Raw genomic sequence first — 55763 nt, 5'->3', positions numbered from 1 at the left:
GCCGCATCCGTCCCAGTTCCTCGTCCAGTTTTTCTTGAATCGCCGGGGAAAAATGCTTGTCCTTGATTTTTTGTGCAAGCTTTTCCACTTCATCGATTTCGCCGTCCGTGATTTCCCTTTGCAGCATCCGGATCTGTTCGCTGATAAACCAGTCTTTCTGATTCTGCTGCATCTTGAGCTGAACATCGTCACGAACGTGTTCGACAACGCTTTCCACTTCGAGGGCCGCTTGCAGATACGCCGAGATGGTCCGTCCCAAATCATCCAACGTCTTCTGTTCCAAAGCCTTCTGTTCCTGCTCCGATGAAATCCGAATAAAGGGCAGCATCGACATGTACATTTCGTATGGCTCTTTCTTCGACTTCACATCCGCGACAATATCCGGCGATATATTTTGTACGCGGGCATACTGTTCAAAAAGGCGGATGGTTTCGGTAACAATCATCTGCAACAGGACGTCATTGATCGTCGCATAATGGCGAAGGGAAATTTTTGAAGAAAAATATTTTCCCTTGGACATTTCCGGATTCACCAGATCCACGACGACAACGCCTTCCAAAAGGACTCTCCAGCAACCATTGGGAAGCGGCATCACCGACTGAACATGGGCAAGAACGCCTACGGAAGGCAAATCCTTTACGGAAATTTCTTCTTTTTCCGGATCCGGCTGCAAAGCCAGCAGAATCAGATCGTGAAATTCACGGGATGCCTGCAAAGCGTTCTGGGAAATTTCCCTGCCGACGAGAACCCGCGTCGAAGCTCCCGGCGTCACCAACGCGTCGCGAAGCGGCAACAGCGGAAATCTCCGGGAAAGATCCAGTGCAATTGTTTCCAGCAAATTTTCTGTATCGATTGTCGTTTTTTTCAAAACCAATTCCTTAGGCGACGTTCGATTTGCCGCCCTGAGAAAGAGCATCTTTTACAAGAGCCGCATCCACAACCAGCGATTTCGTCTTGGAACCGGGCAATTCATACATGGACTTTTGAAGCACACGTTCTACAACAGAACGCAATCCGCGAGCGCCCGTTTTCCGTTCCATCGTACACGAAACGATTTCCGCAATACCGTCGTCCGTAAAAGACAATTCGATTCCGTCCATCTTGAAGAGCTTCGTGTACTGCTTGATAATCGCATTTTTCGGTTCGGTCAAAATCCGTTTTAACGCATCGGCATCCAGTTCTTCCAAAGAAACCACAATGGGCAAGCGTCCGACCAGTTCGGGAATCAGTCCGAAGCGGATCAAATCATCCGGTTCCAGCAATTTGAACAATCGGGAAAGCGAGTTGTCTTTTTCCGAACGGATGTCCGCGCCAAAACCCATACCGCCTTGATTTACACGGTGAGCGATAATCTTGTCGAGGGTTTCAAACGCGCCGCCGCAAATGAAAAGGATGTTCCGGGTGTTGATTTGCACCAGACTCTGTTCTGGATGTTTGCGCCCGCCTTTCGGAGGAACCTGCGCCGTCGTACCTTCCAAAATTTTGAGAAGCCCCTGCTGCACGCCTTCGCCGGAGACATCCCGGGTGATGGAAGGATTCGCCGTCTTCCGGGCGATTTTATCGATTTCGTCGATAAAGATGATTCCGCGTTCGGCGCGGGCGACGTCATAATCCGCAGCCTGCAAAAGACGCACCAAAATGTTTTCCACATCTTCGCCGACATAGCCCGCTTCCGTTAAAACCGTAGCGTCCGCAATGGAAAACGGCACATTCAAAAAACGGGCAAGGGTTTGCGCAAGAAGCGTCTTGCCGCTTCCGGTCGGACCGACCAGCAGCAAATTCGACTTTTCCACTTCCACGCCGTCCGATTTTTTTTCACCCGCATTGGCGTCCTGAAAACGCAAACGCTTGTAGTGATTGTAAACGGCAACAGAAAGAGCCATCTTGGCGTCGTCCTGCCCGATGACAAAATCGTCCAGATGGGCTTTCAGCTCCTTGGGAGTCGGCAAAGCGGTCTGCTCTTCCGCGGGTTTGGCCTTGGCCGCTTCCTTGGCGACGTCGTTTAACAAAAGATTGTAACAGGCCGCAACGCAGTCATTGCAAATGTGGACGTTTGCGCCCGAAATCATCTTGGCGGCACGTTCTGCGGGCTTGCCGCAAAAACTGCAAGATATCTGGGTATGATTCCTTCCGTTTTTATACATCTGGGCAACCTTAAACTTTGGCGTTCGGAAGATTCTTGTGCGGCTTGAAAATTTCGTCGATAACGCCAAATTCCAACGCCTCTTCCGCCGTCAAGAAGAAGTCGCGCTCGGTTTTTTCGCGCACGTCTTCAATGGAACGCCCGGTATGTTCCGCAATGATTTTCGAAAGCATTTCCCGCGTCCGCACCAATTCCTTGGCATGCACCTGGATATCCGTCGATTGGCCGGTAACGGCGCCCGAAGGCTGGTGCAGCATAATTCTGGAATGCGGAAGGGCATAGCGTTTGCCCTTGGTTCCCGCCGCCAAAAGAATCGCCGCCATCGAAATGCTGTCGCCCACGCAAATCGTCGCCACGTTCGGACGAATGTGCTGCATAGTGTCGTAAATCGCAAGACCCGCCGAGACGTAGCCGCCGGGACTGTTGATGTACAAAGTAATGTCCTTCTCGGGATTTTCATATTCCAAGAAGATCATCTGCGCCATGACATTGTTTGCCACTTCATCGTTTATCGGCGTTCCCAAGAAAATGATTCTTTCCTTGAGAAGGCGCGAATAGATGTCGTAGGCGCGTTCACCGTGGCCAGTGTTTTCAATGATGGTAGGAATGACCATGACTTCCCCTAAAAAAGGTTACTTGGCTTCTTCTGCCGCAGCCGGTTTAATGCCGACGATAAGGTCGGAAGCCATTTCAATGCGAAGTTCTTCGCGCAGAGAATTGATTCTGCCGGACTGGCGGAGGTGGTCTTTCAAAGCCTTGGCTTCTACACCGTAGGAAGCTGCCATTTCCGCGATATGGGCATCGACAACCGCCTGCGTCGGTTTGAGTTTTTCCTTGTTGGCGATGAATTCCAAAATGAAGTGCTTCTTGATTTCGCGGACGGCTTCGGGTTCCAAAGACTTCAGCTGTTCTTCCGTCGGTTCCACATTTTCGTCCGCACCGGAACTGCGGCGGAGCGTGTACTTAATCAGATCGACGACTCGGGAATGGGCGACATCGAACGGATTCGCTTCGATCAACTTGTCGATGGCTTCGTTCACCGCTTTCGCCTTCGCCGACGCCTTCTTGCCGTTGAGAATGCTCTTCTGGAGATTGTCCTTCAATTCGGCTTCGTCTTTCACGCCGATCTGCTTAAAGAATTCTTCGTCCATTTTCGGAGCGTGGATTTCACGGACATCGGTCACTTCGACTTTAAAATCCGCCTTCTTGCCGCGATACTGTTCGTCCTTGTGATCCGCCGGATAGACAAAGTGGATTTCCTTGACATCGCCCTTCTTGGATGCGGTCAGGCCTTCGTCAAATCCGGGAGAGGCCGATTCGCCGAGCAGCGAGCGGAATTCGCGATTTTCGGGAATCTCCTTGCTTTCTCCGTCAATCACGACTTCCAGATAGTTGCCGACGACCACGTCGCCCTTCTTAGCTTCACGGTCCACCGATTCGGCGGTGGAATACATCTGGAGCACCCGCTTCATTTCATCGTTCACTTCGTCTTCGGAAATGGCGACGTCCGGAACGGTAATTCCCAAATTGTCGTAGTCCTTCACTTCGATAACCGGATCGACTTCCACGACGGCGGTAAAGGAAATGTCCGCGGTCTTGTCGTCCTTGAAATTTTCCACTTTCACGCGAGAAACCGGAATGATATTCGCTTTCTTGAGTTCTTCGCTCAACGTGGCATTCATCACTTCTTCAACGACTTCGCTGCGAATCGCGTCGCCAAAACGAGCAACGATGATTTGACGGGGAACCGCTCCCGCGCGGAATCCTTTCAACTGGACTTCCTTGCGGTATTCCGTGACTTTTTTGTCGAACGGCTTTGTCAAAGCGTCCTGAGGAATCGTGATGTCAATGTTTCGCACCGTAGAGCTGATTTCTTTAATCGAAGCGGCCATGTTATCTCCATGAAAAAAACGTGAAAAAAGATGCGAGGGGTGGGACTTGAACCCACACACAAGAAGTACCAGATCCTAAGTCTGGCGCGTCTACCAATTCCGCCACTCTCGCGTATTCGGATGCCAAAGATAGAAAAAAGATGGGGAAAGCGTCTCAATGGGCGGCGCACAAAGCGCAGGAAAAGGGCATTCTGGAAAAACCGGAAATTTCGGGGCCCCAAAACCGACGGAACGATGACAACTTGCGACGGATTTTCCCGCCGTCTTTCACACGGAAAAATCCCGTTCGTCCACTAAAAAATCATTACCGCAAAAGATACGCCTTCCCTTGGACTCGCAAGACCGCCGGGACGCGTTCCACGGTGAAAGCTTCGCCATTCCACGTTTCCCTCTGGAGCAAATTCCCGTTCAAGTCGAAGACTTTGTATACCGAGCCGACCGCCAACCCGTCGAGGGAAAAAGTCCGCGGCGCAATTTGGCGAAGCCCTACCGAGAAAAAAACGCGCGGTTGCGGAACAGCCGTAAACGAACCGTCACAAGTTCCCAAGGAACCGATTTTCGTCAACTTGAAGTTTCCTGTCGCCCCGGAATTCCCTAAGAAGAGAAGTTGCACAGCACCGACATCCAGCAGGCATTCTTCTATCGTTTCAAACGGATTGAACATCGAGTCATACCACGAAAATTTTCTCCATGGGATATTCACGACGGAAAGCGAATCGGATGCAGCCACTGATACGAACAAGTCCAATGTCAATGGATTATCCCTGCGCAACCGAATTCCAACGTCCGATGTCGCGGAATATTCCAGACACAATCCGTTCCATGCGGAAACATCCACCCCTTGTTGATTCTCATCCCAAGTGTTGAACCCGATGCCGACGCTGCAGCTGTACTTTTGGCCATCGCTTACACATTGCTCTCCCAAGGCAAATTCGCCAAAGATGCTTCCGTAAGCCCGCGTGAGCGGCCCGAAGATATCTCCGTTAACATCTTCTTCAATGTCGGATGGCCAAATCCAAGTGGAAGTCCCCCCGTCAACGCCGTCGTCAAACGCATACCAATAACCGGAAGTTTCATCCGTCGAACCGGTGATGACGCGCCCCGAATCCACGATAGCATCCCAAAGAAAAGCGGAACTGACTTCGCGAGCAAACAAAACCGACGGGACAAGCAAAAAAATCGGCGCAACAAGTTTCATTTTTCCTCCATGTTGAAGTAAGCGACGGTCGTTTCCGTCTCCGGTGCAAAGGGGACTGCGTAAAGGGACGCGTATTGGTGAACTGTGATACCGTTCGGCCAATTTGAAAATCCATCATTACTGCAAAAGATAGGCCTTGCTGCGGACTTGCAAAACCGCCGGGACGCGTTCCACGGCGAAAGCTTCGCCATTCCACGTTTCCCTCTGGAGCAAATTCCCGTTCAAGTCGAAGACTTTGTATACCGAGCCGACCGCCAACCCGTCGAGGGAAAAGCGGTTCGGAGAGAGCTTGGAAATTCGGAACGAAGGCGACAATTTGGTCGGGCGGAATCCGGTCGTCTGCATCAGACTTGAAACGGATTTTGGCAAGGAATAATACTGCCAGTCATAAGGACTTATTAAACGGCATTTTTTTTCTGTATTTGGAATAACCTCGTCTTTAGATATTCCACCCGTTTGCAAAGATCCCATTCCAGATTCGTTATAACAATCTCCGTCCTCCCAATCCGCCGTGGTGTCGCCGGATAGCATGAATTCAAACACGATGTGCCGGATAATCGAATCCGCCTCCGCCCACGGCATATTCAAGAATCCACACTCGTGGTACATCTTGAATTCATCGATGATGACTCTCGTCATCGAAAATTTTTTTTCACTCCCAATTTTTCGCCAAAATTGCCAGCTGGGATAAAGGCTATCCCCTCCCATCTCTTGAGCAAAGGTATGGGTAATTGCCACGGAAGAATCTATACGGGAAAAATAGGCTCCCCCACCATCGAAAGTAAAACGATCCATACAAATCAAATTCCAATCCGGCTCGTAGGTCAAAACGCATTCCGAGTCGCACCATTCCGGAGGAGATTCGTAATCCTCCATTTCAAAACGGGGGTAATGCTCCGAAAAGGTGATTGCATTAAATGTAAAACCATCTTTCTCGGCGAAACCTATAGAGAAGATTCCCAAGGCAAGCATTGCTGCGGTTCTTTTCATTTTTCCTCCATGTTGAAATAAGCTATGGTCGTTTCCGTAGCTGGGGCAAAGGGGACGGCGTAAAGGGACGCAAACTGGTGAACCGTGATGCCGTTCCCGACAAAACGCCCGTAAATCTCTTTCTTCGCCTGACCGAGAACAAGCTTTGCCTTGGGCGCGAAAATCGTTCCCGCCCATTCGCCTTCAATAAATAAGGGATTGTTCCCCTGCTCATCAAACGTCTCTATCCGAACGGGATTTTGGGCGAGCAAAAAGCTCGTCAAAACACAAAGGAAAAAACAAAAGCGTTTCGTCATCCATAACTCCAACAAAAAATTACAATTCTATAACAAAATATAATTTTCACCATCAATCTAGGCAAGTCTTTTTTGCCGATTTATGCATAAAAAATAAATTTTACTTACCAAATCGGTTATGTCTCCACGAATATCTTCTTCGATGTCGGATGGCCAAATCCAAGTGGAAGTCCCCCGTAAATACCATCGTCAAACACATACCAGTAATCGGAAGTTTCGTCCGTCGAACCGGTGATGACACGCCCCGTCGTATCGACTGCGGCATCCCAAAGAAAAGCGGAACTGACTTCGCGGGCAAACAAAGCTGACGGAATAAGCAAAAAAAATCAGCGCAACTAGTTTCATTTTTTCTCCATGTTGAAGTAAGCGATTTATCAGTTCCCAGCTCTCAGTTCCAACTTCCTACTTTCAACTAATCACTAAAATCACTAACCCCAAATAACATCCCTTTGCAAATTTCAAACGAAAATTTCCACTATGGAGAAATTCCCCTAGCGGCAAAGAGTCTTTTTCACAAAACTTTTCTTTGGAATCAGAATGATTATCTTTGTTCCGTGTCAGGCGCATTTCGTACCATCCGAATCGGAGTTTTCATTTCCGCAGTAAACCTTCTCATCCAGGGGGTCGCTTTTCTTGTCGGCAATTTCACCGCAAGGAATTTGGGAAACGTCTCCTTCGCCTACTTCGGCATTCTCCAGAACGACTACACGATTTTCTGCTCCCTCGCCGATTTTGGGACGACGACCCTTTTGCTAGCCTTTTTTGGCAAGCGGATTACCCAGGGGAAAATGCTCCGGCAAGCGTTCCAGCTCCGTTACGCCCTTAGCGTCTTTTCCATGCTTTCGATGGCGCTCTTCGCCGTTCTTGTCCGCCGCAACCACCCCGCATTCCGGGGAGAGTTCGTCCTCGCATTCGGACTCCTTTTCCAGCACGCCTTTTTCGACTGGTATTTTATCTGCGGGAAATTTTGGAAGAAGCTACTCGCCGCCAAAATTCTCCACACCATTTCCTATTCCGCGGTTATGGCGTTTGCGCTATTCTACTTAAAAGTGCAAAGCATCGAAGGGATCGCGCTTTCCATGGTTCTGGCCGCTCTCCCCGCCTGGGCATTTGGCGCGACAGCCGCTCTGCGCCCTGCGATTTTCCGGATTACGCACAGGAGTCTCCTATTCATCCGCCTGATGCTTTCCAAAGCTTTTCCGTTTGCGCTTTCGAGCCTCGCGAGTTTTCTCTACCTTCCTCTCGGGCTTTACGCCATGGACGTTTTCGCCCCGCGCGAATCTTTCGCCGCCTACAATTACGCGAACAAACTCGTCGTGCTCGCTTCGGGAATGATGGTGAATTTCATTTCGTCGTCGCTCGTCGCCAAGCATGAAACGAACGACTCAACGTTGCACATCAAAGACATCGCCGTGTTCACGTTTTTCATCGCGCTTTGCACGTCGCCCGCTTGGATTTGCCCCGAATTTTGCCTGAACTGGCTCTTTTTTGCGTCCCCGATGCACGGAGATTCTGCCGTTCTCCAATTTTCAGCGTATTGTTTTTCTGTGCTGGTCTTTTCGCTCGTCCTGCAAGCATTCCGGACATCTTTTGTCGCCACTATGCTCAAGGAAAAACGGCTGTGGAGCTATGTCGCTTTTATCTTCATCGGCGGCATCCTCAACGCCTTTGCGGTTTTCGCTTTGCCAGCAATGGGAACATCTCCCCACCTGATTCCCATTCTGACTTTAACCGGCGATTTGGCCCTGAGCGTTCTTCTCCTCGGGTATTTCCAGAAACGGCGGCGCATTCGGTTGTAAGCAAATTTTTGAAATCATCCAAACCAGAACGGCCCAAGCCCAAAAGACGCCTTGCTTGTAACCCGCCAAAAAGAACCAGAAGCCGACAAAATAAATGAAGAACACGTAAAACATGACAAGGCCCGGCGTTTTTTTGCGCCTGACTTGAGCGAAAAGTTTTGACATGGCCATCCCGACTAAAAAAGGCAAAATAAAACATCCCGGAAGCCCAAAGTCCTTGTAAACTTCCCAAAGATAGCCCGTCGTATTATAGCCCGGAATTTTTTGAACGCTTTCATTAAAAGGCCCATCCCAACCTAAACTGGCTTTGAGCGAACCCGGCGCGCGAAAATATTCAAACATCCCCGAAAAAAAATCGAGACCATAAGTAAAAGGGTGAATCTCTCGATCCGGAGGCGAATTCAACGCGTAATCCAAATTCCAATAGTTGTTCGCCACATACTTGTAAGGCATCGTCATCGCCGCGTCCAACGTCATCGATTGGAACGCACTTCCCCCATACTGCGCCCGCGCCGAAGCGACAAAAACAAAGCCGACTATTCCCAAAGCCAGCAGAGCCGCAATCAGCAGCACGGAAATTCGCTTGCACAAAAAATTGAAAAGAATGACAAAAAAACCGACGCACATGAAAAAAGAAGTGCGGCTCGGGTAAGCGCAGACGCTAAATACCGAAACAATCAGCGCCATCGGCAGCGACACCCAACGAATCCAGCGCACCGGATTGACGGATTTGAAAGACGCCACCCCGAACAGCAAAACCACCAGCGGCGCACTGGAAAAGAAATTTGAAAAAAAACCGTAATCCACTTTGCGCGAAGCCCAATATCCCGCATTCCCCGTAAAGAGAATCAAATTGCCCGCCTTATGGATGATTTCCGCAACCCCGACCAGATAAAGAAGCAGCACCGCGCAGGAAAGGACAAAATGCCACTTCCAATTATACGAAAAGTGCGATTCCTCAAAGCCCTTCCCCGAATCCGCATTCAACGGCAGTCGCCATTGGTAAAGCAGACAGCCAGCGACAAACGAAAGCATTGCCCCGCCCCAGACAAACCATGTCTTCGCATGGAACGGCGTCATCGCATGATCCAGACGCAAATAGGCAATCGCCAGGGTCAGGCATTGAAAAAAAATGTAAATCGTCGCCGGCGAAAAAAAATCCAGCTTTTTCTTCCACACATAAAACAACAGCCCCACCACAACAAGGAAAAGGGCCGTCGTTTCGGGATATTCGCAAACCAGTGCGAACATCAGGCTTTAGATTTCCTTTTGAAAAACGCCAAAAACGTCGCCCACTCCTTGTCCAAGACCGAGCCGCTGCCTTTCTGTTCCCGCAGCAATTCCAAAAAATTGCAGAATATGGTCGCCAGCAAAAAAGTGACCATTACCGTAAACATCAAAGAAATTCCCCGGAGCGGCGAAACCTTCTTGTCGTTCGGCCACGGCGATTCCAAGACATGCAAATTGGTCAGCTTTTTCGCTTCTTCAAGCTGCATCTGTTCGCTCTGCTGACGGAGCAATTTATACATCGCTACCTGAACTTTAATTTCCTCTTGTTTGCGCATGTATTCCGCGCCCAGCTTCGGCGACTTCTGCAAGGCAATGAGGCCCGTGGCGTGCTGTTTCCCGTCCAGAGTCTGGTTCAACGCACTATTCACGGAATTGTAGCGTTTCGTCAATTCGTCATAGCGCTTGGAATTTTCGCTGCGCAATTGCCGTTCATAATTCATTTCCATCGCGACCGCCTGCCGTTCCGTCTGCAAGGCGCTCAAGTATTTGATGGTCGCTTCCATCTGGATTTCCGGTTCGTAAAAATCGTTCTTTGCCTGGAAGTCCGCAAAATCCGCCATCAAAGAATCCAGAGTCTGCAAGCAAAGCTGAATGCGCTTGTCAAAATATTCGCGGGCCTGCCGAGCCTGCTGCGTTTTAAAAGCGTTGAACATCGAATCCGCTTTTTGCAGCATAAAGGTCGCCATGTCCGAAGCCATCTGGTAATCCTCGTCTTCAATGGAGATTTCCAGCATGTTTTCGTCCGTCAAAGACAGCTTGAAATTTTTCCGAAACTGCTTCAGTAAGTCCGCGCGGAACTTGCCGTCAAATTCGTAGTGGGCCGCCAGATCAAACCGATCGATGACCATGTCGTGCAATTCTTTGGAATTGAAAATCGTCCAAATCGCGTCCGCATCCACGGAACTAAAGGAAAGCCCCAGCATCGAAGCGTAGTTGGAAAATTCTCCACCGAGCATCCCGCTTAAAGCGTTCATTCCCGAAGACTCCGGAGGAGGCGTCACCACGGCCTTTGCGGCATAGGTCGGCTTGATCACCCACATCACCAGAACAAAAACGGCAAGCGTCGGCAAAATCACCAAGATGCAGCACAATTTGAAATGCTTCAAATCATTGTTGAAAATGCGCAATAAAGTTTCAATCAGTCCAGGAGTTTCTGAATGCTTCATATTATTTGTAATTGACGTAAATGATGAACGCCGAAGAAACGACGGTCAAAAGAGAAGCCACGAACAATGTAAAATCTTTAAACCGCTCGTAAGTGCTCTTTGGAATTTCAATGTAGTCGCCCGGCAAAATCGGATCCCGCGTCGCATTGACATAAATCGTTTCCCTGTCGCCGCGAATGACCTTCACCTGGTCAAAAGAACCCGTCGTCGTCAAAACTCCCGCCGCGGAAATATAATCCAGAGCGTGCCAGGAAGGATCGTATTGCTGCCGACCGACTCCGGCAACCGCGCCGCCGACATAAACCAAAAGCGGCTTCGTCGTATATTCGATTTCCACGCCGACGGAGGGAACGTATTTGTCGGCCTCGTTGATGGGAATCGACTCCGAAGAATTGTCCTTTTTGCGAATCGTCACCGACTGGTAGCCCAAATTGTGAATGCGGTTTCCGCCTGCGCTCAAAAAATAATCCGCCACGGTTTTTCCTTCTACATAAGGCAACGCCGAACGGTAATTCGGCAAAATCAGCGTGACACTGTTTTTCATGTCTGCAAAAGGCACAAAAATCTGGTCGCCCGGTTCCAAGACGATATCGCTGGAAAAATCGCCTTCGTTAAAAATTTTGAAACTGTTCACGTGGGTGGTGTCGCCGCCCCGAATCACCCAGACATCGTCGTCTCGCCCCTGCGGCAGAATATCGCCGACCAGTTTCAGAAGCCGAGTCAAGCGGGTCTGCGGTTCCACAAAGACCTGCCCCACCTGCGGCACGGCACCCATGACATTCACAATCATCTTTTTCATTTGCGCCAACTGCACAAAGCAATATTTCGGATTGTAGCGGTCGGCGACCATTTTTAGGATATCTTCTCGGGCTTGGGCAAGGGTTTTCCCGGCGACATTCACACTCCCGCATTCTTCAATCACAATGCTGCCATCCGGATAGACCTTCGCCGAAAGGTAGGTGTTTTCCAACATAATGTCGAGGTAATCTCCTGGTCCCAAAATGTAATTGGAATCGACGACGCCTTCACTGTAGCTGGGCTGCATGGTCACCGAATTGCGTTGCAAGGACGACGACTGCTGCGGCATAGAAGAAAAAGACGGATATGCGCTTCCCCCGCTTTCAGCAGCAAACAAAATCGCCGGGAAACAAACAAACCACAGCCAAAAGGCCAACAATTTCTTCAAATACATACGTCTGTTCAAACGGAAATTCCTCACAGTGCAAAGGTTGCTATAAAATAGAAAAACGCCGTTTGATAAAATCGAAAAGTGCCGAAATCCGAGCGATTTCAAGAAGTTTAGAAATGTTTACACTTTTGCCCTGATGAAGAACTTTTCGTTACAGCAGAAATGTGATTTTAGACGGGCCCATGGAGTCTTCTTGCAAAACAAAAACCTTATCGCCACTTCAGAAACTCTGAACTATATTGCCTTTTGTAGCTCAAAATCCAAGCCGCCTAAAGGAAGCGGAGCGTCCAAGGCCCATGGGGCAGGCGAGCATCTCGCAGTCTGCGAGAAAATTTCACCTGGTGAAAAGAAATCCGCCCGGTGAAAAATTTAATTTCTGGGTATTTGGTGGAGAATTGTCCATACCCCCTAAAAACAGGAAACTGCTTCCTCATATCAACCCTGTCTGTTTACAAGCAAAACAAAAAGCCATCGTCAACATGTCCGTACAATTTTTTGAAGATTTTTTTTGGGGGGGAGCCTCCCCCTCACTCGCACGATGTTGCTCGCTACCCCTTCGCCTAGGGGCTCCACCCCTAAAACCCCTAATTCCGGGGCCATTCTCACAAAAGTAGCAGTCATGCCCTTTGGACAAGAATCCCGTCCTTTTTTACTATTATTCTTTTTGACATAGCCCCGTACCGATTGGTGCGGAGCGCCCGTTTTATTGAGTATTTGCTCTAATCTCCACTTCGAAATCGCCAAATTTCAAAACAACGAGAATAGGGTGAACTGCTCACGTCCCGATTGGGGCGTGGGTCGTTTGCGTTTATTGGTTGTAAAGGCTTTGGCGAGCCTCGAAGTGCAGTAAACGCTTCAGCGGCTCCACGCCTTTTTTAGTGGACTGTATGCAGCGCAGGGCGGAACTCGCAACGATAAGGAACCGCCCGATGGTACGCGACATTATGCAGAAGAATGAGAAGGTCAACCCGAACAACGATCTTCTCAAAAAGTTGAAAGCGCTGATTCCGAACGCCTTCGGAAAAGACGGAACGGTAGATGCCGATGCCATCCGTTATTGGGCGGAACATGCCGTGGGCGACAAACACCTGGTGGTCGAAGAACGCGAGACTTTCAACTTTCTAGGCAAGGATTACGCCCGGCTGCTTTACGCACTCGACACCGAGACGGTGATTGTCCCCGACGAAGAAAACAACCAGAAGAACGAAAACAAGGACAGCGAAAACCTTTACCTTTCGGGCGACAATCTGGAGGTCCTCAAGCACTTGCGCCGCTCCTACGAAGGACGGATAAAGTGCATTTACATCGACCCGCCCTACAACACCGGTTCCGATGACTTTGTCTATAACGACAGCTTCGATTTTAGCGAAAAGGATTTGCAAGAAAAGTTGGGAATTGACGAGCCCGAGCGTGCACAAAAAATTTTGAAGATGAAAAAACGCGGTTCGCGGTCCCATGCGGCGTGGCTCACGTTCATGTATCCGCGTCTGAAACTCGCTCGCGATTTGCTCAAGGATGATGGCGTGATTTTCATCAGCATCGACGACAACGAACAAGCGAATTTGAAAATTTTGTGTGACGAAATTTTTGGGGAGGAGAATTTAATTTGCTCTTTTATATGGAAAAAAAGACAAATGGTTGATAGTCGAACGAAAAACGGGGCTTCGAAAGACCATGATTATCTACTATGCTTTAGTAGAAGCGATGATGTTGGAATACGAGGCTCTTATACAGATAAGACAAAATATAAAAATCCTGATAATGACCCCCGTGGAGACTGGATGAGTGCGGATATGACTGGTTTGGCTACCGCCGCACAACGTCCCAATTTACACTATGATTTAATAGATCCGGAAACAGGTAAAGTTTATCCATGTCCTCCAACAGGTTGGAGATATGAAAGAAAAAGAATGAATGAATTTATTCAAGGTGGAGAAATTCTATTTCCCGATGATGTTGCTAAACGGCCTAGACGAAAAAAATTTTTGAAGGATGTTGAAAGTGAATTTACAGGAATAAGCTCGGTTCTCGATACGGTGTATAGTACACAGGGGACAAGAGAACTACGGGAACTTTTCGATGGAAGGGAATTATTTGATTTTCCAAAACCAGTTGATTATATAAAAATGGTGTTAGAACAAGGTGCTTTTTCTCCAAGAGATTCTATCATTCTTGATTTTTTCTCAGGTTCAGGCACAACTGCCCACGCGATAATGCAACTCAACGCCGAAGATGGAGGAAACCGCAAATACATTATGGTGCAAATTCCGGCGGAATGTCCTGAACAAAGCGATGCTTTCAAAGCAGGATACAAAACCATCGACCAAATCGGTATGGAACGCATCCGTCGTGCCGCAGCAAAAATCCAGAGCGAACATCCCGATGCGAAATGCGATTTCGGCTTCAAGCATTACTCCATCGAAAGGCCCAAGGGAAAAACTTTGGACGCGCTGGAAAAATTTATCCCCAATCCCAGTTTCGGAGCAGATAACATCCTCAAGGCGTTCGGTGCAAAAACAGTTCTCGCCACATGGATGGTCGATGACGGACATACATTCAATGCATCTGTCGAAACAATCGATCTTGATGGCTATACCGCTTACAAGGTAAAAGATTACCTCTATCTGATTGACAAGGATATCGGCACGAAGCACATGAAGGCCCTGTTCCAAAAATATGACGAAGACAAGGAATTCAAGCCCAAGCATATCGTGGTGTTCGGCTACAGTTTCGGAATTACCGCCCTAGAAACTCTGAAAGGCAACATCAAGAGTGTCGAAGGTATCGACATCAACCTTGAAATCCGTTACTAATGGGGGCCGCCATGGAATTGCAATTCGAAAAAGATTTGCCCCACCAACGGGCAGCCATTGACAGCATCTTGAACGTGACGGAGACGCTGCAAACGAAAAAGTCCTTAAATTACGCCGCCAATAGAAATCTTTATCCGAACGACGAAAAAATCAAGCAGGCATTGTCCGCATTGCAAACGAATTTCTCTGCAGACATGAAAAGTTTTGTTTCGGCAACGGAACCCTTCGGGATTGCCGAAAAGCCTTGTCTTTACATCGATGTCAAAATGGAAACCGGAACGGGCAAGACCTACGTCTATACGGAGACTATTCACGAATTGCACAGGCAACTGGGCGTGTCGAAATTTATCCTTGTTGTCCCGGGCAAATCCATCAAGGCGGGCGCATCCAGTTTTTTAAACGATCCCGATGTCAAGAAACATTTTGAAAATACCTGCGATTACAAGTCGGAAATCCGTTTGTTTGAAGGAACGGAACAAAAATCCAAGAACAAGAAAAAGAATTTCCCTTCGGCGGTTTCGAATTTCTACCAAAACCCGGGCGATTCCGATAAATATATTTCCGTCCTCTTGCTGAATAGCCAATTGCTTACCAATTCGAACTATGCGAAGGACGATTTTGATTACGGCATTGACAACTTCTATTGTCCACTCGACGCGCTGAAGGCGACTCGCCCTGTGGTCATTATTGACGAACCGCACCGCTTTGCCTCCGAAAACAAGGCGATGGCTGCAATCATGAACAAACTTTGCCCGCAAATGCTTATCCGCTTCGGCGCGACTTATCCCGAAAAGAGCGAAGGCCGCGGCAAGAACAAGAAAACCGTCCGCGATTACAAAAACCTTGTCTATAATTTGGATGCTTACGAGTCGTTTCACCAAAATCTGATTAAGGGAATCGCCAAGGAACATATCGATCCGCTGAAAGATGCCGAAAATGTTAAAATCAAAGCAACAGAAATTGATTCGAAAAATGAAGAAGTGAAATTTAGTTGGACAGATGCACTTGGCAAAAAGCATCAAAAGTCTTTGGCGTCAAACATTCCTCTTTCCAACATCCACGAGAATTTCGGGAATCTTGCCGTCGAAGATTTTGAGAAGGGGATAGTGCGTTTAAGCAACGGAGTTGTTCTGAAAGAAGGCGATTCCCTTACGCCCGATATGTATGCGACCGCTTACCAAGAGGCGATGATCTCCATGGCAATTCGCCGACATTTGGAAACGGAGCAAGAAAATTTCAAACGTGAAGACAAGATAAAGACGCTTGCCCTGTTCTTTATAGATGATATTTCGGCTTACCGTCACGATTGGGATGAAAAATCCGAATACCTGCGAATCTCTTTTGAGAAAATACTGAAACGAGAAATCAAGCAGAAAATAGAGTCGTTGCAAGATGGCGATGATTACAGGGCGTATCTCGAAAAATCGTTGAAAGAGATTTCCAAAACCCACGGCGGATATTTTGCAAAGGATAACGAAAGCTCAGATGAGGCCGTTGCCCAGGAAGTGACGGAAATTCTGCACGACAAGAAGTCGTTGCTTTCGATAGACAATCCCCGCCGATTCATTTTCTCCAAGTGGACTCTCAAGGAAGGCTGGGACAATCCCAATGTTTTTACCATCGCAAAACTCCGCAGCAGTGGTAGCGAAATCAGCAAGTTGCAGGAAGTCGGTCGCGGTCTTAGACTTCCCGTGAACGAATACGGAAAGCGCGTGACCGGCGAAAACTTTGTACTCAATTACATCGTCGATTACTCCGAAAAGGAATTTGCTCAAAAACTTGTGGATGAAATCAATGGCGAACGAGCAGAACAGTTGTATCTGACCGATGAGCAGCTTGAAGCGTTTGCCAAGAAGTGCGGCCAAGAGGCTGAAGATTTGCTTGCCGAATTGTTTGGAAAGAAGTTTATCAAGATTCGCAAAATCGATATGCCCGGCTATCCGATTGTCTCGGAGAATGCGGAAGCCTTCGAAGCGGAATATCCTGAACTTTATCGCAGAGGCGATGCGGAACGCCGCATTATCGACCGCAACAAGAAAACCAAAGGCGAACGCATCGGCATTCGCAGCGAAAAATACGCGGCGTTGAAAAAACTCTGGCTCAAGATGAACGAACACTATCTCTTGACTTTTGATGAAAGCCTGAATGCGGAACTGGAACAGGCTTTGCCGGGTTTGATGGACCAGTCGCTTTTCCAGAAGACAATCTCTAAAAGCGTGCGCAATGTCGTTTCATTTGAAAATGGCGTAGCGAGTGTGCAGGACGCCTGTGGCGACAATTACGAAGTGGAACGCCCGATTGCTTACGGAAAATTCCTGCAACGCGTCCAGTCCAAGGAATCCGTGCCCGTAACGCTGATGCACAAGGCCCTGTGCGATTTTGCAAACAAGGGCGGGAAGGTGATGTTCAACGAACGTACGCTTCTTAACGTATGCCAGAAAATTCACAACTGGAAAATCGAACATTTGAAGGGACGGTTCTGCTACCAGAAAGTGAGCCGCACCCGAATTAAAAAGACTTGGCTCAACGACGAAAAAGGAAATGCGGAAAAGTTCATATCGCAGGGACTCGTGGGCAAATTCGGGGACAGCGGCAAGGTGCCTGACAAGTACCTTTACGACAGCATCGCCTACGATTCGCCGCTGGAAAAATCCGACATCCTGAACGGTATCGAAGGCGTGGAAGTTTATGGAAAGATTCCCAAGAGCACCATCCGCATTCCGACCATTCTCGGCGAAACCTACAGCCCGGACTTTATATACATCATTCGCCGAAAGGGCAAGAATGAACTGAACCTGATTGTGGAATGCAAGGATGTCGAAGACGCCGACAAGGATTTGCGAGGCGGCGAAAAACTGAAAATAGAATCCGCCAAGGTGTTCTTCAAGAACATGGAGTCCGAAGGCGTCAAGGTCCACTTTGAAAAACAACTCTCGGGCAAGAATCTCGAAGAAATCATCAGGGCGCTTTGAATGTAGAGCTACGGAAGATTTGGTTGAAAAACTTTTGGGCAAGGGGAAAAATTTTACAATACAAATCTACTACAATTATGCATACTTGTAGCAGGTTAATACAATGTATAAGAAAACGTTCATAACGGCAAAAACGGTTTGCAAACAGGGACGCGCGCAGTATTACGCCACTCTCCAAAAGGCAAAAAAGGGAGAATTGGTTCGCATAAAGCGGGGTGTCTATGCTAAAGAAATCGACCTGAACGATACAATGATAGATGTCGAGGCAATCGCTCCCGACGAAATTCTTTGTTTATTTTCTGCATAGGAACATTCCGAACTTACGACGCAAATTCCGCAGCAATTCGACATTGCCATAAAAAGGGGGCGCAAAGTCGTTCTTCTCGAATATCCTAAAATCAGGCTTCACAACCTATCCGAAAATTCGCTGAATCTTGGTGTTTCTACGGCAACTATTTCCGGATTCAAAGTCAAAATTTTTGACATTGAAAAATGCGTATGCGATGCAGTAAAGTTCCGCAACAAAATCGGCATGGATGTTTGCATCGAAATCATCAGGAACTATCTTAAATATGGCGACAGGAACATCTCCAAGCTGATGAAATATGCCCGGGTTCTGCGTGTTGCCAAGATTCTTGAAATGTACATGGCAATGGGCTTGTCAGTATGAGGAACAATGCCTTTTCCATCCGAGAAAGGTTGCTCAACAAAGCAAAGAATTAGGTGTTGATTACCAAGTCATTCTCACTCGCTATTTTCACGAAAGATTTTGCGGTTTCGTCGTTGATTATGGGAGGAAATGAGTATAGATTTAAAGAAGGCATTTGAAAAAAAAGGAGATTAAATTATGATAAAAAAAGAAGTTGAGCCGATTTTGCAGATTTTTTTTATCGTTTTTTTGGCAATGAACCACTAAAAATCGAAAAGGGAAACAATGATGGTTTTTATATAAAAATGGCAACATCTAGTGAGGATGATATTTTTGTTGAATTGTGGTATGAAGATTGGACCAAGAAGAAGAAAGGAAAGGTATTTTCGATTTGTCTTGAATACAGCAACGAGAAGCTTTTTAAAGAGCACTTTCCTGAATGGGAACATTACAAAGAATGTCATAAAGATTTTTTTGAAATAGAAAGCCGTCCTGATTTCAATGACCTGTTTTTTCAGAAAAATGCAGATAACCATTATTTTGCAGGAGTCTATATTGATCCTGATGACGAATTAGGTTCTCTACAAAGATTCTTTGAAAATGAAAAAATAAATAAAATTATCAAAAATAAAAAAATCACCTTCAGCGACCCAGGTGAAGAATTAGCGACACAGCGGATACAGCAGGTGTTGGCTCGTGTAGGTCAAGGTAAATATCGTGATGATATGCTGAATTTATGGGATAAAGCCTGTTCAGTTACGGGATGCACTATAAAAGAATCTCTTGTAGCTAGCCATGCAAAACCATGGCGCGATTGCAAGCCTGCAGAAAAGATAAATGCCCGTAATGGTTTATTGCTTGCCGCACATTTAGACGCTCTTTTCGACAAATTTCTCATTACTTTTGACGAAGATTGGAAAATAAAAATTGCTCCACATTTGGAATCAGAATGTAAAAGAATTGGTATCACCCCAGAAATGATGGTTAAATACGAAAAGCTAAAAAAACAAGACCAAGCGGAAGTTCAGAATTTTTTGAAAGAACATCGAAGAAGATTTAATGAAAAACAAAAATCTTAACCATAAACAGACGTAAAAATCACATTTCCCCAAACACCACCGCATCCATCGCATGCAACATTTTGGTGATAATTGTAAGTCTCCTCGTAAAACGAGTAGCTCCCCCCCCACCCGCCGAAATCAAAGTAATTGAGGACGGTTAAACGAAATCTTTCCTTACCCCTTCAATACCATCGACAGCTTCGTTCCATCGAAAGCCTTGCCCCAGCCGTCTTCCTCAGAAAAATTGGAAAACGCGACCAGCTGAGGATCGGGTGGTTGAATTTTGTTGTTTTTAAGAATCGCTAGAATTTCATCAATATATTCGAGACTTGCCGTTCCGTATCCAGGAATACTGGAATAGGCGTATTCTTCTTCTATGTTTCGAATGGCAAGTAAAATCTTGTTCAAAGAATCATCAACATTCTTGTACAATTTTTTAAGATTTGTGTAGGTTTCTTTATCTATGTATTCAAAATTAGACGCTTCGAAAGATTCAAACTCAAACAAGTATTTTGGGATGTATTCCATAATTTCCCAGGACCACCTGTCAAGCGCTTCGCAATTCCCAAATTTCCAAAATATTTTAAAAACTAGCGACCAGTCCCTTTGAGGGTATTTTTCTGTGGCAAGTTTTTCTGCACAAAGGATTCCGTAAGCGATTCGCCCAAGAAGAGAAATGTTTTTCAATGCGTCCGATTTCATCTCGTATTCTCCTTATTCTGTCCAACCAGTGTGATTCTTTTGGATTCGTCCTTTGAACGCGTGTGTGCAATTTTGACAAGCTGGCTTTGGTTGGCCAAAGCTTTTAGGTGTTGTGTGTATGGTAAATATAAAAAGATTCTCCATTTTTGCTCCAGAATTTAAAGCCTTGTTTATAGCATGAACTTCGGCACAATTGCCCAAGTCATATTTGTTGAGAGATTTTGGCGGTAATACACCATTTTCTCCAAAGATTTGGGGATTTCGAAGGTCGTTCTCTTGAAAAACCCCTCCATTTCTTCCATAGAAATACCTGCCAGATTCGTTGTCATAAACTATGGTCGCTGTATTAAATTGATCCTTTTGACGTTCTGATTTTTTTCCTAAACGTTCTTTTTCGCCTATAGCCCATTCTTTTACTCGCGATTGCATGACCTTTGCATCACGATGATAAGGGCTGTTCGCCGATCCTCTAGTTCCACTGAACAAACCACTTGCATCTTGCCCCATTTGAAGTCCTCGATTAAACTTTTGTGGAATTTAACAATGGGTTCAAAAATCTGCATTTCTTGATGAGAAGCTAAAAAATAACGATTCTAGACAAATTTCAACATTCTATGTTTGATTCCCTTTATTTTTTTTTGACAAAAAAAAGCAATTGTAATTTCTCAACGAGAAATATTTTGTCGTTTTTTGTTTGGTTTATCCCTTGTATGTCCAGCTAATTCCTTCAAGTGGTTTTCCTTTAGCAGCATGTTTGCGGTCGGAATGTCGACGGAATCGTGTTTTTCCAGCAATACTTTATATACAATATGTTCCTTTGAGTTGCCAAGGCTTAATCCAGCTTTCTGAAGTATAGACATAGACGTAGAAAAGTCAACATTCAGCTCAATTAAGAGTGCTATTAAGGTTCTATGCTCAAATTTATAGTCTTTGTTGTACTTAATCTTTGAAAAAGTAGATTCTGGTATTCCTGTTGATAAACTCAACGCCTTGACCTTTTCCCCATAGCCTCTAGCAACAATGAATTTCTGGATGCTTTCAGAAGCGGAATCGGTGGAGCAGAGGATAATATTTTGCGTATCAGACAATATCTGGGACACTGAATTCCTGAGTGAATTCAATATAATCTCATCATTTGTCTGCATTTTTATCACTCGACGTTACTTTGCAAAAAGAGGCAAGTCTGTTACATCCTTTTTAATGGAGATTCGTGTGGAAATTTTATAGCCACGCTTTTCAACATTGTACTCAACGACATCAACTCCTTTCATTTGGCAATATGCTTTCATGTCATTGGGCATTATACCAAAGAACAGTGTTGTTTTGGGTCGAATTTGGTCTATCATTTTCTTTAATCCTTTGTAAAATACTTCTCGGGAATCTTGTTCACCTTGGCAACCGTAGGGACTGACGAATACACAGTCTGGATTTTCAATTCCGCAAAACAAAAAGTTGTAACTATATTCATCCTTATCAAAACGCACCAGTGGAATAACGATCAACCCATTTTGCTGACAAAAGAATGTTAACGCTCTTGCAAAATAAACCTGCGACAATTTCAATGCCCGCGGCATATCGTAATAGATGCTTAAATCAGGCGCAACCAAACCGGCAAATCGCTTGAGTCGCTTCAGATACCGTTTGGGGTTTCGTGCAAATGCGATAAACTTGTAATCGTTTTCAAAGAAGTGAACAAAATATCTTTCAGGATGCTTTGACGTAAATTTTTTTGAGATGGCGATAGAAAACGGCACCATCAAATCGGGTATAACCTCGGTATTTCCGACTAAAGGAATTTCATATTCTCCGCGAAATTCCGCACCTTTGACAAGATACGCTTGAAATACATCTAGGCGCTTGTCTTTTTTCAATTTTACTGACATGGAGTCCCTCCAAAATGACGATAAACAAAGACATCCCCGTAGGTCGTCATTCCTACGGAGAAAGCCTTATTCTTTTGGAAAAGAAAAAGGCGTGGGGTCTGTGTGAACTTACTCCTTTCGAGGCTCTGGTAAACCTGCAACTAGCATAAGCACAAACGACCCACGCCCAAATAGTGTGCGTAAGCATTCGTCTTATTCTCGCTAGTTGTGAAATTTACCAGATTTCGAAAAGAGAGAACAAGAGTTAAATTCAAAATAATCGCCGACCAGATGTCAAAGAAAAATGACGATTTGGTCTATGTCATTAGGAAATATAGTTTTTTAGAATGTCAAGACAAGCAAAGGCACGTTATTGGTGCAAGCAAAATGATGTATTATAGAGTTTTAAGGAATCGTCCCAAAACGAAGGGGGGTATCCCCATCACCCCATCATTCATCACAAACGAAATTTCATTCCCCAAGCACCACCGCATCCATCGTCTGCGCCATCTTGGTGATGTCGGCTTCGTGCATCAGGCGGTAATCGGAGAGGATTCGTTCCAAAGGATACTTGTCTAAAATTTCAGCAAACTTTTTTGCGGAGTGCCACTGGTAATAGGCAAGGACATGACCGCACCAGTATTCCGCTTGCGGGTAGAACGGTTCGTAAACAGATTCCAACAATTTCTTCTCGTATTGCGGGAATGCGAGAATTGCCAATTCGTAACCGGATTTGCCGCACAGAAAATTCGGGTTGGCGTATTCAATTTGCGTCGGAATTCAGAAGCGAGAAAAACTTTTTGCACTTCATCTACAGACAAATTCAAATTGTAGAGCACCGCCTGAAAAAAGAATCCGAGATTCTTCTGGGCATCGCTCAGGTACATTTCACTATAGGCGGATTTCATCGAGCAACCTCGGATTTCGAACGATATCGATTAAGTAAACGCCTTCGCTCGGACGGACTTTCCGCAGGCCTTCCAAGTAATTTCTTCGGGCGGCGCCATCTCGCTCGCGAAGGAGAAATACGAATCATTGGCGCGATAGCCCACTATAACGTCATAATCCAGATAAGGCACTTGAAATTTTTCCGTCAGGAACTCCAGATTTGTTCAGCCAAGGGGCGACTTGGGCGCAAAAACCCTGTTCTGCATCAAGATGGTGAGCCAGTGGAGAATGCTAAAGCATTCCGCCGACAAATCGAGCACCTTCAATTTTCGCAAATCCAATTCATAGGCGTTGGCAAAACCGTCTGTATTTTTTTGACAGGCCCATTCCATTGCCAGCTCCCGCTTCTGTGCAATAGAAACCCCATCCAAAGTCGTTGTGCCGGTTTTCAAATTTCAAAACGGGATGTTCGATTCACTTTTCTGAACCGTGATAAACAAGCATGCCCTAAAGCTAAATTATTTGAAAATTTGTGTCAAATTTTTCACTACCAAACGAATATTCCATCCGATTGTTTTTTACATACAGAAAAACCCGGCTCGACCGAGCCGGGTTTTCCTTTAGAATCCAAGCGAATTAGTTTTCCGCTTCCTTGGAAGCACCCTTGACCATGTCAACGGGCTTCGTTTCAGCTGCGGGAGCGTCCGTTTTTGGAGCTTCTTTCGCCTTGATTTCGTCTTCGACAAGCGAAACCAAAGCCATTTCAGCAGCATCACCGGGGCGGTTCGGACCGAGCTTCAGCACGCGAGTATAACCACCGTTGCGGTTCTTATAACGCGGGCCAATCACATTGAAAAGTCCTTGCAGGACCTTCGGGTCACGAACAATACGGGCGGCTTCGCGACGAGCGGAAAGATCGCCCTTCTTCGCATAAGTGACCAAGCGATCCACAACACTGCGGACAAGGCGAGCCTTGAGGAGAGTCGTGCGCACAGAGCGATTGATCTGTTCCTCTTCCAGGCCTTTGGCAAGGATGGATGTCGCGAGGCTACGGAGGATGGCGCGCTTATGCTGCGCATTCACACCGAGTTTCTTGTTTTTTACACCGTGTCTCATTTTTCTTAATCCTTCAAGTATTCATCGACGTTCATGCCAAAAGTAAGACCCATCGACGTCAATACCTCGTTAAGTTCAACCAAGGACTTCCGACCGAAGTTCTTGTATTTCAGCATATCCCCTTCCTTATTGCGGACAAGTTCTGCAATCGTATGGATGTTCGCCATACGGAGGCAGTTGCTGGAACGAACGGAAAGTTCAAGTTCGTCCACTCGCAAACGGAGGCGGCTGGCAATACGCTGACGTTCTTCATCCTGCACCGTTTCTTCCGGAGATTCGAGCTCTCCTTCAAAATTGATGAAGGCTTCCAAATGATCCACCAAAAGCTTTGCCGCATAAGCAAGAGCGTCTTCGGGGTCAATGGATCCGTCGGTCGTCACTTCCAGTTCCAGACGGTTGTAATCCGTTTTCTGTCCCACGCGGGTGTCGCTCACGTGCATCGCCACTTTCAAAACCGGGTTGAAGTTGGCGTCCATGGCGATTTCACCGATAGGGGCGTCCGGATCCTTCAATTCGTCGGCAACCACATATCCGCGACCGGAAGAGACCTTGAGCTCCATGCTCAAAGAAGCGTTTCCAGACAGCGTTGCGATATGAACGTCCGGGGTAAGGATCACCACGTTGGGATTCTCCTCGATGTTCGCAGCGGTGATTTCACCATCGCCCGACATATCCAAGCGAAGCGTTTCGTCATGATCGGAGAGCAGCTTTACACGAATGCTCTTCAAGTTCAGGATAATGTCCGTAACATCTTCCTTCACTCCCGGAATGGACGAAAATTCCTTTTCGACTCCGGCAATTTTTACGGAGACGATCGCAGCGCCTTGCAGCGAGGAAAGCAGCGTGCGGCGTAGAGCGTTACCGACAGTAATACCCCATCCGCGTTCCAGGGCTTCTACGACGAACTTCGCATAGCGCCCATTTTCACCGGTTTCCACTTTCTGGAAACTGCGCGGCATTTGGAGAGATTTCCACATCATTGGCGTTTTCCCCTGTTGATATTAAACTTTTCTCTTCTTCTTGGGACGGCATCCGTTGTGCGGGACACCGGTCACATCACGAATCGTCAACACTTCGATACCGACGTTCTTGATAGCACGGACAGCGGATTCACGTCCACCACCGGCACCTTTCACGCGGACATCGACCTTGCGAATGCCGAGGTCGTAGGCCTTGTGGGCGGCGGCTTCAGCAGCAAGCTGGGCGGCGAACGGAGTGCTCTTGCGGGAACCCTTGAATCCGGAATTTCCCGGAGAGCCCCAAGCGACAACGTTACCGTGCGCATCGGTGATCGACACAATCGTATTGTTGAAAGAAGCATTTACGCAGGCAATTCCCTGCACGTCAACACGCTTCTTACCTTTTTTAACCTTTTCCTCGGCGGGAGCAGCAGCTTCTGCAGCGGCCGGGGCGGTTTCTTTAACTTCTTCGTCTGCCACGGATCGTCTCCTTACTTCTTCTTGTTAGCAACGGTCTTCTTCGGGCCCTTGCGAGTGCGAGCGTTCGTACGGGTGCGCTGACCACGGACCGGCAACTTCTTCATGTGGCGGCTTCCGCGATAGCATCCGATATCTTGAAGGCGTTTGATGTTCAACGTCGTTTCTGCGCGAAGCTGACCTTCCACAGAATATTCGTCTTCAAGAACGTGACGAATCTTACCTTGTTCTTCTTCAGTCAGATCGTCGCACTTCTTCGTCTGATCGATGCCCAATTGAGCGCAGATCTTACGAGAGGTGAAAAGCCCGACTCCGTAGATAGCCGTCAGACCGTACTCGACAGTCTTGTTTTTCGGCAAATCGACACCAGCAATACGTGCCATAAAATCTCCTAACCCTGTCTCTGCTTGTGACGGGGGTTCTTAGAACAGATGACGCGAAGAATGCCCTTGCGACGGACAATCTTGCAGTTTTCACATCTTGGTTTGATGGAGGCTTTGATTTTCATAGGTTAGACCTTTTTCCCTATTACTTGTAACGGTAGGTGATTCTTCCGCGCGATAAATCGTACGGAGAGATTTCGACCAACACTTTGTCATCCGGCAAAATGCGGATAAAATGCCGGCGCATTTTCCCAGAAACATGAGCGAGAATTTCGTGACCATTTCCGAGGCCAACACGGAAGAATGCGTTGGGAAGAGCTTCCAGCACAACGCCTTCTACTTGAATGCCTTCTTCTTTAGCCACTAGGATGCCATCCTGCCGCGAATGCGGCCATGTTTGAGGAAACCAGCGTAGTTATTGGTATGGAGATGGGCTTCGAGTTGACGAAGCGTGTCCAGCGCCACACCGACCACGATCAAGACCGAGGTGCCGCCAATATAGAAAGACATATTCAAAGCGTCTTTCAAATGCAGCGGACCGACACTGATTACAGCCAGGAAAATGGATCCCGGAAGTGAAATGCGGGTCAAAATATGGTCAATATACTCAGCGGTCTTTTTTCCCGGACGAATGCCCGGAATGAAACCGCCCGACTTCTTGAGATTATCGGCAATGTCCGTTGGGTTGTATTGGATAGCCGTATAGAAGTAAGTAAAAAAGATAATCAGCGCGGCGAAGATTACGCTATAGGTGATATGTCCAGGAACGAATGCACCCGCAAAGGACTGCATCCAGCTCACGTTGGGCATCCACGAAGCGATAATCGCGGGCACGAACATAATGGAGGAAGCGAAAATGACTGGTATCACGCCGGCTGTATTCACCTTGAAAGGCAAATAACTGGCCTGACCGCCAACCACCTGATTTCGTCCGACCACCCTGCGCGGGCTTTCCAGCGGAATACGACGAGTGGCCTGCTCCACGAATACGATGAAACCGACGATAGCAACCACAATCGCCAAGATGAAAATCTCGATGGCGAGCGGCTGAATGCCTTCGGTAAACATTTCGATTTCGCGAAGGAATGCCCTCGGAAGTCCGCCGACAATACCGGCAAAGATTATCAGGGAGATTCCGTTACCAACACCCTTTGCCGTAATTCTCTCGCCGAGATACATGACAAAGATGGTTCCTGTGGTGAAGGTAAGCGTAGCAAGTAACCGGAATCCGACATTGCCAAGCCCGGACTGGAATCCGTCCGTAAGCACAGAAATGCCCGTACCGGTTGCGGTGGAAACTGTTAAGCTCGAAAGCCAGACGGCAACACCCCAGCCCTGAAGAGCGCCGAGGAGAACCGTAAAGTAGCGCGTGTACTGATTCAGCCTTGCACGCCCTTCCTGGCCTTCTTTTTGAAGCATCTTGATCGCCGGAATCACAGAACCCATCAGCTGGATGAGAATGCTTGCGCTGATATACGGCATAATGCCCAAGGCAAAAACCGTAGCCTTAGCGAAAGCACCGCCGGTAAAGGAGTCGTACAAACCGAACATATTGTTGCTGTTTCGGAAATACTCCGCCAAAACCGTAGCGTCCACACCAGGAATGGTGATGTGCGAACCGATGCGATAAACAATGAGAATACCCAAGGTAAAGAGAATTCTTTTCCTCAGGTCTTCCATTTTGAAGGCGTTGACGAACCCGTCAATAGCTTTCTTAAGAACTTCCATTATTAGACGAGCTCTACTTTGCCGCCGGCAGCTTCAACAGCCGCTTTGGCCTTTTCGCTGATAGCGTTGACTTTGAGAGTGACAGCCTTCGAAATCGTGCCGTAGCCCAAAACCTTGATCGGCTTCTTCACGCTGCGGACAAGACCCTGGTCGAAAAGAACCTTGGCGTCAAATTCGACAACACCGGAATTTTCAATGGCCTTGAGATTCACAATCTGCGTATCCTTCGGGAACTGCGACTTGAATCCGCGCTTCGGGATACGACGGTGAATCGGCATCTGGCCGCCTTCAAAAGCAGCCCGACCGGCCTTGGCGCTCTTACGAGCACCGGCACCTTTCTGACCACGACCGCCAGTCGTGCCCCAACCGGAACCCGGACCGCGACCAATGCGCTTGCGCCCCTTAGTCAGAGCACTCTTAGCAGGATTGATACTATTGAGTTGCATGATTAAATTTCCTCGACCTTGATCATGTGACGGACAGCATTGATGATGCCCTGAATAGCCGGAGTCAAAGTCATTTCATTAGAGGTTCCAATTCCATGAAGTCCCAAGGACGCAATATTGGCCCGGTGCTTCGGAAGAGAATGGATAAGCCCCTTGACTTGGGTAATTCTTACTTTTTTCATTTTAGACCTCAGGCGTTCTGACCGCGCAAAGCCGCGTAGTCATTTTTGTTCTTCTGCGTCGTGAGACCTTCGATGCAGGCTTGCACCACAGTGCTCGGATTGGAAGAACCATAGATCTTGGTAAGAATGTTGTGGACACCGGCGAGTTCCAAAACAGCACGGGCTGCAGCACCGGCAATAACGCCAGTACCGGGAGCGGCGGGGATCAAGCGGATGCGGGTTGCGCCGTACTTGATTTCCACATCGTGCGGAATGGTTCCGTCTTGAACATTCACTTCGATAAGATTGCGTTGAGCAGCCTCGGTTCCCTTGCGGATAGCTTCGGAGACTTCCTTAGCCTTGCCGAGACCCACACCAATTTTGCCTTTCTTGTTGCCAACGACAACGAGAGCGCTGAAGGACATCCGACGGCCACCCTTCACAGTCTTGGCACAGCGATTGATGTGCACAACTCTGTCTTCAAATTCAGAAACTTGTGTTTCGCGTTCCAAAGTGTACCTCTTAGAATTGGAGTCCGCCTTCACGAGCTCCCTCAGCGAGAGCCTGAACGCGACCATGATAAATGAAACCACCGCGGTCGAAGACAACGGCAGAAATGCCCTTGGCCTTCGCAGCGTCGGCAATGAGATTTCCGAGTTTCTTGCTCTGTTCGGTCTTGGAAAGCTCACCGAACTTCGCCTGGAAGTCCTTGGACGAAGTCGTTACCTGAACCAAAGAGGTGTGAGAAACATCGTCGATGATCTGAGCGATCATATTAGACAGCGTACGACGAACAGCGAGACGCGGACGTTCGGGGGTACCGCTGACGGTCTTGCGAACACGCGCATGACGCGCAATTCTGGACTCGAGTCTTTTCTTTGCAATAGCAGTCATAACGTTACCTTATTTACCTGTCTTCTTGCCCTGCTTACGGCGGATGATTTCACCAGCATACTTGACGCCCTTGCCCTTATACGGTTCAGGACGACGATACTTGCGAATTTCTGCGGCAGCTTGACCAACTTTCTGCTTGTCAATACCCTTGATGGAAATCTTCAGAGGATCGACAGCCTTCAATTCAATGCCTTCCGGAGCCTTGTAGATGACCGGGTGGGAGAATCCGAGGACGAGGTTCAAGTCCTTGCCCTTCTGTTCCACACGATAACCGACACCGACAATTTCCAGGTTCTTTTCAAAACCTTTGGAAACGCCTTCGACCATGTTCGCCACCAAGGCACGGGTCGTGCCGTGAATCGAACGGGTGAACTTCAAATCGTCCGGACGTTCAAACGAAAGCTGGTTGCCATCCAATTTAATCTTGATGAGGTCGTGAACCTTGGTAAAAAGCTTGCCGAGCTTGCCTTCCACCTGAATGTTCTGACCATCCACTGCGACTTTCACGTCGGCAGGGATATGAATAATTGCTTTTCCGATACGAGACATCTTTACCTCACCAGACCTTTGCGATGACTTCGCCGCCCACGTTTTCTTTGCGAGCTTCGTGGTCGGTCATCACACCTTTGGATGTGGAGATAATAGCATAGCCAAGTCCGTTACGAACGCGCGGGAGCTTCGCGACATCGCTGTAGATGCGGAGACCCGAACGGCTGACGCGCTGGATGCCTTGGATAGCCGGAACGCCGTTTGTGTAGCGAAGGAGAATTTTGAGGATTCCCTGCTTGCCATCTTCAACGACGACGAACTTTTTAATAAAACCTTTTTCCTGCAGAACGCGGGCGATTTCGCGCTTCTCGTTGCTGGCAGGGATGTCCACCACAGGCGCCTTTGCCGAAACGGCATTGCGGATGCGGGTGAGCATATCGGCGATTGTATCTGTTGCCATTGTTTAATGCTCCTTACCAGGAAGATTTGGTGATGCCCGGGATTTCACCGGCGAGTGCCATTTCGCGGAAGCAAATACGGCACAGTCCAAAGCGACGCATGTAAGCGTGCGGCCGACCGCACCGCTTGCAGCGATGATAACCGCGAACGGTGTATTTCGGGGTGCGTTTGCACTTTTCGATCATTCTTCTGCTTGCCATGGTATACCTTACTTCCTGAAGGGGAGACCGAGACCTTCGAGCAGAGCACGTCCTTCTTCATCCGTTGCAGCGGAAGTGACGAAAGAAATGTCCATGCCGAGAGTCTGCGTAATTTTGTCGATGTCGATTTCCACAAAAATCGATTGTTCCTTGATGCCGAGCGTATAGTTGCCGCAGCCGTCAAAACCGCGACGCGGGAGACCACGGAAGTCACGCACACGCGGCAAGGAAATGTTGATAAAACGATAGAGGAAATCCCACATATTTTCGCCGTGCAAAGTCACCTTGGCACCAATTCCAAGACCTTCGCGGAGCTTGAAGTTGGAAATCGCCTTGCGAGCTTTCGTGACAACCGGTTTCTGACCGGTAATCGCGGCGAGAGTGCTGAGGGCTTCGTCCAGAACCTTACGGTTAGAAGCGGCTTCGCCAACACCCATGTTGATAACGATTTTCTGCAGACGCGGAATCTGCATCACGTTCTTGTAACCGAATTTCTGCTTGAGAGCCGGAACTACGGTCTTTTCGTAAACATCTTTCTTCATAGTGCTCATAGTTACGACCTCACAGAGCCTTTCCGGACTTGACGCTTACGCGAACGCTCTTCTTACCGGCTTCACGAACGCGACGAGTACGAACAGGAGTGGAACCTTCGAGGAGCATCGCGTTGGAGATATCGATCGGAAGTTCCTTTTCGACGATACCGCCCGCCTGATTGGTACGGCTCGGCTTTTCATGACGCTTGTGAACGTTCACGCCGGCGACGATGATGCGGCCTTTTTTCGGATCAACGCTTAACACAACACCGGTCTTGCCCTTGTGAGCACCGGAGATAACCTTGACGTTATCATTCTTTTTAATGTTAGACATTAGAGCACCTCGGGTGCGAGAGAGATGATCTTTGTGAAATTGTGCTCACGAAGTTCACGGGCAACAGGTCCAAAGATACGGGTTCCACGGGGTTCGCCATCTTTCGTTACGAGAACGACAGCGTTGTCGGAAAAACGAATAAATGTTCCGTCCTTACGACCGATTTCTTTACGGGTGCGGACCACGACAGCATCTGCGACAGAGCCTTTCTTCACCTTGCTCTGGGGGATAGCGTCTTTGACAGCTACCTTGATGATATCCCCGATGCTTGCATAGCGCCGGTTAGATCCACCCAAAACTCGGATGCAGGCGACTTCTTTCGCGCCGCTGTTGTCGGCCACGACCAGTCTTGTTTCTTCTTGAATCATAGTTTTCGCCTTACTCCAGAAGGATTACTTCTTCTTTGCCACAATCCGAACCAAGCGCCAACGCTTTGTCGCGGAAAGGGGACGGGTTTCCATAATTTCCACGGTATCGCCAACTTCGGCTTCATTCTTTTCATCATGAGCCTTGAATTTAGCCGTGGATTTCATGATCTTGTTGTAAATCGGGTGACGCTTGCGGTCTTCGACCACAACCGTAATCGTCTTGTCCATCGCATTGGACGAAACGATACCCTGTCTCACTTTGCGAGAGTTTCTTTCCATTTTCTGCTCCTGCCGGCTTAAGCCTTGGCCCTTTCGGTAAGAATCGTCTTGACCCGAGCGATGTCCTTGCGGATCGAACGAGCCGTCGCAGGCTTTTCTGCGCTGTTTCCGGTTTTCGCAGAGAACCGGTTGTTGAACAAATCCAGATTAAACTGGGCGAGTTTTTCTTTGAGCTGTTCTGTGCTCAATTCTCTGAGTTCGCGTGCTTTCATCAGATCTCCGAAGCCTCCACGATTTTAACTTTAATCGGCAGCTTCTGCGATGCTTCGCGAAGCGCTTTAATGGCAAGGTCACGGTCCACACCGTCCATTTCGAACATGATGCGACCCGGGAGAACCACTGCAGCCCAGAATTCAACGGCTCCTTTACCTTTACCCATACGGGCTTCGGCAGGGTGACGGGTTACCGGCTTGTTCGGGAAAATGCGGATCCAGATGTGACCGCCACGCTTGATAGTACGAGACATCGCAATACGGGCAGCTTCAATCTGGCGTGCTGTAATCCAGCACTTTTCGAGAGCCTGCAGACCATATTCGCCAAAAGCGATAGTGTCGCCGCTGGTCGCACGTCCCTTCATGCGGCCTTTCTGTTCTTTGCGGAACTTTGTTCTTTTAGGACTCAGCATAATTACTTCTCTCTCTTAGGTTCAGACGACAAGACGTCCTTGCCAATCTTTTCGCCGTGCATGATCCAGACCTTGACTCCGACAGAACCGTAAACGGTCTTTGCGGTAGCTGTGGCATAGTCAATATCGGCACGAAGGGTGTGCAGAGGAACGCGACCTTCCGCATACTTTTCAACGCGGGCGATTTCGGCACCGCCGAGACGGCCACCGCATTGAATCTTGATGCCTTCGATGCCCATGCGCATAGCGCTCTGCATCGCACGCTTCATCGCGCGGCGGAAAGAAACACGCTTTTCAAGCTGGCGAGCAATGTTTTCTGCAACCAACTTCGCATCTGCTTCCGGACGCTTGATTTCGTGGACGCTAATATAGATTTCTTTTCCGGTGAGATATTGGAGTTCGCTCTTCAAGCGATCCAATTCTTCGCCCTTTTTGCCAATCACGACACCCGGACGGGCGGTGAAAAGATTTACGTTCACTTTCTTGACGGTGCGTTCGATGCCGACCTTAGCCAGGGAGGCGTGTTCAAAACGCTTCATCAGGTAGCGACGAAGAACAATATCCTCATAGAGGAAATCGGCGAACTTATCATCTTTGGCATACCACTTAGACTGCCAATCATCGATGACGCCGAGACGAAGACCATACGGATGAGTTTTCTGACCCATAGTTTACTCCTTATCAGCGTTGTCAGCAACAACGACGGTCAAGTGAGACAACGGTTTTGCGATGCGGTCGGCACTTCCGTGAGAACGCGGACGCATACGCTTCATGATGGTCGCTCCATCGGCGGCAATCATATCGATTCTGAGTTCTTCCGTAACGACGGCACCCGAAGCCTTCTGCTTGAAATTCGCGACGGCGGACTTCAGAGCGTTTTCAACAATGGGAGCACCCTTCTTCTTATTGTGAAGAATGGAGAGCATGGCGAAAGCCTGATCAACAGACTTGCCGCGCACCAGATCCGCAACCAGACGGAGCTTGCGAACACCATAACGGATATTCTTTACTTTTGCTGTAGCTTTCATTACTTGCTTCCTCCTGCGGCTTCAGCCTTGCGGTGACCGCGGAAGATACGAGTGGGAGAAAATTCACCGAGTTTATGGCCAACCATGTTTTCCGTTACATAAACCGGAATGAACTGCTTGCCATTGTACACGGCAAAAGTCAAACCGACCATATCGGGGATGATGGTAGAACGACGGGACCAGGTCTTGATGGGCTGCTTCTTGTCGGAGCTTGCCATAGCCTTGGTCTTGACCAAAACGTGGGAATCCACGAAAGCACCTTTCTTAAGGGATCTCGACATAGCTTATGCCCTCTTCTTCTGGCGACGACGCACAATATAATGGTCGGTACGCTTGTTGTTACGAGTTTTCTTACCCTTGGAGTTCTTACCCCACGGAGAGCAGGGGTGACGGCCACCGGAGGTTCGACCTTCACCACCACCGAGCGGGTGATCCACCGGGTTCATCACGACACCACGGACAGACGGACGAATGCCGAGCCAGCGAGAACGGCCAGCAGAACCGGAATTCTCGTTCATGTGGTCCACGTTGGAAACCTGACCGACTGTAGCCAAAGCATTTTCCGGAATCAGACGGATTTCGCCACTCGGAAGCTTGACTTGGCAAAGCTTGCCATCCTTGGCGACCAGTTCCGCACTGGCACCGGCAGAACGAGCGATCTGAGCGCCCTTGCCCGGAATCATTTCAATGTTGTGAATCGTCGCGTTCAGCGGAATGTCCTTCAACGGAAGGGCGTTGCCAAGACGGTATTCGGCACCTTCACCAGAATTGAGGACGTCTCCGACTTTGATTCCCGCAGGCGCAATGATGTATTGACGCTTGCCATCGATATACTTGACGAGGGCAATGTATGCGGAACGGTTCGGATCGTATTCAATCGTTTCAACGGTGCAGGAAATGCCCGCGCGTTTACGTTTGAAGTCAATAATACGGTAGGATCTCTTGTGTCCACCGCCACGACGACGAGAGGTGATTTCACCTACGTTGCTGCGGCCAGAGCTACGCTTTTTTCCGACGGTAAGAGGCTTATACGGCTTGTCAGCGGTAATTTCCTTCTTATCGTTCAACTGCTTGTAACGCAGAGTCGGGGTAAGCGGTCTATAACTTTTCAGACCCATGGTTACACTCCTTCTAACTCGGCAATTTTATTGCCGGCCTGCAAAGTGATGTAGGCTTTCTTCCAGTTGGACTTTTTGCCTACAGCAGTGCGTACTCGTTTCATCTTGCCGCGGTTGATCAAGGTATTGACCGAATCGACCTTTACATTGAAACGGGATTCGATTGCGTTCTTGATTTCCTGCTTGGTAGCGGAAAGACCGACCTTGAATACATACTTGCGGACACCCGTGCGCGGGTTTACCATATTCTTCGAAGAACTTTCGGTAATGTGCGGTTCTTTCAGAATTTCATGGAGTTCTTTCATCTGGAGCCTCCAGTGAGTTCACCCAGGGCATCCTGGGAAATCGCGATATTGTTAGCGCGGACAAGATCGTAAGTATTCACGTCCTGAACGCGAGCCGTACGAACCCAAGGAACGTTAGCCGACGAGAGACGGAGATTCTTATCGTTCGAGCCGACCAAGAAGAGGGCGTTGCGCTGTTCGAGTCCAGCTTTCTTGACCACCGAGAGGAAATCCTTCGTCTTCGGAGCGTCAAAGGACAGGCTTTCGAACACGAGAACCTTGCCTTCTTGAGCCTTATCGGAAAGGGCGGAATGGAAAGCGAGACGCTTGACCTTCTTGTTCACCTTTTCGAAGTAGTCATGGGATTTCGGACCATGAGCCTTGTTACCACGAACCCACACGGCAGAAGTATTCTGACCAGCGCGAGCGCGACCGGTTCCCTTTTGCTTCCAGGGCTTTGTCGTACCGCCGCTGACTTGAGAACGGGTCTTGGTCTGGGCAGTTCCCTGACGGAGGTTGTTGAGAATCGCCTTGATGTGCAGATAAATGCAGACCTTATTCACTTCTGTGTCAAACACAGCAGGAAGATCTATTTCGTTTTTGAATTCGCCGCTAGCGGCGTAGAGCTTAGCCTTTGCCATTAGCCTTTCCTCACCACGATGACTCCGTTCTTCGGGCCAGGAACAGCGCCGCGAACAAAAATCAAATTGCGGTCACTGTCCACCTTAACCACCTGGAGATGCTTGACGGTGACCTTCTTGTTACCATATTGACCAGCCATGCGCTTGCCCGGGAAAACACGACCCGGATAAGAGTGAGCGGAAAGACCACCCGGTTCACGCATATTGTGAGTGCCGTGACCACGGGGACCGCTGTGGAAATTGTAGCGCTTGATCGTGCCGGAAAAACCGTGACCCTTGGAAATACCAGAGACGTCAACCATTTTCACTTCGGCAAAATCCGCAGCTCCGAATTCCTTGCCAATCGGCCAATCTTCAAGATTTTCCACGTCAAATTCAGCGAGGTAACCACGAACGTCGAGGTTAGCCTTTTTGAAATGTCCAATGGTCGCCTTGTCGGCACGCGATTCCTTGACTAAGCCAAAACCGACCTGAATGGCGGTATAGCCGTCTTTTTCTTCTGTCTTGTGGCAAACGACCACGCACGGACCAGCTTCGAGAACCGTTACAGGAACGCATTCTCCGTTATCCGTGAATACTTGGGTCATTCCCAGCTTTTTTGCAAGAATACCGTTCATTGTATTACACCTTAATTTCGACATCAACACCTGCGGGCAATTCCAATTTCATCAGGGAATCGACCGTCTGCGGAGTAGCGTCCAGAATGTCAATCAAGCGTTTGTGGGTACGGGATTCAAACTGTTCCCGAGAAGTCTTATTGACGTGTGGAGAACGGAGAATCGTGTACTTTTGAATCTTAGTTGGGAGAGGGATAGGACCCACAATGCGGGCTCCCGTATTCTTAGCCGTATTTACAATATCTTGAGCAGAACGATCAAGCATACGATGATCGAAGCACTTCAAGGAAATACGAATGTGTTCACCAGCCATTGTTATTCCTTACTTGATGATTTCGGTTACGGAGCCGGCACCGACGGTGCGGCCGCCTTCGCGGATGGCGAAGCGGAGCTGCTGTTCCATCGCTACAGGGGCGATGAGCTCCACGTCGATGGTCACGGTATCGCCCGGGGTCACCATCTCGACGCCTTCCGGGAGCTTGATCGTGCCTGTCACGTCCGTCGTGCGGAAGTAGAACTGCGGGCGGTATCCGTTCATGAACGGCGTGTGGCGGCCGCCCTCTTCCTTCTTCAGAACGTAGATCTGGCCCTTGAAATGGGCGTGCGGGGTGACGGACTTCGGGGCGGCGAGGACCATGCCACGGATGATGTCCTTCTTCTCCGCGCCGCGGAGCAAAAGGCCAACGTTGTCGCCAGCCTGGGCGTCGTCGAGCAGCTTGCGGAACATCTCAACGCCGGTCACGACGTATTCGACCGTGTCGCCGAGGCCGACGCGCTCGACCTTGTCGTTCAGGTTGATCTTGCCGCGTTCGATACGGCCAGTCGCGACGGTGCCGCGGCCAGTGATCGTGAAAACGTCTTCGATCGGCATCAGGAACGGCTTGTCAACTTCGCGCTGCGGCTGCGGAATGTATTCGTCGACGGCGTTCATAAGTTCCATGATCTTCTCCTGGTATTCCGCGTCGCCTTCGAGGGCCTTCAGCGCGGAACCGCGGATGATCGGGGTGTTGTCGCCGTCGTAGCCGTACTGCTTCAGCAGGTCGCGGACTTCCTCCTCGACGAGCTCGAGGAGTTCCGGGTCGTCAACCATGTCGCACTTGTTCAGGAACACGACGATCTTGGGGACGCCGACCTGGTGCGCGAGGAGGATGTGCTCGCGGGTCTGCGGCATCGGGCCGTCGGTCGCCGCGACGACGAGGATGGCACCGTCCATCTGGGCGGCACCGGTGACCATGTTCTTCACGTAGTCGGCGTGCCCCGGGCAGTCGACGTGCGCGTAGTGGCGGTTCTCCGTCTGGTATTCCACGTGCGACGTGTTGATCGTGATGCCGCGGGCCTTCTCTTCGGGCGCGTTGTCGATCTCGTCGAACTTCTTCGCCGCTGCCAGGCCCTTCGCGGCAAGCGTCGTGCAGATTGCCGCCGTCAGTGTCGTCTTGCCGTGGTCAACGTGGCCAATCGTGCCGATGTTGCAGTGCGGCTTCGTTCTTTCAAACTTCTCTTTTGCCATTTTTATTCCTCTTCTTCACCAGAAGGTTTATCGCTTCATGTAAGCAGGCACGCCTTGCGCCCTTATTTTCGAAAAGCATAGGAAGCGCTACTTTCCGAAATTGAGTCCCAAATTTAATTGTTTTTTAAAGAGTCGGCAAGAGTTGTAAAAAAATATTTTACGAAATTTTACCAAAAGTAAGCGACTTTTTACACAAAACGGTTGAACTAACAAGAAATCCTCGTCCTTTTAAAAAATTTTTGGACATTGTTGCGCCTTCTTTCCCCAGCAACACAAGACGTTTAGTTATTAGTTATTAGTTATTAGTTGGGAGTTGGGTGTTGGGTGTTGGGTGTTGGAACTGAAAACCGAAAACTGAAAACTAATAACCGAGTTCCTTCTTGCGAAAAGAAGTCCTATCACCCATCCCAAGGGAATTCAGGCAGGTCGAAAACCCGGCCACTGAACAGTATCGTACTTGTTTTCCGATTCGCCCCAAACAGAGCATCAAATCGCCCAACGGACATTCTTCACAAAAACGGCATTGCCATCTACAGGATAATCCGCATAAACGCCGAACAGGTCCGTCCATCTGCAAGGCCCATCCATTTTCGGCAAGGATTTCCCTATTGTGGTATCGAAAATGGCGACAAGCGGTTCTATTTTCAAATTGCCAGAAGATATATGGACGAGCGTATTTATCATGGGCAAAAACCATTCCGGACGTTTGATGTCCATGCGGAAAACCGCTGTCTCGATTTTAAAATCTTTTTCGGCTCTTCATCAACATGTGTGGGTGGCTTCGCCCCCCTTTTTTTGTTGACTTTCGCCTAAATCAAACAAAAAAAATGGGCTATTTTCTAAAATTTAATCGCCAAAAAAAACAGAAGAAAAAGCCCATGTCAAAATTATACAAATCCATCTTCAATGTCAACGGCTGTTCAGTCGTCAAGCAGGAGCAAACCGACACCACGGTCACCATCACGGTAAGACTCACCAAGGGCAACGCCAGCAGGTGCGGCTGTTGTGGGCGAAAAGGGAAGCTCTACGACAACGGCCGGGAACAGAGGGTATGGCGGACGCTCGATCTCGGCACGAAGATGGGCTTCATCAGGATGGACACCTACAGGGTGAAGTGCAAGAAATGCGGCGTAAAAACGGTGAAGGTGCCGTGGGCAAGCCACAGGTCAGGCTTCACCGACGCCTTCGAGCAGCAGGTCGCATGGGCCGTATGCAGCATGTCGAAAAAGGCTGTCGCAAAGCAGCTACGCATCGCCTGGAATACCGTGGGGGAAATTGCCGACCGCGTATGGGATCGCCTGGACACAAGGCCGATCAAGGCAGGCTGCATCTTCAGGCGCATAGGCATCGACGAGACCAGCTACAAGAAAGGGCACAAGTACATAACGGTGGTAGTGGATCACGACAGGCGCTGCGTGATCTGGGTCCACGAGGGCTACGGGAAGGAGGTGCTGGACCTCTTCATGAGGGAACTCAGCGAAGAGCAGCGCAAGGGCGTGGAGCTTGTGACTTGTGACGGAGCCAAGTGGATAAGGTCAAGCATCGAGGAGTTCCTGCCCAATGCCGAACGGTGCGTGGACAGCTTCCATGTCGTACAGTGGGCGACAGAAGCCCTGGACAAGGTCCGTGTGGAAGCCTGGAAGGAGGCCCGCAAGGAAAACCGCAATCAGAAACGGGGCCGAGGCAGGCCCACGAAGGATAGCGTCCCGAAGGACCGCACCGCGGAGGGGATAAAGAACTCCAGGTACGCTCTGGGCAAGGCTCCAGAGAACCTTAACGAAAGCCAGCAGAGAAAAATAGAACTCATAGCAAGCCGCTATCCGCGTCTCTACAGGGCATACCAGCTCAAGGAGGAACTGCGCATCATCCTGAAGATGGGCTATGACGATGCCAGGGAAAATCTGGACAGGTGGCTGTGGCGTGCAAGCCACTCACGCATCGGCTCAGTAAAGGATCTGTACGCAAAGATCAAGCGCAACTACGACGGAATCCTCAACACAATCAGGCTGGGCGTGTCAAACGCAAGGATCGAGGCGACGAACAACAAGATAAAGCTACTGATACGGACTGCCTATGGCTTCAGGAACATGAACAACATGCTGTCGCTGATAATGTTGAGCTGTTCCTATGTAGATGTAAAGATAGCCTACGAATGGGAATCGGTATCGAGAGAATCATCTAGCAAGGCTGCCTAAATGCTACCACACATATTGATGATGCCTCTCTTTTTCGGGTAATTCTTGATTTTGGCAGCCGACGAACGACAAAAGCGCAAAAGTCCACATTCCAAAATAGTTTCGTACGGGATTCCTCCTTTAAAAGGGATCCATTTTCTCGTCGTTTCTGTTTTCCATTTAATTTTTCCCGAATGAAAATTCTCGTCAATGCCTAAGGCCGGGAAAAGCACTCTCCCGATTTCCGGTATTCCAAAAATCGTATCGTATATTGTGCGCGCCCCTTGCAGCCAGAACGCACCGCCGTCGCATAGCCAAATAGCTTCCGAAGCGGCAACTCCGCTACAAACGAATGCAAGACGCCATCGCCACCGACTTGGACAATCTTTCCTTCCCGCGCCAAAATGTCGCCGCTGAGCATTCCCGCATATTCCGCAGGACACTCCAAAGAAAGTGCCATGAACGGTTCGTAAAGCACAACGCTCGCCGGGCGAATCAATTTGACAACAGCGTCGGAGCAAGCTTTTTTTATCATGTGGATGGGAGTATTTTTTTCAAATTCAAAACGGCGAATGTTGAACTCGACTCCGACCAAGCTTCCCTTTCCCAAAACGCCGACTTGCGCACTTTCCAAAAGCGCCGACCGAATGCCCGCCAAAATTTCACGGGGAAGATTTTCCAAAGAATTTCCGGATAGGCGAATGTCTTTTTCGGACACAGGCAGTGGCGCAGCCGAAAGTTCCAAAGACACTTTGAATGGTCCCGCTTGAAAAGAATTTTCTACGGGATCGAGAGTCCGCAAAAGCCGTTCTTGCCAAAGTACTTCGGGAACGCCTGCGCGAACTTCACAACCGAATTCCCGCTTGAGCCGTTCGAGAATCACTTCTAGCTGGACTTCGCCCACTGTATAAAGCAGCCAGCAGCCCACATCGGGACGGGGAACAATGCGAATCGACGGATCCATCCGCGCAAGAAGTTCCAGACTGCTTTCCACAAGAGTAAAATCTTCGCTCCGCAGGCATTCCAGCCGAGTCTGCAAAAGGGAATGGTAATTTTCCTGCCCAGCCCGATTTTCCAAATCCATCGGTTCCCCCGAAAGCGACAGGCGCATTCCCAGCGACAAGCGTTTTGGCGAACGAAGCGCATAAATATCGCCGGCAAAAAGTTCTTGAACCGGGAAAAGTTGCGCGGCTTTCAAACGGAAAAATTCCAGCCCTTCCGGAATTTTTCCCGCGCGGACATTTGCCATGCAACGAAACAGAGCAATTTCCCCCAAATCCGTAAAATGCCGCAAGCGCACGACCTCGCCGAGCCGCTTTTTGCCAAACGCGGGCGGAGACTGTAAAAAGAAGGAAAGCCCCGCCATTAAACTGCGCACGCCAAAATTCTGCTTTGCCGACCCCGCATAGCAAAGGGCGTATTTGTCATTTGCGCACAAGCATTCCAATCCGCGGACAAGCATTTTCGGGGGAACCGCTTTGCCTTCCATAGCGAGTTCCAAAATTTCGTCGTCGTATTCCGAAGCGGCTTCCGCTGCTTCTGCAAACATTTTCCGCAACGCCTTTTGCGCAAAATCCGAAGCGGCGATTTTTTGCGGTTCTTCCTTTCCGTTCTGCAAAACCAGACGCATTCCGCTGACCACGTCCCATTCCGCCAGAATGCCCCGCTCATTTGAATCCGAAGAAAATTCCGGGCAAGAAAGCAAAACCGGACGCACCCCGAGATGCTCCTCTATCGCGATCAGCGTGTCATCCAAAGAAGCGCTAGAACTGTCCAGCTTATTGATAAAAATGAGAGTGCGAATTCCCTTTTCCCGAAGTTTTTTCCAGGCAGAAAGGGTCTGCGTTTCTACGCCATCTATCGCCGAAATTACCAGAACGACTCCATCCACGGCGGAAAGCGCCATATCCACTTCCGCACCAAAATCCACATGGCCGGGAGTGTCTATAAAATTGAACCAGATTCCTCGCCATTCAAAATGCGCGATTCCCGATTCAATCGTAATTCCCCGTTTGCGTTCCTCGGGCAAGTAGTCCATGGTCGCCAATCCGTCTTCCACGTTTCCGGGGAGCCGAACTTCTCCAGCAGTAAAAAGGATGCGCTCGGAAAGAGTCGTTTTACCCGCATCCACATGAGCTAGAATCGCGATGTTCCGAATGGGCCGCATAGGAAAATTTCGTCAAGACTTATTTGGCAAACGTCGGCATCGGATGGGAAGCGTTTCGATTTTTCTTGGCGACCCGTCCATTTACATATCTCGGAGTGCCCGTCTTTTTTGGAACGGCGCGAACCGCTCTTTTCGGAATCGCGTTCGGGTTCCGATTGGTCAAAAGAATCGCCGTAATGGACTTGGCGGGAAGTTCAAGAGAAATTTTTCCCGCTGCGACAACGGCATTTCCCGATTGGAGTGCGTTTTTCGTGTGGGAGACAAAAGTCTCGCCGACCAATCCCGAAAGCGTCAAAGTTTTTGCCGCTGAATTGGCGTCGAAATTTTCCACGGACAAATTCACCGACTGCGATTCCTTTTCGGATCGATTCACCAAAATAATCGTCATCGAATCCAGAGCTTCCGTTACCGAAGAATAGGCGGACACCAGCGAATCATTGTTGGAAGTCGATGCGACCCGGAAATCATGCCCATAGCGAATGAACAGGTGCGCCACTTCATCCATGCCTGCGCCCCAGCCCCAAGGAGAAAATAATTCAACCCCATGATCCATGAACGTCCCCAGGAAAGAAGCATAAACCAAAGCCGTCAGCATGGCATCGTCCGACGTAATGTCCGTTTCCGTAAGTCCCAATCCGATGCCGTGATTTTCACCGAAATAAGCGTTCATCCAGTCGTTCAGGCGTTTGAAAATAAATTCCTTGTTGATGGAATTGTCCCAGCCGCCATTGACGTTTTTTATGCCGTTCGCTCCCGAATAAACGTAGGTTGTATCAAAAAATACCCGGTGCCAGTTGATGCGTTCTTCGTATGATTTTTCCGCCGGATACCAGTGAATGTCCAGAACATCCAACAATTTGACGCCGCTCGTCTTTTGCGCTTCGGCAACTTTTTTGATAAAGTACTCCAGCCAGCAATAATTGCGATCCTCTCCCGCATTCGGGTCGCTCTTGACACCGCACCATTGCCATTCATTCGCGGTCACGGGTCCCGTCAGCTTCACATCTTTCCAGGCGGCGCGCGCTTTCTTCGCGACATCCAAATAGCGCTCTACCAAAAACTGCTGCGTCACGGTCAGCGGCAAATCGCTGTGCGTTCCGTCCCAAATTTCCATTTCGTTGTCCATGCTCCAGTATTCAAACCTTTTCATGTCCAACTTCAAATTGTCCTTCCAATGATTCAAAATGGCGACCGTCGAATCCGCCGGCCACTCTTCGTTGTAAAGCCTGTAGTCTCCCGTTTTCAACGCGGTCTGCCCGTCGGCAGAGACCTCGCCCCCGCCCGCCAAATCCAGTGTGGACTTCGCCCAAGCTCCATTCGTCTGGTAAAAATCCCAATCGTTAAAATTGTTCGCCGTCGTCGAAGCCGCATACCCCGAAAGCTGGAGCGCATACATGGCATTCGCACCGGGAAGTTTATCCTGAATCGTTTTGGCGGTTATGTCCCAGTTATGCTCATAGACGTTGTTGTACCAGTCCGGGTGCACGGTCAGCTTTTTGCGCCAATTGTAACGCGTCGCATTGTTTCCACTATTCGCCCGAAAAAAGCGAAATCCGATTTCATTCATCCGCTGAATGGTAGAATCTTCCGAAGCGATTTTCGTTTCGTCCTGGGCATCTTTTTCCGTATCGTTTATCCCGGTGATATTTTTACCATAGATGTACGGGGAAATTTTTTGCATGCCCGCTCTGGAATCCACCAGAACATCTATCGCAGCAAAAGAAGTGGCGGGCAAAGCCATGGCAAACGCCAACACTCCGATTCTTAATTTTACACACCAATCCATAGCATTCTCCTTTTGATTTACATTCGCCTTATACAAGGAAGCGTCGCCAGGAAGCGACGCATCTCGAAAAGCAATTTTGAACGCCGACTAAGCCTTTTTCGCACGATGGCTGTTCGGTATCCATTCCGTCTTGTGGACTTCGGGAATGTCATCGAGCAGCTTCAGAGTATTCGGCTCCGTCGTATGATCCAGCACTTCAGCCGGAGTTCCCTGGTTCACAATTTTTCCGTCGTGCATAATGAAGATACGGTCACTCACATAGTTTGCGAGGCCGATGTCGTGAGTCACAAACACGACCGTCATCTTCAACTGGTCTTTCAATTTGCGAAGATAGTCCAGAATGTTGGCGCGCACGCAGGCGTCCACCATCGAAGTCGCTTCGTCGGCGATAAGCACTTTGGGCCGGAGAGCGAAAATTCGGGCGAGAAGCATGCGCTGCATCTGGCCGCCGGAAAGTTCAAACGGGTACTTGCCTTCAATATCTTCGGGCTTTACGTTCACCGCCAACAGGCCTTCGTCAACGCGCTGCCGAATTTCTTCCTTGCTCGGCTTGTCCTTGAGAATGTTCAGAGCATCTTCCAGCTGGCTGCGGATCGTGAAAAACTGGTTGAAGCATCCGAACGGATCCTGAAAAACAAATTGGACTTCGTTCCAGTGTTCTTTCAGATTCTTGATTTCGTGTCCGCGATAGGAAAATTCTCCAGTCGTCGGCTTGTGAAGTCCCAGCATGATCTTGGCGAGCACGGATTTTCCGCAGCCCGAACCGCCGACAATCGAAATGAATTCTTCATCGTAAATATCGAAAGTCACATTATCGACTGCGGTCTTCAAATTTTTGCCAGCACCAAAAGTTTTGCTGACACCCTTTGCAGAAAAAACTACGGGCTTATCATTTTGCATAATCGCACCTCACATCACGATCGCCGACAACGCGGAGATTCTGGGTATTCTTTGCGCATTCAGCACACTTGCCTTCAAAACGGCAACGCGGTTCAAAACGGCAACCGACAATCTTGTTTCGGAGACTGGGCGGCGCGCCTTCAATTGCCACCGGATGCCGAGTCCGCTGGCTGGCTTCCGTACTGAGCATCGCGCCCATCAGAGCCTGGGTATAAGGATGGCGAGAATCCTTCACCACCTGTTCCGCAGTCCCCTTTTCCACGATTTCGCCCGCATACATAATAGCGATATTGTCGGCGACATGATACAGAAGCGGAAGTTCGTGAGTGATGAAAATCATCGTCTGGAAAATGCCCTTGTCCAGCAAATCGAAAATCATCTTGATCACTTCTTTCTGGGTCGAAACGTCCAAAGCGGAAGTCGGTTCGTCGGCAATCACCATCTGCGGATTCAGGAGCGTAGAAATGCCGATGACCGAGCGCTGGCGTTCACCGGCGGTCAGCTGAATCGGATACGAGTTCAAAACCCGCGTCGTATCCATGCCGAACAAGTCGAAACGTTCGCAAAGGCGGTCATAAATTTCCTTATGATCCAGCTTTTTGCCCGCTTCCTGATGAGCGGCGATTACGTCGGCGGCGATATCCTTGATTTTGCGAACCGGGTTCAAAGCGTTGAACGCACCCTGCGGAATCATCGAAACCTTCTGAGCAAGGACATTGGAGCGGATGTCTTCAATCGAACGGTTCATCAGGGATTCCATTTCGCCTTTCTCGTTGCGAACACGAACGTCGCCGGACTCCGGATAAAGCGGAGGAATGCACATTCCCATAAGGCCGGACACCAGCGTGGACTTTCCGCAGCCGGATTCTCCAGCAATGCCCAAGATTTCGCCCTGCTTCATAGAGAACGAAACATTCGTCACCGCATGGGTCTTGTCGCCGAATCGGCCCAAGTAATAGAGGCTGAGATTTTCTACTTCAAATACATTTTCGGACATATCGTCACCTCTTATTTGCGCAGACGCGGGTTAAAGACGCCTTCCATAGAAGTATTGATCAAATACAAGGCAAAGACTGTCAGAGTGATGACCAGAGTTGCCGGGAGGAAAGCAATCCAAATACTGTCGGAAAGGGCTCCGTTATCCTTCGCCTGGTTCAAGATAATGCCAAGCGATGTAGAATCCAGAGGTCCGAGGCCAATCATGGAAATGGAAGCTTCGGAAAGGATTCCCGAAGAAACCTGCATGATGAACACCATGAACACATAGGAAAGCAGATACGGAAGAACGTGCTTGACCACAATCGTCAAGGAACTCGCCCCGTTAATGCGGGCCAGCGAAATATGGTCGCGGCTGCGAAGCGAAGACGCCTGGGCGCGAACGGCACGAGCCGACCAGCTCCAGGAAGTCAAACCGATAATCAGGCCGATGAGCGTCAGGGAGCGGCCTTCCTTCACGGCAGAGCTGATGAGAACGAGAATCACGAACTGCGGGATGACGATAAAAAGGTTCGTTCCCATGTTCAGAATTTCATCGATCCAGCCGCCGCGGAAACCGCCGAACAAGCCGATAAACACGCCGATAGTCGTCGCAATCACGCCAGCGATCAAGCCGACATAGAGCGAGGAGCGCAATCCGGAAATCAAAAGCGATACATAGTCGCGCCCCAGATGGTCGGTTCCCAAAAGATGCTCCGAACTAGAGGGGGCATAGGGACCAGCGACGATATCGCGGGCATTGATGTCCACATTGTAAAAGACCGGACCCAAAATCGCCACGAAAAGCGACAGGAAGAAAATCCCGACACCGATAACAAACATCGGGGACTTCATTAAGTTTCTGAGAAGTTTCCACATAATTATTTACCTCCCATCTGCAAGCCGGCCTTCACGCGCGGATCAAAGACGGCAATCAAGATGTCCACAAGGAAGTTTGCCACGAGGACGCAAGTCGAAATCATGAGAGTGCATCCCTGAATAGTCGCATAGTCGTTCTGCTGGATAGCGGTAAGCATCGCCATGCCGAGACCCGGATAAGAGAAAATCATTTCCGTAATCAGAGCTCCGCCGACCATCGCGCCGAGCGACTGGGCAAGACCAGTAAGCTGCGGAAGCATCGCGTTGCGGAACACATAGGAAATGATTTTGCCTTCGCGAAGGCCGAGCCATTTCGCATATTTCATATAGTCCGTTCCCAATTCATAAATCGCCATGGAACGCATACCCGTCGCCTGGCCGGAAAGAAGAATCGGGAAGCAAGAGAAGAACGGAAGCACATAGTAATAAGCGACCGACTTGAAGAACGCCCAGTTAAAGCCCGGAATCACATCCATGCCGTAAGCGTTCATCGCCGGGAACCAGCCCAAAGTAATGGAGAAAAGGGCGACCAAAAGCATACCGAACACAAAATACGGGATGCCGTTCAAGAACATTGCCACCGGGAAGAAGACCTTGTCAAAAATGCCGCGCTTGTAGGCTGCGAACGCACCGAGAAGGTTTCCAAAAATCCAGCCGAGAACAATAGTCGGGAACTGGATGAGCAAAGTCCAAGGCAGAGATTCCTTGATGATTTCCAGAACCGGCTTGGGATACTGGCTGTAAGACAAGCCCAAATCGCCGTGGAAAACGTTTTTCAGATAGCTGAAGAACTGGGAAATGTTGGACGACAAGCGAGGAGTTACCGCCTTTTTCAGTTGCCCGTTTTCATCCAGAACGGCCTTGCCTGCGGCATCGACTTCTGGAATGGTATCATAGATGAGATTTCCCGAATCGTCCAGTTCGGCCATGCCGAACGCCTTGAGCAGCGTTTCTTTTTTCTGCATGGCTTCTTCGGGCGAAAGTCCCTGGGCTGCTTTGCCCATCACGATATCCACCGGGTTGTTTTCACCCAAGCGGGGAAGCGCAAAGTTAAGGGCAACCGCGACAATAAAAGTCAGGAAATACCAAAAACCTTTTTGCAGGACATAACGAAGTGTAGGATACTGTTTCAGCATTGTTCGTCCTTATTTTTGAAGCTGTAAATTCCAAAGAATATTCGTACCATAAGCAATCCACGGCAGCTGCTGCGGAAGACCTTGCGGATTGTTGGCATTAGGCCAATTCGTCCAAACGCGGTCGCTGTATTCGTAATACTGTTCCGGCAAATAAGCGAGAGGGATGGAAACCTGATCTTCCATAAAGATGCGGTTCAGGGTGCGATACGCCGAAGCGATGGCCACAGAATCCGTCATCAACGGGATAAGGGTCAAAAGAGAGTCCACTTCCGGGCGGAAATTCGGAGTGCCCGGCTGGTTGTATCGACCGATATTCGTTCCCGCCCAGCTTCCAAGAGGAGCCCAGTCGCGAGAAGACATCACTTCGTTAAAGCGGCTCCAAGGCAAAGACGGCGTCACGTCGGCGGTCGGCTTGTGCATCACGAGGTCAAAGTTCCCTTGCCCCATCGCCGGCCAGTATTGACCGCCATCCACAAAGCCTTCCCGAATGTCCAGTCCCGCCTTGCGCAGGCTTTCGACAGCAATCGTCACCATCGCTTCCCAGTCGGTCCAGCCGTTCGGACTGGTGATGAAAATCGTCTTGATGCGTTCGCCGTTTTCGTATTCCATGTGGTCCAGAACGCCGCTTTCGTTGAATACGGATTTGACTCCGGCAAGCTTGAGCAAAGCCTGCGTGGAATCGATGCGTTCCTGACCGGTGAGATTCAGCTTGACACCGTACTGGTCGCAATCTTCCTTATTTACATACTTGCCTTCGAGGTTCGTCGGCATGATCAGACCCGGTTCCAGCTCGGAAGTGTAATTGGAAACGGCGAACTGACGGATAGCCGCATAGTCAATCGCAGTAGCAATCGCCCGGCGGAAATACTTGTTGTCCAACGGTTTGCGCAGCGTATTGATCATCATCATCGGCATGGCGCCCGGGGCAAAATACGGCGGTTTGTCAAACCACGCGTGGACGTCCGCTCCCGCCTTGCGCCAGATGCGCGGAACAAAGCTCATCGAAGCATCGAGGTCGCCGTCGCGCAAAGCGATCGTGCTGTGCTCGTTCGACTTGTAAATCGGGTGAACGATGAACTTCGGCGCAGGCAACTTGCCATTATGAAGTGCCTCATTTCCCCAATAATCATCCCGACGTTTCAAAATGATTTTTGTCGTCGAATAGCCAGAAAGATTATAAGGCCCCGAAATCACCGGCTCCTTTCCATCGGCGGGGTTCTTGTCCAGCATCAATTTCTTGACTTCTTCGACCGAATTGCCCTTTTCCGCAATCAGCTTGCCGAAAATATGTTCTGGAACAATGCGAATCGCCTGAAGAAGGTCGCGAACAGAAAGCGGATTATTGCGCCCGTTCTTGTTAATCATAAAGGAAAGACGTTCTACTTTGGAAAGCGTATCGCCCGAAGCGGAATCCACAGTAGCGACGACCTGTACATTGACTCCCGTAATCTGCTCGGAAGTATTGATGGCGACACCGGAATAATGGTGCCCAAGTTCAAAAATAAACTTCACGTCCTTTGCAGAAACAGGAACGCCGTCGCTCCACTTCGCCTTCGGGTTCAAATCGACGACAACACTGTCGTTATTGGACAATTCTTCCACCAGAGTGCCGAGAAGCGACTCCATGCGCCCGTTCAAGGTATTATAGGTAATCAGCGGTTCATACATCAGGTTGAAGCGACCGCCAACCGGCCAAGCGGCATTCCAACTTTCAGCAAGCGGGTTGAACGAGTTCGGAGTTCCCCACTGCTGACCGGAAAGATACAGGGTTTCCTTTCTCGGCAAGGTATCCGATGCGGCATCGGTAGAATCGGGGCCGCCACAACCGACCAAAATACCAAAGCACGCCGACAAAGCGACCGTGCCTTTGGCGATCGTTTTCAAACAATTCATCTATAATCCTCTTGATTTTTCTGCACAAGAACGTCCAGATTAAACTTGACGTGCATAATTTACATTTGTTTTCCAATAATGCAGAGAGTGTAAATTTTTTTTCATTTGTTATTTTCGCAAAAAAGCCCGTCAGCCAAAGTTTGTAAATTTTTATTATCCACACAAGCCGCTTCGGGGAAAGACTCAAGGCCACCCTTAAAAATTATTTTGGAGAAGAAATAGTGATTAGAGGCAAATTGTTAGAGAAAATCGGAAAAGAGGAACAGCTAAAACTTATAGCGAGCAAGCATCTCGCCGTCTGCGAAAAAAAACTCAGTTTGTGAAAAAGAAATTCACGTTTTGAAGGAGAGTTCACTTTGTGAAAGAAACATTCCATTAAAAAAAATTCTCCTTGTGAAAAAAAACGCCCCGTTTGAAAAAGAATCCCCCTAGTAAAAACATTCACACTTTGGAAAATTTTTAAGTGAGAGTATTTGCTCCAAAAATTTTGAGCGTTTAGTGGAGAATTATATCATTTCCCACAAAAAAAGGCCCTCTTAAAAAGAGAGCCTTCCTTTTGCAAATAAAGTCGATTACTTGCGCGGATCGCCAGCGTAAACGGCCTTCTTGCCGAGTTCTTCTTCGATCACGAGAAGACGGTTGTACTTGGCAATGCGGTCGGTACGAGAGAGCGAACCGGTCTTGATCTGGCCGGCGGCAGTTCCCACCGCGAGGTCAGCAATGAAGGTGTCTTCCGTTTCGCCGGAACGATGGGAAACGATCGGGGCGTAGCCCTTTTCCTGCGCAGTCTTGATGGCAGCAAGGGTTTCCGAAACAGAGCCGACCTGGTTCACCTTGATAAGAATCGCGTTGGCAATTCCCGCTTCGATGCCTTCGTTGAAAATCGTCGGGTTGGTAACGAACAGATCGTCGCCGACAAGGTTGATTTTCTTGCCGAGACCTTCGGTAAGAACCTTCCAGCCAGCCCAGTCGTTTTCATCGAGACCGTCTTCAATGGAGAAGATGGAGAACTTGTCCACAATCTTTTCGTAGTACTTGACGAGCTGTGCGCTCTTGTAAGTCTTGCCGGTGGATTTCTTGAAAGTGTAGGTCTTGTTCTTGTCCCACTTGGTCTTTTCGCTCTTTTCTTCCTGATCGCAGAATTCCGAAGAAGCGACATCGAGAGCGATCTTGATGTCCTTGCCGAACTTGTAACCGGCAGCTTCCGTTGCGTCCTTGAGAGCGGTCAGAGCTTTTTCCAAAGTCATCACGCCGGTAATCTTCCAGCCGAACTTGGACTTCGCATCTTTCTTGAGGGCGACGCCCGGAGCGAATCCGCCTTCGTCACCCACGGTCGTTTCAAAACCGCCCTTCTTGAGCACGCTCTTGAGGGAGTGGAAAATTTCCGTGACCATCTGGAGGCCTTCGGAGAAAGACTTTGCGCCAACCGGAGCAATCATGAATTCCTGGAAGTCGATCGGAGCCGAAGAATGCGCGCCACCGTTGATGACGTTGCACATCGGGCACGGAAGAGTGAGCTTCTTGGTGCCGTGGAGCTTCGCAATATACTGGTAAAGCGGGAGCTTGGCTTCTTTCGCAGCGGCAACGCAAACCGCCATGGAGACAGCGAGAATCGCATTGGCGCCGAGATGATTCTTGCGCATACGGTCGCCGTCGAGTTCGATCATCTTGTCATCAACAGCTTTCTGGTCGAAAGCGTCCATGCCGATAATGCCCTTCTTCGAAGCAATCTTTTCATTGACATTCTTCACGGCCTTGGTTGTGCCCTTGCCACAATACGCCTTGCCGCCATCGCGGAGTTCGCAAGCTTCGCGAACGCCGGTAGAAGCACCGCTAGGAACCTTGGCGACGCCTTCGACGCCGGATTCAAGAACAACAACAGCTTCGACAGTCGGATTTCCACGGGAGTCCAAAATCTGACGAGCCTTCACAGACTTGATTTTTGCAGCCATATTTTTGCCTTTTGGTTAAGTGAAAAATTTGCATTGGAAATATATAAAATTTTTCGACATTGATTCACATTCTATCCACAATGCTTGGACAATAACCCCGCGTCGATGCGCAAAAGAGGAGTTTGTGGGGAGAGCCTATGGTCGGAGAACGGTCAATTCGCCGCGCAATCCCATATTTATTTTCTCGATGGCTGCACGCCTGCGGACAGTCGCTATCTCTCTGCGATTTGCAACGCATAGAACAGCTTCATCCAATTCTCGCTTTGCATTCCGTCAAAGAAAAATAGTTCATCCATTCCGCCGACAATGTTGTTCGGAGCCTCGTAGCCGATTGCCGGGTTGCTAACGTCCGCAAAACCTTCTCCGGAATCAAACTCCGACGCGATCAACAGCGCACCGTCCAAATAGATTTTCACGCTGTCTTCGAAAATCGTAAACGCATAATTGTGCCAAGAGCCGTCCAAAACATTTAATGCGGTTCCGAAGGTCTTGTTGTAATCGCCAACTCCATTTTTACGAGCGTCGATCCGCAAGTTAATAGAACCCGTCGTATCGCGTCGTTGGACGATAAATCCTACGCTATCCTTTTTGGCAGACAAAATACGCGTATAGCTTTTACCAGGTCCCGCTTGCATCGTGCTGTCCAAAAGAAACCAAAAAGAAGCGGTCATGTATTTGCCATCCACAAACGGGACGAAATTTTCAACCATGTTCCAACTATCCGTGGAATCATACCAGGCTGCATTTCCCCAAATTCCAGGAAGGTTAAATTTCTCGCGAGCCGTTTCTGAACCAAAAGTATTCCCTTCCAAATGGTTCACATAAGTTCCGAGGGCAATTTCCATAGAATCCGATTCTTGACAAAGATTCACTACAACAAAATCAATGCTGCCATTTGCGGAAAAAGACACTTTCGGCATTTTTCCCCAATAATGTTTTTTGGCTTCGGAAAAACTGCTACCAGAAACGCTCAAATTCACGACTTCCCCATCGGCATCGAGAAGGCATGGATTTTGAAACGCCGAGTCCAGCGACAGAGAAAAAGGCACGTCCTTGAAAACTTCATCGACATTTGCCAAAAATTCAAAACCTGCCGGAAGCACAATGCGCACGCTATCAGTGGAATCTTCGGCAACATTTCCATTCGAAATTTTTAGAACACCGTCCTCATCGACAAAATAAGTTTTCCCACCACCGATATTCCAATCGATGGCGATGGACCTGCTTTCACCAGTCACAGAGGTCACAGTCACCCATTTATATAATCCTTCCGGAAGGCTGTCCAAAACGATTTTTCCCGATTCCACCGAAGCGGAATCGACGACTTTTAAATATTCATTTTCATAGATATAAACGGTATCGCCGGCAGTATCGCGAATCGACAATACAAGCGAAACCAAATCTTGCGGTTCCAAATCCCAGAGATCCGTAGCGACAACAACACAAGCAACTTGCCGATTTCCCGTATTGGTTTCAATTAGAATGCCTGCGCTATCTCCGGTCGAGCCGACATTTTCGCTACACGCCGATAGAAAATGCAAAGTAAGAACGAACACTACGCTCCATAAATTTCGATAAATCGACAAACAATTCTTCATAACAATTCCCCTTGCGCATTTTTCAAAGATTCTTCATTTTTCAAATTGCTGAACACATGCAGATTGATGTGCTCTACAAGTGTCGGCGTTTCCCTGTCGGCAATGACGATTTCACGGACTTTCGCTTTGAACATTTCTGCGGCTTTTTCCACTTGTTCCTGGGCTTTTTTCGATACTGCAAAAGTGAACGTCGTCATATCCCGAGACTGGACGCCTTCGGATTCAAGAGCCTGTTTGGACAACTCTAGGCACTGCTTTTGAAAACGCAAGACCATCCGGTTTTTACTTTGTTGGACAGTCGCGATGCTTTCCTTGGTCGGCTTCCAGAAACCGCGCTCATCGCGGTGAATCAACTTCATTTTTTGCATTAGGGAAAGGCTTACCTGTAAATGCTTTTCGCTGACCGGTGGAAAAATTTTTTGAGCAAGTTCTGAAAGATCATCCCCGACATCCATCACTTCGAGAATCGCGTAAACCGTGCTATTATACCAATTTCCAAAAAAATCGTAGGAGTCCGGATCGACAATCGCTTGCGGCGTCTTGTTCAGGCGCATCATTTCATCAAATGCAAATTCTCGGGCTTGGGATGTTTTCCCCTGATCAAAATGCACCATCGCTTTAAAATATTTGGCTTCGTTCGCTTTGAGTTCGAGAACGCGAATAAATCTTTCCAACATGTTTTCAGAAACTCTTTTGCCATGCACTACATCATTGAAGTAGCTCCGCGTATTCGGCAATCCCAATCGGATGCAGAACTCGGTCCGCGAAAATGTCGGCTCCGATTGCTGACGAATTTCTTGATACGCCGCCAGATACTTGCGAAATTTAGTGAAGTCAAAAATATTTACGAACGCGCTCATGCTCTAAAATTTAAAATTTTTCCGAGGCATCATCAACATGTGTGGTAGCATTTAGGCAGCCTTGCTAGATGATTCTCTCGATTCCGATTCCCATTCGTAGGCTATCTTTACATCGACATAGGAACAGCTCAACATTATCAGCGACAGCATGTTGTTCATGTTCCTGAAGCCATAGGCAGTCCGTATCAGTAGCTTTATCTTGTTGTTCGTCGCCTCGATCCTTGCGTTTGACACGCCCAGCCTGATTGTGTTGAGGATTCCGTCGTAGTTACGCTTGATCTTTGCGTACAGATCCTTTACTGAGCCGATGCGTGAGTGGCTTGCACGCCACAGCCACCTGTCCAGATTTTCCCTGGCATCGTCATAGCCCATCTTCAGGATGATGCGCAGTTCCTCCTTGAGCTGGTATGCCCTGTAGAGACGCGGATAGCGGCTTGCTATGAGTTCTATTTTTCTCTGCTGGCTTTCGTTAAGGTTCTCTGGAGCCTTGCCCAGAGCGTACCTGGAGTTCTTTATCCCCTCCGCGGTGCGGTCCTTCGGGACGCTATCCTTCGTGGGCCTGCCTCGGCCCCGTTTCTGATTGCGGTTTTCCTTGCGGGCCTCCTTCCAGGCTTCCACACGGACCTTGTCCAGGGCTTCTGTCGCCCACTGTACGACATGGAAGCTGTCCACGCACCGTTCGGCATTGGGCAGGAACTCCTCGATGCTTGACCTTATCCACTTGGCTCCGTCACAAGTCACAAGCTCCACGCCCTTGCGCTGCTCTTCGCTGAGTTCCCTCATGAAGATGTCCAGCACCTCCTTCCCGTAGCCCTCGTGTACCCAGATCACGCAGCGCCTGTCGTGATCCACTACCACCGTTATGTACTTGTGCCCTTTCTTGTAGCTGGTCTCGTCGATGCCTATGCGCCTGAAGATGCAGCCTGCCTTGATAGGCCTTGTGTCCAGGCGTTCCCATACGCGGTCGGCGATTTCTCCCACGGTATTCCAGGCGATGCGTAGCTGCTTTGCGACAGCCTTTTTCGACATGCTGCATACGGCCCATGCGACTTGCTGCTCGAAGGCGTCGGTAAAGCCTGACCTGTGGCTTGCCCACGGCACCTTCACGGTTTTTACGCCGCACTTCCTGCACTTCACCCTGTAGGTGTCCATCTTGATGAAGCCCATTTTCGTGCCGAGATCGAGCGTCCGCCACACCCTCTGTTCCCGGCCGTTGTCGTAGAGTTTCCCTTTTCGCCCGCAACAGCCGCACCTGCTGGCGTTGCCCTTGGTGAGTCTTACCGTGATGGTGACCGTGGTGTCGGTTTGCTCCTGCTTGACGACTGAACAGCCGTTGACATTGAAGATGGATTTGTATAATTTTGACATGGGCTTTTTCTTCTGTTTTTTTTGGCGATTAAATTTTAGAAAATAGCCCATTTTTTGTTTAATTTAGGCGAAAGTCAACAAAAAAGGGTGGCGAAGCCACCCACACATGTTGATGAAGAGCCATTTTTCCATTTAAAATTGTAGTTGTTTTTATAGTAAAAAAAACTCTAAAAAATTTCTTTACTAAAGATCCAGTGATTCATAGCCGACGGGACGTTGTTAGCGGTTTACTTTCACCATCCCAAGTTGCAAGAGCGGAGAAGCAAGGATAGCACAAAAACGAACAACTGAAAATATCAACAAAAAAGCGGCCTGTTTCCAGACCGCCGAGCCGTTTCCTCGCCTACCGCTTTCGAATCCGGAAAATCGAGTTTCCTTGCCGAACAAGGTAGATTCCCGCTTGAGACGGAATTCGTCCTCCCAAAAATTTCCCTTGGGCATCAAAGACTTGCATCTCTCCGTTGGGAACAATCATCGCATCAGGGCGATTGAGGATGGAAGTCACGGTTTCCGAGCTGG

66 protein-coding genes and 1 tRNA gene (2 of these 67 only partly in view) are annotated in these 55763 nt (G+C 48.9%); 7 read left to right on the top strand and 60 right to left on the bottom strand.

Annotation, left to right across the window (positions count from 1 at the left end; genetic code table 11):
* The 9 genes from lon to BGX14_RS09345 all read right to left on the bottom strand — a co-directional run.
* Positions 1-868, bottom strand: partial view of an endopeptidase La gene (lon, locus tag BGX14_RS09385; RefSeq protein ID WP_233126473.1) — the beginning only. Its footprint begins 1526 nt before the window's first position; only the first 868 of its 2394 coding nucleotides appear in the window; the start codon lies at positions 866-868; its stop codon lies off the left edge, out of view.
* A 10-nt stretch (positions 869-878) separates the two neighbouring features.
* Positions 879-2144, bottom strand: a complete 1266-nt coding sequence (clpX, locus tag BGX14_RS09380; RefSeq protein WP_073305446.1) for an ATP-dependent Clp protease ATP-binding subunit ClpX — start codon at positions 2142-2144, stop codon at positions 879-881.
* A 10-nt stretch (positions 2145-2154) separates the two neighbouring features.
* A complete protein-coding gene (locus BGX14_RS09375; RefSeq protein WP_073305448.1) occupies positions 2155-2757 on the bottom strand; it encodes an ATP-dependent Clp protease proteolytic subunit in 603 nt (200 codons plus the stop codon).
* An 18-nt stretch (positions 2758-2775) separates the two neighbouring features.
* On the bottom strand, positions 2776-4035 hold the full coding sequence (tig, locus tag BGX14_RS09370) for a trigger factor (RefSeq protein WP_095879694.1): 1260 nt from the start codon (positions 4033-4035) through the stop codon (positions 2776-2778).
* A 31-nt stretch (positions 4036-4066) separates the two neighbouring features.
* Positions 4067-4147, bottom strand: a tRNA-Leu gene (locus BGX14_RS09365).
* 192 nt (positions 4148-4339) lie between these two features.
* Positions 4340-5233, bottom strand: coding sequence for a hypothetical protein (locus tag BGX14_RS09360; protein ID WP_095879693.1), 894 nt, complete (start codon positions 5231-5233; stop codon positions 4340-4342).
* A gap of 117 nt (positions 5234-5350) precedes the next feature.
* On the bottom strand, positions 5351-6223 hold the full coding sequence (locus tag BGX14_RS09355) for a hypothetical protein (protein WP_095879692.1): 873 nt from the start codon (positions 6221-6223) through the stop codon (positions 5351-5353).
* Entirely contained in the window at positions 6220-6519 is a 300-nt protein-coding gene (locus tag BGX14_RS09350) for a hypothetical protein (RefSeq protein ID WP_095879691.1), read from the bottom strand. Before BGX14_RS09350 ends, BGX14_RS09355 begins: the two co-directional genes overlap by 4 nt.
* Positions 6520-6635: 116 nt before the next feature.
* A complete protein-coding gene (locus BGX14_RS09345; protein ID WP_095879690.1) occupies positions 6636-6821 on the bottom strand; it encodes a hypothetical protein in 186 nt (61 codons plus the stop codon).
* Between the two features lie 252 nt (positions 6822-7073).
* On the opposite strand from BGX14_RS09345, the gene BGX14_RS09340 reads away from it, so the two are divergent.
* A complete protein-coding gene (locus BGX14_RS09340) occupies positions 7074-8318 on the top strand; it encodes an oligosaccharide flippase family protein (protein WP_158223284.1) in 1245 nt (414 codons plus the stop codon).
* Here BGX14_RS09340 and BGX14_RS09335 read toward each other — a convergent pair.
* Genes BGX14_RS09335 through BGX14_RS09325 form a run of 3 tightly spaced genes read right to left on the bottom strand, consistent with a single transcriptional unit; the run spans position 8247 to position 11966 of the window.
* Positions 8247-9569, bottom strand: coding sequence for an O-antigen polymerase (locus BGX14_RS09335; RefSeq protein ID WP_095879688.1), 1323 nt, complete (start codon positions 9567-9569; stop codon positions 8247-8249). The genes BGX14_RS09340 and BGX14_RS09335 overlap by 72 nt on opposite strands.
* Positions 9569-10774, bottom strand: coding sequence for a lipopolysaccharide biosynthesis protein (locus BGX14_RS09330; RefSeq protein ID WP_095879687.1), 1206 nt, complete (start codon positions 10772-10774; stop codon positions 9569-9571). The genes BGX14_RS09335 and BGX14_RS09330 overlap by 1 nt, the downstream gene beginning before the upstream one ends.
* Before the next feature lies 1 nt (position 10775).
* Positions 10776-11966, bottom strand: coding sequence for a polysaccharide biosynthesis/export family protein (locus BGX14_RS09325; RefSeq protein ID WP_095879686.1), 1191 nt, complete (start codon positions 11964-11966; stop codon positions 10776-10778).
* 884 nt (positions 11967-12850) lie between these two features.
* Between BGX14_RS09325 and BGX14_RS09315 the strand changes: the two genes are divergently transcribed.
* The 4 genes from BGX14_RS09315 to BGX14_RS09300 all read left to right on the top strand — a co-directional run bounded on the left by BGX14_RS09315 (position 12851) and on the right by BGX14_RS09300 (position 19476).
* Complete coding sequence (locus BGX14_RS09315) at positions 12851-14776, top strand: site-specific DNA-methyltransferase (protein WP_095879685.1); 1926 nt, start codon at positions 12851-12853, stop codon at positions 14774-14776.
* Between the two features lie 11 nt (positions 14777-14787).
* Positions 14788-17748 carry a type III restriction-modification system endonuclease gene (locus BGX14_RS09310; RefSeq protein ID WP_158223283.1) on the top strand — a complete coding sequence of 987 codons (2961 nt, stop codon included), beginning with the start codon at positions 14788-14790 and terminating at the stop codon, positions 17746-17748.
* 103 nt (positions 17749-17851) lie between these two features.
* Entirely contained in the window at positions 17852-18055 is a 204-nt protein-coding gene (locus BGX14_RS15845) for a hypothetical protein (protein ID WP_198951070.1), read from the top strand.
* Positions 18056-18702: 647 nt separating this feature from the next.
* Positions 18703-19476, top strand: coding sequence for an HNH endonuclease (locus BGX14_RS09300; protein ID WP_095879683.1), 774 nt, complete (start codon positions 18703-18705; stop codon positions 19474-19476).
* A gap of 156 nt (positions 19477-19632) precedes the next feature.
* On the opposite strand, the gene BGX14_RS09295 is transcribed toward BGX14_RS09300, so the two are convergent.
* From BGX14_RS09295 to BGX14_RS09280, 4 genes are all read right to left on the bottom strand, one after another.
* Positions 19633-19986: a hypothetical protein gene (locus BGX14_RS09295; RefSeq protein ID WP_143394208.1), complete on the bottom strand. Its 354-nt coding sequence runs from the start codon at positions 19984-19986 to the stop codon at positions 19633-19635.
* A 186-nt stretch (positions 19987-20172) separates the two neighbouring features.
* Complete coding sequence (locus BGX14_RS09290) at positions 20173-20667, bottom strand: hypothetical protein (RefSeq protein WP_095879681.1); 495 nt, start codon at positions 20665-20667, stop codon at positions 20173-20175.
* A 158-nt stretch (positions 20668-20825) separates the two neighbouring features.
* Positions 20826-21248 (bottom strand): hypothetical protein, encoded by a 423-nt coding sequence (locus tag BGX14_RS09285; RefSeq protein WP_143394207.1) that lies wholly within the window; start codon positions 21246-21248, stop codon positions 20826-20828.
* Positions 21249-21320: 72 nt separating this feature from the next.
* On the bottom strand, positions 21321-22043 hold the full coding sequence (locus BGX14_RS09280) for a DUF4417 domain-containing protein (protein ID WP_095879680.1): 723 nt from the start codon (positions 22041-22043) through the stop codon (positions 21321-21323).
* 14 nt (positions 22044-22057) lie between these two features.
* Between BGX14_RS09280 and BGX14_RS16295 the strand changes: the two genes are divergently transcribed.
* Positions 22058-22192: a hypothetical protein gene (locus BGX14_RS16295; protein ID WP_255404503.1), complete on the top strand. Its 135-nt coding sequence runs from the start codon at positions 22058-22060 to the stop codon at positions 22190-22192.
* 301 nt (positions 22193-22493) lie between these two features.
* Here BGX14_RS16295 and BGX14_RS09275 read toward each other — a convergent pair whose 3' ends face one another.
* The 32 genes from BGX14_RS09275 to BGX14_RS09120 all read right to left on the bottom strand — a co-directional run bounded on the left by BGX14_RS09275 (position 22494) and on the right by BGX14_RS09120 (position 38273).
* Positions 22494-22703 (bottom strand): hypothetical protein, encoded by a 210-nt coding sequence (locus BGX14_RS09275; protein ID WP_158223282.1) that lies wholly within the window; start codon positions 22701-22703, stop codon positions 22494-22496.
* A 431-nt stretch (positions 22704-23134) separates the two neighbouring features.
* Positions 23135-23362: a DUF3990 domain-containing protein gene (locus tag BGX14_RS09270; RefSeq protein ID WP_143394206.1), complete on the bottom strand. Its 228-nt coding sequence runs from the start codon at positions 23360-23362 to the stop codon at positions 23135-23137.
* Positions 23363-23546: 184 nt separating this feature from the next.
* Positions 23547-24026: a 50S ribosomal protein L17 gene (gene rplQ, locus BGX14_RS09265; RefSeq protein ID WP_073305481.1), complete on the bottom strand. Its 480-nt coding sequence runs from the start codon at positions 24024-24026 to the stop codon at positions 23547-23549.
* 5 nt (positions 24027-24031) lie between these two features.
* On the bottom strand, positions 24032-25006 hold the full coding sequence (locus tag BGX14_RS09260) for a DNA-directed RNA polymerase subunit alpha (protein WP_073305482.1): 975 nt from the start codon (positions 25004-25006) through the stop codon (positions 24032-24034).
* 21 nt (positions 25007-25027) lie between these two features.
* Positions 25028-25465, bottom strand: coding sequence for a 30S ribosomal protein S11 (gene rpsK / locus BGX14_RS09255; protein ID WP_073305484.1), 438 nt, complete (start codon positions 25463-25465; stop codon positions 25028-25030).
* An 11-nt stretch (positions 25466-25476) separates the two neighbouring features.
* Complete coding sequence (gene rpsM / locus BGX14_RS09250; protein WP_073305486.1) at positions 25477-25845, bottom strand: 30S ribosomal protein S13; 369 nt, start codon at positions 25843-25845, stop codon at positions 25477-25479.
* 8 nt (positions 25846-25853) lie between these two features.
* Positions 25854-25970 carry a 50S ribosomal protein L36 gene (gene rpmJ / locus BGX14_RS09245; RefSeq protein ID WP_073305487.1) on the bottom strand — a complete coding sequence of 39 codons (117 nt, stop codon included), beginning with the start codon at positions 25968-25970 and terminating at the stop codon, positions 25854-25856.
* A 20-nt stretch (positions 25971-25990) separates the two neighbouring features.
* Complete coding sequence (gene infA, locus BGX14_RS09240) at positions 25991-26209, bottom strand: translation initiation factor IF-1 (protein ID WP_073305488.1); 219 nt, start codon at positions 26207-26209, stop codon at positions 25991-25993.
* On the bottom strand, positions 26209-27573 hold the full coding sequence (gene secY, locus BGX14_RS09235) for a preprotein translocase subunit SecY (protein WP_073305489.1): 1365 nt from the start codon (positions 27571-27573) through the stop codon (positions 26209-26211). Before secY ends, infA begins: the two co-directional genes overlap by 1 nt.
* A gap of 2 nt (positions 27574-27575) precedes the next feature.
* Positions 27576-28019 carry a 50S ribosomal protein L15 gene (rplO, locus tag BGX14_RS09230; protein WP_073305490.1) on the bottom strand — a complete coding sequence of 148 codons (444 nt, stop codon included), beginning with the start codon at positions 28017-28019 and terminating at the stop codon, positions 27576-27578.
* A 2-nt stretch (positions 28020-28021) separates the two neighbouring features.
* Positions 28022-28201, bottom strand: coding sequence for a 50S ribosomal protein L30 (rpmD, locus tag BGX14_RS09225; RefSeq protein WP_073305491.1), 180 nt, complete (start codon positions 28199-28201; stop codon positions 28022-28024).
* 8 nt (positions 28202-28209) lie between these two features.
* Positions 28210-28692, bottom strand: a complete 483-nt coding sequence (gene rpsE / locus BGX14_RS09220) for a 30S ribosomal protein S5 (protein ID WP_073305492.1) — start codon at positions 28690-28692, stop codon at positions 28210-28212.
* Positions 28693-28702: 10 nt separating this feature from the next.
* Positions 28703-29074: a 50S ribosomal protein L18 gene (gene rplR / locus BGX14_RS09215; RefSeq protein WP_073305493.1), complete on the bottom strand. Its 372-nt coding sequence runs from the start codon at positions 29072-29074 to the stop codon at positions 28703-28705.
* Positions 29075-29083: 9 nt separating this feature from the next.
* On the bottom strand, positions 29084-29623 hold the full coding sequence (rplF, locus tag BGX14_RS09210; protein WP_073305494.1) for a 50S ribosomal protein L6: 540 nt from the start codon (positions 29621-29623) through the stop codon (positions 29084-29086).
* A gap of 7 nt (positions 29624-29630) precedes the next feature.
* Entirely contained in the window at positions 29631-30023 is a 393-nt protein-coding gene (gene rpsH / locus BGX14_RS09205; protein WP_073305495.1) for a 30S ribosomal protein S8, read from the bottom strand.
* Between the two features lie 13 nt (positions 30024-30036).
* Entirely contained in the window at positions 30037-30222 is a 186-nt protein-coding gene (locus BGX14_RS09200; RefSeq protein WP_073305497.1) for a type Z 30S ribosomal protein S14, read from the bottom strand.
* 8 nt (positions 30223-30230) lie between these two features.
* The gene (rplE, locus tag BGX14_RS09195; protein ID WP_073305499.1) at positions 30231-30773 is read right to left on the bottom strand and encodes a 50S ribosomal protein L5; all 543 of its coding nucleotides are present in this window, start codon (positions 30771-30773) and stop codon (positions 30231-30233) included.
* A 10-nt stretch (positions 30774-30783) separates the two neighbouring features.
* Positions 30784-31089, bottom strand: a complete 306-nt coding sequence (gene rplX, locus BGX14_RS09190) for a 50S ribosomal protein L24 (protein ID WP_073305501.1) — start codon at positions 31087-31089, stop codon at positions 30784-30786.
* On the bottom strand, positions 31089-31457 hold the full coding sequence (gene rplN / locus BGX14_RS09185) for a 50S ribosomal protein L14 (RefSeq protein WP_073305503.1): 369 nt from the start codon (positions 31455-31457) through the stop codon (positions 31089-31091). The genes rplX and rplN overlap by 1 nt, the downstream gene beginning before the upstream one ends.
* Before the next feature lie 24 nt (positions 31458-31481).
* A complete protein-coding gene (rpsQ, locus tag BGX14_RS09180; protein ID WP_073305505.1) occupies positions 31482-31736 on the bottom strand; it encodes a 30S ribosomal protein S17 in 255 nt (84 codons plus the stop codon).
* A 17-nt stretch (positions 31737-31753) separates the two neighbouring features.
* Positions 31754-31948, bottom strand: a complete 195-nt coding sequence (gene rpmC, locus BGX14_RS09175) for a 50S ribosomal protein L29 (RefSeq protein ID WP_095879677.1) — start codon at positions 31946-31948, stop codon at positions 31754-31756.
* Positions 31948-32361: a 50S ribosomal protein L16 gene (gene rplP / locus BGX14_RS09170; RefSeq protein WP_073305509.1), complete on the bottom strand. Its 414-nt coding sequence runs from the start codon at positions 32359-32361 to the stop codon at positions 31948-31950. The genes rpmC and rplP overlap by 1 nt, the downstream gene beginning before the upstream one ends.
* A gap of 2 nt (positions 32362-32363) precedes the next feature.
* The gene (rpsC, locus tag BGX14_RS09165; RefSeq protein ID WP_078776785.1) at positions 32364-33029 is read right to left on the bottom strand and encodes a 30S ribosomal protein S3; all 666 of its coding nucleotides are present in this window, start codon (positions 33027-33029) and stop codon (positions 32364-32366) included.
* A gap of 3 nt (positions 33030-33032) precedes the next feature.
* Complete coding sequence (gene rplV, locus BGX14_RS09160) at positions 33033-33389, bottom strand: 50S ribosomal protein L22 (protein WP_073305513.1); 357 nt, start codon at positions 33387-33389, stop codon at positions 33033-33035.
* The gene (gene rpsS, locus BGX14_RS09155; protein ID WP_073305515.1) at positions 33389-33670 is read right to left on the bottom strand and encodes a 30S ribosomal protein S19; all 282 of its coding nucleotides are present in this window, start codon (positions 33668-33670) and stop codon (positions 33389-33391) included. Before rpsS ends, rplV begins: the two co-directional genes overlap by 1 nt.
* A 3-nt stretch (positions 33671-33673) precedes the next feature.
* On the bottom strand, positions 33674-34507 hold the full coding sequence (gene rplB, locus BGX14_RS09150; protein WP_073305517.1) for a 50S ribosomal protein L2: 834 nt from the start codon (positions 34505-34507) through the stop codon (positions 33674-33676).
* Between the two features lie 2 nt (positions 34508-34509).
* Positions 34510-34812, bottom strand: coding sequence for a 50S ribosomal protein L23 (gene rplW / locus BGX14_RS09145; protein ID WP_073305519.1), 303 nt, complete (start codon positions 34810-34812; stop codon positions 34510-34512).
* Positions 34809-35432, bottom strand: coding sequence for a 50S ribosomal protein L4 (rplD, locus tag BGX14_RS09140; RefSeq protein ID WP_073305521.1), 624 nt, complete (start codon positions 35430-35432; stop codon positions 34809-34811). The genes rplW and rplD overlap by 4 nt, the downstream gene beginning before the upstream one ends.
* Complete coding sequence (gene rplC / locus BGX14_RS09135) at positions 35432-36049, bottom strand: 50S ribosomal protein L3 (protein ID WP_073305524.1); 618 nt, start codon at positions 36047-36049, stop codon at positions 35432-35434. Before rplC ends, rplD begins: the two co-directional genes overlap by 1 nt.
* A 4-nt stretch (positions 36050-36053) precedes the next feature.
* Complete coding sequence (gene rpsJ, locus BGX14_RS09130; RefSeq protein WP_095879676.1) at positions 36054-36362, bottom strand: 30S ribosomal protein S10; 309 nt, start codon at positions 36360-36362, stop codon at positions 36054-36056.
* A gap of 9 nt (positions 36363-36371) precedes the next feature.
* A complete protein-coding gene (tuf, locus tag BGX14_RS09125) occupies positions 36372-37556 on the bottom strand; it encodes an elongation factor Tu (RefSeq protein ID WP_078776789.1) in 1185 nt (394 codons plus the stop codon).
* A 486-nt stretch (positions 37557-38042) separates the two neighbouring features.
* Complete coding sequence (locus tag BGX14_RS09120) at positions 38043-38273, bottom strand: hypothetical protein (protein WP_095879675.1); 231 nt, start codon at positions 38271-38273, stop codon at positions 38043-38045.
* Between the two features lie 161 nt (positions 38274-38434).
* Here BGX14_RS09120 and BGX14_RS09115 point away from each other — a divergent pair, with 161 nt between their 5' ends.
* Positions 38435-39751, top strand: coding sequence for an ISL3 family transposase (locus BGX14_RS09115; RefSeq protein WP_158223236.1), 1317 nt, complete (start codon positions 38435-38437; stop codon positions 39749-39751).
* Positions 39752-39944: 193 nt separating this feature from the next.
* Here BGX14_RS09115 and BGX14_RS09105 read toward each other — a convergent pair whose 3' ends face one another.
* From BGX14_RS09105 to BGX14_RS09045, 12 genes are all read right to left on the bottom strand, one after another.
* The gene (locus tag BGX14_RS09105; protein ID WP_095879673.1) at positions 39945-41897 is read right to left on the bottom strand and encodes a GTP-binding protein; all 1953 of its coding nucleotides are present in this window, start codon (positions 41895-41897) and stop codon (positions 39945-39947) included.
* Positions 41898-41916: 19 nt separating this feature from the next.
* Positions 41917-43683: a glycoside hydrolase family 44 protein gene (locus BGX14_RS09100; RefSeq protein ID WP_233126472.1), complete on the bottom strand. Its 1767-nt coding sequence runs from the start codon at positions 43681-43683 to the stop codon at positions 41917-41919.
* Positions 43684-43770: 87 nt separating this feature from the next.
* The gene (locus BGX14_RS09095; RefSeq protein ID WP_073305679.1) at positions 43771-44583 is read right to left on the bottom strand and encodes an ABC transporter ATP-binding protein; all 813 of its coding nucleotides are present in this window, start codon (positions 44581-44583) and stop codon (positions 43771-43773) included.
* On the bottom strand, positions 44573-45580 hold the full coding sequence (locus tag BGX14_RS09090; protein ID WP_073305681.1) for an ABC transporter ATP-binding protein: 1008 nt from the start codon (positions 45578-45580) through the stop codon (positions 44573-44575). Before BGX14_RS09090 ends, BGX14_RS09095 begins: the two co-directional genes overlap by 11 nt.
* Before the next feature lie 11 nt (positions 45581-45591).
* A complete protein-coding gene (locus BGX14_RS09085; RefSeq protein WP_233126471.1) occupies positions 45592-46401 on the bottom strand; it encodes an ABC transporter permease in 810 nt (269 codons plus the stop codon).
* A gap of 38 nt (positions 46402-46439) precedes the next feature.
* On the bottom strand, positions 46440-47573 hold the full coding sequence (locus tag BGX14_RS09080; protein WP_095879671.1) for an ABC transporter permease: 1134 nt from the start codon (positions 47571-47573) through the stop codon (positions 46440-46442).
* Positions 47574-47582: 9 nt separating this feature from the next.
* The gene (locus BGX14_RS09075) at positions 47583-49466 is read right to left on the bottom strand and encodes an ABC transporter substrate-binding protein (RefSeq protein WP_095879670.1); all 1884 of its coding nucleotides are present in this window, start codon (positions 49464-49466) and stop codon (positions 47583-47585) included.
* A 572-nt stretch (positions 49467-50038) separates the two neighbouring features.
* A complete protein-coding gene (eno, locus tag BGX14_RS09065) occupies positions 50039-51418 on the bottom strand; it encodes a phosphopyruvate hydratase (RefSeq protein WP_078776979.1) in 1380 nt (459 codons plus the stop codon).
* Between the two features lie 212 nt (positions 51419-51630).
* Complete coding sequence (locus tag BGX14_RS09060) at positions 51631-53016, bottom strand: LamG-like jellyroll fold domain-containing protein (protein ID WP_073305692.1); 1386 nt, start codon at positions 53014-53016, stop codon at positions 51631-51633.
* Positions 53013-53876, bottom strand: a complete 864-nt coding sequence (locus BGX14_RS09055; protein ID WP_078776977.1) for a TIGR02147 family protein — start codon at positions 53874-53876, stop codon at positions 53013-53015. Before BGX14_RS09055 ends, BGX14_RS09060 begins: the two co-directional genes overlap by 4 nt.
* A gap of 51 nt (positions 53877-53927) precedes the next feature.
* Positions 53928-55244 (bottom strand): ISL3 family transposase, encoded by a 1317-nt coding sequence (locus tag BGX14_RS09050; protein WP_158223281.1) that lies wholly within the window; start codon positions 55242-55244, stop codon positions 53928-53930.
* Between the two features lie 343 nt (positions 55245-55587).
* Positions 55588-55763 carry the end of a right-handed parallel beta-helix repeat-containing protein gene (locus tag BGX14_RS09045; protein WP_143394205.1) on the bottom strand. The gene runs 1531 nt beyond the window's last position, so only the last 176 of its 1707 coding nucleotides appear in the window; its start codon lies off the right edge, out of view; the stop codon is at positions 55588-55590.

Source organism: Fibrobacter sp. UWS1 (assembly GCF_002300445.1).
Classification (GTDB): Bacteria; Fibrobacterota; Fibrobacteria; order Fibrobacterales; family Fibrobacteraceae; genus Hallerella; species Hallerella intestinalis.
This window is presented reverse-complemented; position numbering and strand designations above follow the sequence as displayed.

Bases quoted from the DNA above. Each gene is read 5' to 3' on its own strand.
- rpmJ (WP_073305487.1), bottom strand. From the start codon at position 25,970: ATGAAAATCAAAGCCTCCATCAAACCAAGATGTGAAAACTGCAAGATT.
- clpX (WP_073305446.1), bottom strand. From the start codon at position 2,144: ATGTATAAAAACGGAAGGAATCATACCCAGATATCTTGCAGTTTTTGC.
- rplQ (WP_073305481.1), bottom strand. From the start codon at position 24,026: ATGAGACACGGTGTAAAAAACAAGAAACTCGGTGTGAATGCGCAGCAT.
- BGX14_RS09300 (WP_095879683.1), top strand. From the start codon at position 18,703: ATGGCAACATCTAGTGAGGATGATATTTTTGTTGAATTGTGGTATGAA.
- rplO (WP_073305490.1), bottom strand. From the start codon at position 28,019: ATGCAACTCAATAGTATCAATCCTGCTAAGAGTGCTCTGACTAAGGGG.
- BGX14_RS09315 (WP_095879685.1), top strand. From the start codon at position 12,851: ATGCAGCGCAGGGCGGAACTCGCAACGATAAGGAACCGCCCGATGGTA.
- BGX14_RS09375 (WP_073305448.1), bottom strand. From the start codon at position 2,757: ATGGTCATTCCTACCATCATTGAAAACACTGGCCACGGTGAACGCGCC.
- rplF (WP_073305494.1), bottom strand. From the start codon at position 29,623: ATGTCTCGTATCGGAAAAGCAATTATTCATATCCCTGCCGACGTGAAA.
- rplB (WP_073305517.1), bottom strand. From the start codon at position 34,507: ATGGGTCTGAAAAGTTATAGACCGCTTACCCCGACTCTGCGTTACAAG.
- BGX14_RS09105 (WP_095879673.1), bottom strand. From the start codon at position 41,897: ATGCGGCCCATTCGGAACATCGCGATTCTAGCTCATGTGGATGCGGGT.
- BGX14_RS09080 (WP_095879671.1), bottom strand. From the start codon at position 47,573: ATGCTGAAACAGTATCCTACACTTCGTTATGTCCTGCAAAAAGGTTTT.
- secY (WP_073305489.1), bottom strand. From the start codon at position 27,573: ATGGAAGTTCTTAAGAAAGCTATTGACGGGTTCGTCAACGCCTTCAAA.
- eno (WP_078776979.1), bottom strand. From the start codon at position 51,418: ATGGCTGCAAAAATCAAGTCTGTGAAGGCTCGTCAGATTTTGGACTCC.
- BGX14_RS09280 (WP_095879680.1), bottom strand. From the start codon at position 22,043: ATGTCAGTAAAATTGAAAAAAGACAAGCGCCTAGATGTATTTCAAGCG.
- BGX14_RS09090 (WP_073305681.1), bottom strand. From the start codon at position 45,580: ATGTCCGAAAATGTATTTGAAGTAGAAAATCTCAGCCTCTATTACTTG.
- rpsQ (WP_073305505.1), bottom strand. From the start codon at position 31,736: ATGGAAAGAAACTCTCGCAAAGTGAGACAGGGTATCGTTTCGTCCAAT.
- rpsM (WP_073305486.1), bottom strand. From the start codon at position 25,845: ATGGCACGTATTGCTGGTGTCGATTTGCCGAAAAACAAGACTGTCGAG.
- BGX14_RS09260 (WP_073305482.1), bottom strand. From the start codon at position 25,006: ATGATGTGGAAATCTCTCCAAATGCCGCGCAGTTTCCAGAAAGTGGAA.
- BGX14_RS15845 (WP_198951070.1), top strand. From the start codon at position 17,852: ATGTATAAGAAAACGTTCATAACGGCAAAAACGGTTTGCAAACAGGGA.
- rplV (WP_073305513.1), bottom strand. From the start codon at position 33,389: ATGAAAGCTACAGCAAAAGTAAAGAATATCCGTTATGGTGTTCGCAAG.
- rplX (WP_073305501.1), bottom strand. From the start codon at position 31,089: ATGTCTAACATTAAAAAGAATGATAACGTCAAGGTTATCTCCGGTGCT.
- BGX14_RS09335 (WP_095879688.1), bottom strand. From the start codon at position 9,569: ATGTTCGCACTGGTTTGCGAATATCCCGAAACGACGGCCCTTTTCCTT.
- BGX14_RS16295 (WP_255404503.1), top strand. From the start codon at position 22,058: ATGACGATAAACAAAGACATCCCCGTAGGTCGTCATTCCTACGGAGAA.
- rpsC (WP_078776785.1), bottom strand. From the start codon at position 33,029: ATGGGTCAGAAAACTCATCCGTATGGTCTTCGTCTCGGCGTCATCGAT.
- BGX14_RS09060 (WP_073305692.1), bottom strand. From the start codon at position 53,016: ATGAAGAATTGTTTGTCGATTTATCGAAATTTATGGAGCGTAGTGTTC.
- rplD (WP_073305521.1), bottom strand. From the start codon at position 35,432: ATGGCAAAGGCTAAGCTCTACGCCGCTAGCGGCGAATTCAAAAACGAA.
- rplC (WP_073305524.1), bottom strand. From the start codon at position 36,049: ATGAACGGTATTCTTGCAAAAAAGCTGGGAATGACCCAAGTATTCACG.
- BGX14_RS09115 (WP_158223236.1), top strand. From the start codon at position 38,435: ATGTCAAAATTATACAAATCCATCTTCAATGTCAACGGCTGTTCAGTC.
- BGX14_RS09295 (WP_143394208.1), bottom strand. From the start codon at position 19,986: ATGGAATACATCCCAAAATACTTGTTTGAGTTTGAATCTTTCGAAGCG.
- BGX14_RS09050 (WP_158223281.1), bottom strand. From the start codon at position 55,244: ATGTCAAAATTATACAAATCCATCTTCAATGTCAACGGCTGTTCAGTC.
- BGX14_RS09055 (WP_078776977.1), bottom strand. From the start codon at position 53,876: ATGAGCGCGTTCGTAAATATTTTTGACTTCACTAAATTTCGCAAGTAT.
- BGX14_RS09095 (WP_073305679.1), bottom strand. From the start codon at position 44,583: ATGCAAAATGATAAGCCCGTAGTTTTTTCTGCAAAGGGTGTCAGCAAA.
- BGX14_RS09290 (WP_095879681.1), bottom strand. From the start codon at position 20,667: ATGGGGCAAGATGCAAGTGGTTTGTTCAGTGGAACTAGAGGATCGGCG.
- rplE (WP_073305499.1), bottom strand. From the start codon at position 30,773: ATGAGCACTATGAAGAAAGATGTTTACGAAAAGACCGTAGTTCCGGCT.
- BGX14_RS09120 (WP_095879675.1), bottom strand. From the start codon at position 38,273: ATGGACATCAAACGTCCGGAATGGTTTTTGCCCATGATAAATACGCTC.
- BGX14_RS09350 (WP_095879691.1), bottom strand. From the start codon at position 6,519: ATGACGAAACGCTTTTGTTTTTTCCTTTGTGTTTTGACGAGCTTTTTG.
- rplN (WP_073305503.1), bottom strand. From the start codon at position 31,457: ATGATTCAAGAAGAAACAAGACTGGTCGTGGCCGACAACAGCGGCGCG.
- BGX14_RS09200 (WP_073305497.1), bottom strand. From the start codon at position 30,222: ATGGCAAGCAGAAGAATGATCGAAAAGTGCAAACGCACCCCGAAATAC.
- BGX14_RS09355 (WP_095879692.1), bottom strand. From the start codon at position 6,223: ATGAAAAGAACCGCAGCAATGCTTGCCTTGGGAATCTTCTCTATAGGT.
- BGX14_RS09310 (WP_158223283.1), top strand. From the start codon at position 14,788: ATGGAATTGCAATTCGAAAAAGATTTGCCCCACCAACGGGCAGCCATT.
- BGX14_RS09075 (WP_095879670.1), bottom strand. From the start codon at position 49,466: ATGAATTGTTTGAAAACGATCGCCAAAGGCACGGTCGCTTTGTCGGCG.
- BGX14_RS09100 (WP_233126472.1), bottom strand. From the start codon at position 43,683: ATGGATTGGTGTGTAAAATTAAGAATCGGAGTGTTGGCGTTTGCCATG.
- rplP (WP_073305509.1), bottom strand. From the start codon at position 32,361: ATGCTGAGTCCTAAAAGAACAAAGTTCCGCAAAGAACAGAAAGGCCGC.
- rpsJ (WP_095879676.1), bottom strand. From the start codon at position 36,362: ATGGCTGGTGAACACATTCGTATTTCCTTGAAGTGCTTCGATCATCGT.
- tig (WP_095879694.1), bottom strand. From the start codon at position 4,035: ATGGCCGCTTCGATTAAAGAAATCAGCTCTACGGTGCGAAACATTGAC.
- BGX14_RS09325 (WP_095879686.1), bottom strand. From the start codon at position 11,966: ATGTATTTGAAGAAATTGTTGGCCTTTTGGCTGTGGTTTGTTTGTTTC.
- rpsH (WP_073305495.1), bottom strand. From the start codon at position 30,023: ATGGCAACAGATACAATCGCCGATATGCTCACCCGCATCCGCAATGCC.
- rpmC (WP_095879677.1), bottom strand. From the start codon at position 31,948: ATGAAAGCACGCGAACTCAGAGAATTGAGCACAGAACAGCTCAAAGAA.
- tuf (WP_078776789.1), bottom strand. From the start codon at position 37,556: ATGGCAAAAGAGAAGTTTGAAAGAACGAAGCCGCACTGCAACATCGGC.
- BGX14_RS09360 (WP_095879693.1), bottom strand. From the start codon at position 5,233: ATGAAACTTGTTGCGCCGATTTTTTTGCTTGTCCCGTCGGTTTTGTTT.
- rplW (WP_073305519.1), bottom strand. From the start codon at position 34,812: ATGAAAGAACTCCATGAAATTCTGAAAGAACCGCACATTACCGAAAGT.
- BGX14_RS09330 (WP_095879687.1), bottom strand. From the start codon at position 10,774: ATGAAGCATTCAGAAACTCCTGGACTGATTGAAACTTTATTGCGCATT.
- BGX14_RS09085 (WP_233126471.1), bottom strand. From the start codon at position 46,401: ATGTTTGTTATCGGTGTCGGGATTTTCTTCCTGTCGCTTTTCGTGGCG.
- rplR (WP_073305493.1), bottom strand. From the start codon at position 29,074: ATGACTGCTATTGCAAAGAAAAGACTCGAGTCCAGAATTGCGCGTCAT.
- rpmD (WP_073305491.1), bottom strand. From the start codon at position 28,201: ATGAAAAAAGTAAGAATTACCCAAGTCAAGGGGCTTATCCATTCTCTT.
- rpsS (WP_073305515.1), bottom strand. From the start codon at position 33,670: ATGTCGAGATCCCTTAAGAAAGGTGCTTTCGTGGATTCCCACGTTTTG.